The sequence below is a fragment of the Antarctobacter heliothermus genome (assembly GCF_900188425.1).
Lineage (GTDB): Bacteria > Pseudomonadota > Alphaproteobacteria > Rhodobacterales > Rhodobacteraceae > Antarctobacter > Antarctobacter heliothermus.
The window spans coordinates 1-56,000 of sequence record NZ_FZON01000022.1; the positions used below are offsets into that span (position 1 = coordinate 1).

A 56,000-nucleotide genomic window follows, 5' to 3' on the forward strand; every position below is an offset into this window, starting at 1 on the left:
CCATCGTCATGGCCGCATTCCGCGCCGCCGTTATGCCCGGGATCAGGCCAGAAAACCGCTATATCGTCGACCGATCAGGTTGTTCAGCCTGAACTAAGTGATGTCGGCGCACCAAACCTGATTGGAGAGGTGGTTAGATTTGTCTGAACAGGTGCCATTCAGTGCACTTTAAGTAGGTTTTTGTCGGTAGGGAGATTTTTGCGGATGAGGGCAGTTTAGCCTTGTAATCCCTTTGTTTGCTTGGCTATACGCGTCGGTGGAGACGTGGCCGAGTGGTCGAAGGCGCTCCCCTGCTAAGGGAGTAGGCCCGGAAGGGTCTCGAGGGTTCGAATCCCTTCGTCTCCGCCACCACTTTCATTCAACATTTTGTTTTTGTTTGAAAAAATGGCGTAGCGGAAATTCGCATCCCCCGGAAAATCCCCCACTTTGTCATGGACCACCCCAGAACGTGACGGAACATGTCCTAGGATTCTGTGGCGGGACCAATGAGCAGCTCATCCGCTAGCAATTTCACTTTGCATCTGCATACCGAGCATGATTGTAGAGTCGAACGGCCGCCGGTCGAGGCAGGTACTATGGCAAAATCTCCAAGACCGAGACCCGCCCATGGCCCGCAAACCCGCGCTCACCACCGACAAGCTGAAAGACCTCGGCGCCGAGAAGCTCGCGCAGTTAGTGCTGGACGAAGCAGAGCGCAACGCCGGGTTCCGCCGGCAGGTCAAGGCGGCTCTGGCCGGAAAATCCGGGCCGCAGGCCATTGCCAAGTTGGTCGACCGGCGGCTCTCCGGGCTGGCGCGGGCCCGGAGTTTCATCGAATGGGACAAGGCCCGCGCCTTTGCCGAGGATCTGCGCAGCCTGACCGACACCCTCACCTCCGAGCTGGGCGCCGCTGCGCCTGGGCTGGCCGTGGATCGGCTGCTGCGTTTCATCGACACCCATGAGCAGGTGTTCGAGCGGGTGGATGATTCCTCAGGCCGTGTTCAGGACGTCTATTCCCAGGCAATCGCCGCGACCGGCGACCTGGCACCACGACTGACAAACGCGGAGGCGGATCAGCTGCCCGAGAAGATCATGACCGCCCTTGGCGAAAGCACGCATGGGTACCTGGCCGAAGTCACCACCGCCGTGGCGCCACATCTGCCGCAAGATAGCCTGGCGCGCTGGGATGCCGAACTGAAAGTGGCCATTGCCGAGCGGAAGGCCGAGGAAGCGACGCGCCCGCGCGAGGGCTGGTTTAATTCCATGACCTCGCAATGGGCCGAGATGCGCCAGACCATCGCCACGGCACGTGGGGATCTCGATCTGCTCGTCGCGCTGGAAGCCGGAAAGCGCCCGCACATGCAGGACACGCTGGGGATCTCGGCACAGCTTCTGGCGGCCGGACGCAGCGCCGAGGCGCTGGATTGGGTGCGCAAACCGGGGCGGCGCGCGTTTGTTGAGGACGAAAGGGATATGCCCCCGCCACGGGTCAGCCTGGAGGCGCGTATCCTGGAGACCCTGGGCGACGCACCTGCCGCGCAGGCCCTGCGCTGGCGGTGTTTCGAGGCGACACTGTCGGCCGGGACCCTGCGGGACTACCTCGCCCAATTGCCGGATTTCGAGGATGTTGAAGCGGAGGACCGCGCCCATGCCTATGCCTTGGAAAAGGCGGCGCCTGAGGCAGCCCTGCAGTTCTTTCTGGACTGGCCCCGGACGGATCTGACGGCCAAGCTGATCGTGATGCACCCGGACCGCTGGGACGGCAGCGATTGGCACATCCTGCCCAAGGTCGCGGAACTTCTGGAGCATGATCATCCGCTGGCGGCGACGGTGCTCTACCGGGCCCTGCTGGACAATATCCTAGCCCGCGCGCGTTCCAAGGTCTATGGCCACGGTGCGACATACCTCAGGAAACTGGCCCTGCTTGCGGAAGATGCCGATGCCGCTCGCCCCGGCGAAATGGCCGGCCACGCCACATATCTTGCCGAACTCAAAAAGGTTCACCCCCGGAAATCAGGATTCTGGGCGCGTGTCGGGGAGGGGAAAGCAGAGACGCCGCAGGCCAGTAGATCCCGCCGCCATGATTGGGTGAAAGGGAGTGAATGACGGCCCAGAACTGCCTTCTGAAAGAGGGGCGGATGCCGCGTCGCAGCACGTCAGTGCAGCCGTTCGTTTGTATGATGCTGATCGAGGTAGTCGGCGGTCGAAGCGCCATGTATCTTGCCTCTGAGTCAAAAGCTTTCCCAATGAGGTATCAAGGCCATGATCAAGTTGAAGGATTTGAATTCTGGCTTTACGTATCGATCCTCGTGGACGGGATACGTCAAGGGTCAAGGTCTCGATCTCAGGAACGTTCCGGTGCTGCACAGCGCACGAATTGATGCCAATCAGGTATACAAAGATCCTTTCAAAGGGCCTCGGCATAGTTTCTCGAAAAATACGAACAGTTTATAGAAGCCCTCAAAACAAGTGAGCACGCCATTCTCCGACAAGGCGGAAAAGACGAGAACCAAGAACTCTTCGGGTCGGGCAAATTTATTGCCGTTTATGAGATTGTCTCGCACGAAATTGATGAAAGCGGCGGCGTCGTGATCCAACTTGGGAAACGTCTCGCAATTTAGTTTGAACTCTTGCGTGCTTGACTCCAAGTGTTGCCACACTTCCCGAGAAGGTTTCTGGCGCGGCGGCGTCCGGCCCAAACCGGCCATTGACCACCCCCCTGCCTTCGCTGCGATGCGGCCACTGTCACCGAAGCAATCACCCAACCACGTCAATGGACACAAAATCCATGTCGCTCCTTTGCTGCGCGGTGCCCGGGTTTTGGGTTAGTGCGACCGGCGATCCCAGTAGAGCTTGACCAGCATGCCGAAGCCGATCAGCTCCAGGGTGAGGAACAACGCCGCCATCGGTGCATCGTGTGGTGTCCGAGTTCGATTGAATGCCACAGCGCCAGCGCGGTGAAAGCGACGGCCAGCCCACGACGAAAGCGTCTTACGGACGCACGGCGCCTTCGAGCGCGCGCGACAGGACGATCAGGACCGGGATGCAGCAGGATGATCCCGACCGCCGTACAGGCGATGCATTTATGGACCTTTTGAATCTGCGGCGGCCTGAAGATACTCAAGAGCCAGGTGTTGCTGCGCGCCGTGAAAAATTGGCCAAGCATCGCGGCAAAGCCGGCAGCGTGGCGACGGAGATCACCTATTTCAGCAGCGTCCGCCGCGGCGCGTCGCCCACGACGAAAAAAACGATTGGCAGGCCAACGACGACAGCCAGCACGGCGATGATTTTGGTGGCCTGTGCGGAAAATTCCATGGCTACCCCCACGGCACGACGACGAAGTCGATTTCTCCGGCGACATCTCGATGGCGTCCGGTTACATCACGCGCGCACCAAATACCGTGTCGCTCAGACAGAACGTGCTTGAGTTGACGGAAAAAGGCAAAACGCTGCTTGACGGGATCGCGAAGGCTTGGGCCGCGGTCGATGCTACGATCTCAGCCGCGCTCGGGAAAACGCAGCCGCCTTCCTTGCTCAGGCGCAGCATCTGCGGGACAATCTTGGCGGCGCAGTGCCGGGGGCCGCGAGGGCCTCGAAGACGTCAGACAAGTAGAGATCCGTCGTTGTATCAGCCCAGGCTACGCCCCAACCCCCCAAAAAGCGGACGGTCATACTCTGCGCAGCATCCGGTGGTATGGTCTGTTCGTCAGCATTCGCGGCGTCATCCTTGAACAGTCGGGGTGAGATTACCGGTTGTTCGGCGCAGCGGTTATCAGCTGGCAGGCGGCGAAACTTGCCGCTTTTTCTCCGTGGTCTGCGTTCGTCATGTGACAGAAGCGAGATTGCAGTAAGGGGTTTTGCCGATTTGCGATGCAGCAGGCGCATTTTTCCATGTTCTCTGCACTTTCCCCTGCAATAGAGTGCCATATGAGCCGTTTTCGCCAATCGCTTGCTTCCCGGATATTCATCGCCATCGCCGCGACCGCCGTGTTGACCATTGCGATCATGGCGCTGCAGGTGGCGCTGTCGATGCGTGACGGGTTCGCACAGTACTTGTTGCGGGGGGAGTTGACGCGGTTCGACGATCTTGAACGGGCGTTGGTGCTGGCCCATGAACCGGGCGCACCGGGGTGGCCAGAACTCGCCAGCCACCCGAAGGTCTGGAACGATTTCGTGCGTGCGCATTTCCAGCCACTCGGGTCCGATGGCTTTGTGCGACCCGGCGCGCCGCCTGGGCGGCCGTTCCCGCCGCCGGACCGCCCGCCGCCGGGGGCCCCTGCAGGCGCGGACAATCAGATGATCGGGGAGCGGCTGATGCTTTTGGGACCGGACGGCAGACGCCTTGCCGGAGCGGAGGATCAATCCGGCTTGTTCGAGCGGCGCGCGATATGTTCCGACGACGACTGCACCGGCGACAGCCTGTTGGGTTTCATCGGGCTGAACGCGCCTCTGTACTCCGAGAACGCCAGCGATGCTTTTTTTCTACGCCGCCAATATGTGTCACTTGCGCTTTCTGCCTTCATCGCGGTTCTGGTCTCTGCGGCGGCAGCCTTCTTTGTCGCGCGGCAGATCCTGATCCCGATCCGTCAGTTGGATCTGGGGGCCAAGACCATGGCGTCAGGCGATTACACCGCCCGCATCGCGCAAGACCGAAAGGACGAGCTGGGCCAGTTGATCGGCCACTACAACGCCCTTGCGGCCACACTTGAACGCACCGACAAGGCCGAGCGGGAATGGATTTCCAACACCAGCCACGAATTGCAGACGCCGCTGGCCACACTGCGCGCGCAGATCGAGGCGGTGCAGGATGGCATTCGCCAACCGGATGCACAGACCCTGGCCGGGATGCATTCCGCGATGATGCGTCTGTCGCGGCTGGTGCAGGACATCAAAACCCTGTCGCATTCCCGCGAAGGCGGGCTGATGACCGCTTTTGACGCCGAAGACCTGAGCAAGATCGTCCGTGAGGCCATAGAAACAGCGCAGCCGCAGCTTGAGGCGAAACAGATCAGCCTTGATCTCGCCTTGCCCGACGCGTTGCCCTTCGCATGTGATCAGCTGCGGATTCGTCAGGTCATTGATAACCTGCTTCAGAATGCGATCCGCTATACCAATACTCCGGGCCGCGTGCGGTTACGTTTGCATGACGCCTCCGATCGGGTCCAATTGATCATGGACGATACCCCGCCAGCACCGCCACAGGACGATCTTCCAAGGCTTTTCGACCGCTTCTATCGCGCCGAAAGTTCGCGGTCGCGCGCTTATGGCGGTTCTGGACTGGGCCTGTCTGTCTGCAAGGCGATCATCGCAGGTCATGGTGGAAAAATCACCGCTGAACCCTCCGATTTGGGCGGTCTTCGCATTATCATAAGCCTGCCAAGGGAAACGACATGACAGCTCTGCGCATCCTGATCGTCGAGGACGAAACCGTGCTGGCAGAGGTCGTGCGGGATTACCTGATTGCCGAGGGAATGGGCGTCGACGTCCTGTCGGAAGGAACGGATGCCGTGGCCACCGCACTGACGGGCCAGCATGATCTACTGATACTGGACCTGATGCTGCCGGGCGTCGATGGTCTGACGATATGCCGCGAGTTGCGCCGGACCTCGGATGTGCCGATCATCATGACCACCGCCAAGGTTGAGGAGATTGACCGCCTTTTCGGGCTGGGGCTTGGAGCGGATGACTATCTATGCAAACCCTATTCGCCGCGCGAGCTGGTTGCACGGGTGCAGGCGATTTTGCGGCGCAGTGCGCGAAGCCGGGAGGCCACCGCGCCAGATACCACAGGTTTGCAGATGGATGCAGAGCGCTGGCAAGCCGCACTTGATGGCAAACCGCTGGACTTGACGCGCCGTGAATTCATGCTGGTGCAGGTCCTGGCGCACCGTCCGGGCCGGGTATTTTCGCGCGACGAACTGCTGACCTTGGCCTTTCCCGATGATGCAGAGGTCTTTGATCGGACCATCGACAGCCACATCCGCAAGATCGCCGCAGTCAGCGACACTGACCCGATCCGGTCGGTCTACGGCGTGGGATATGCCTACGACGACTAAACCCGTGCCTTGCAAGGCGTTAAAAATAGCAACGGCACATGTTTTTTTGCGGGCTGCAAAGTCTCTGCAATGCCACTCCTCAAAGTTAGCGCAAGACACTCCTGCGAAGGGCGGTCAATCGCCCATACAGGAGAAGACGATGTTCACTCATGCCACCCGGTCGGCCACCGCACTTCACACCAAGGCCAAACGGATCCCGATTTATTATTCCACGTTGCCACGCATGCGCCCGAAAAACGTCATTGCTGCGCTGGCGGTGCTGGCCGCTCTGATCGTCTTGGATATGGGTGTTTCTGCCGCACAGGCCGACCCCTCCGATACCACGACTCCTTTGACGCTCGCCCAGCAATCGCAACAGGGCGGGGCCGGAAACCGTCCTGCGCGCCCGCCGCGTGAGGCGTTGGAGGCCTGCACCAAACAGACATCCGGCAGCCCTTGTGGCTTTTCCGGTCCGGATGGCCACCAGATCACCGGCACATGCCGTTCGCCCCAGGCCAATGTGCCGCTGGCCTGCACGCCAGCTGACATGCCGCGAAAAGGCTGAGAAGTCCTGGCCCGCTTGGACATTGGTCGAAGTGGGCCAGAAGACACCTGCCACCAAGAAAGGGAACGCCACATGAGCCGTTTTAGCCGTTGCCCCATGGCCTTGGGCCTATGTCTGAGCCTCTGCATCGGCCCTCGAACGGCGCAAGCCGAAGAGGCGATAGAGCCCGTACGCCAGCAACTCCTGAACGACCTTGTTGCAAACGGTCGGCCAGGGGCGGCATTCAAACATGCGTTCGAGGCGGGCGACGCCTTGACCGAATTCAACTTTGCCGCCGAGCAAGGCGTTGGGGCCAACATTGGCGAGGGTCGCCGATTTACCCGGTTTCCACGCGCAGACCTGAAAGGGCCCGGCGAATGGGCCAGGCATTTTCCGGCGCGCGAAGGCGGGGCAAATGCCACACGCTGCATCAGTTGCCACAGCAGTCCGATTGCCAACGGTGCAGGTGGCGTTGCGATGAACGTGGTGTTGGACCCGAACCATACCGGCGATCCGAAGCTCTATCTGGAGCGGAACACAACCCCGATGTTTGCGCTGGGAATCCCGCAACGGCTGGCCGAGGAAATGACACTGGAGCTTTACCGGCAACGTGACGACGCACGGTTCGCGGCCTGCGAAACCGGGGGGTCGACAGTAAAGCTAACGGCCAAAGGGGTCTCTTTCGGCACGCTGTCAGTCACCCGCACCACCGCGACCCCTTGCGTGGTGGATATCGAAACCAGCGGGCTTACCGGGATCGACGCGGATCTGGTTGTCCGGCCTTTCGGCTGGAAGGGCAATCACGCAACGCTGCGGTCCTTTACCCGCGCCGCCGCGCACAACGAGCTGGGCCTCCAGGGCACCGAACTGGTGGGCGGCGCAGACGGTGATTTCGACGGCGTCACCGCCGAGTTGAGCGTCGGGGACATGACAGCTTTGACCATCTACATGGCCGCGCTTGAAAGACCGGTCAGAAGGACAGAGCTGCACGATCTCGGGCTTTTGACGTTGCCAGAAACACAAGCCCGCGCCATTGCCGCCGGAGAAGACCGGTTTGCCGCAATCGGTTGCGCCAGTTGCCATACGCCGCAGATGACGTTGAACGATCCCGTCTTTCGCGAGCCAAGTCTTGTGCCGGGATATTTTGACGCCCGGTTCCCCGACGGATCTGACCCGACAGGTCATGGGTTGCGTCGAGATACGCCGGTGTCCTTCGACATGCGCGTCGATCAGCCGAACAATCTGGTGATGCTGGACACGGGCGAGGCCTATCACCTTGGCGCGCTGGAGGTGGACAGCGAAGGGCGCGGCGTCGCGCATTGGTTCACCGATTTCAAGCGCCATGACATGGGTGCAGCCCTGTCCGACCCGTCCGACCCAATGGGGATCGGTGCGGCCATGTTCCTGACCCGGTCGCTTGCCGGTGTCGGCTCTACCGGGCCCTGGCTGCATGATGGTCGGGCCACCAGCCTGAACGAGGCCATCCTGGCACATGGCGGCGAGGCGGCGCAGACACGCGATGGCTATGTCGCCCTTCCTGACGAGGCGCGCGCAGAGCTCGTCGCCTTTCTCAAAAACCTGATCATCTATCAGGCAGACGCAACCCATTGATCGCACCTGTCCATAGCGCGATTGAACAAGAGGCGACAAAGACTATGAAACACCACTCACGGAAAGTTCGCCTCTTGGTGACCGCCGCAATCCTGTGCACACCACAGATTGCGGCGGCTCATCCCGATTTGGCGGAGTTCGAACAGACCGCCTTTGTCGAACACCCCACAACGGTCGACTGCACGCTGACCGACGGTACGGCAGCCACCTGCTACGAGATCACGGTAGGCTACAAGCCGGCTGATCTGGAGATCGGACCGTTCTGCCCCGCCACCCTGAACGACGCGGGCGGCATCTGGGACTGGACCGGCGAGAACGCCAAGCTGTACCGGATCGACGAGGCCTTTCTACGGATGCTCGACGATCTGGGGTATCGCTTTTTCGACGACGACGGGGCTGTGCATATCGTCGACAATGCCACCGATAGACCCACCGTCGACCACGCCTGCATCAATGTCTCTCCCGACGAGGACGTGACCATCACCATGCTCTTGCCGGTCGATCCCGTCATGGCCGATCAGCCAACCCGCCTGGGCACTGTCGGCAAGGTCGGCGTGGCGCTGGACGGCGTCCCGATCTTTTCCGACGCGCCCAGCATCCAGGCGACGGGGCACATGCCCGCGCTGGATATCTGCGGCGGCCATGTCGACCCCGGCGGATGGTATCACTGGCACGCGACTTAGACGGACATCGAAACGACCTATGGCGCTGCGGGCGTCGATGCTGCCTGTGCGCTGACACAGGACAGCGGGGCGCTGTTCGGGTATGCCTTCGACGGCTTTGCAATGTTCGGCAGTACCGAGGCTGATGGTGCCACGCCCGCCGGTCTGGACGCCTGCAACGGCCACGTCGGCGCGACGGCGCTTGGCGAAACCTATCACTACCACGCTTCCGTGGACTTCCCGAACCTGCCGCCCTGCCTCGTGGGTGTGCAGGCCGCCGACAACTTCTCGACAACGGCCACCGCCGGTGTTGGTGCCACGCGGGCGGGTGCGGATGGCCGTAACGAACCGCCGCGTCCGATGGATGGCGGGCCGGGCCAGATGCCCCCGGGGTTCGACGTGGCGGCGGCAAAGCTGGGCATTTCGACAGACAGGTTGATGGAGGCGCTGCAATCGTCAGGTCCCGGTCGTCCCGATCTTGCCGCTGCCGCGAAGGCCCTCGGCATCACCGAGGACGCTCTGCGCACCGTTCTCCCGCCGCCGCCGGGACAGTAACTCCCGCGCAAGACCCCCGCAGCCGGCTGTGACGGCTGTGGGCGAAAACCCCGAGAAGCAAGGACTGGATACCTCGTGGCCCAGACGACAAGAATGCCCAAGATCCCGACACGCAGAACGGTGCTGGCCGGACTTGCGATGACGGCACTTTCCGCCTGCACTGACCGGTCTGCGGTGACCATGTCGACCCAGTCCACGACGCAGGCCATGGCTCGAACCATTCCTCGATCCATGCCTCGATCCATGACGGCGCCGGACCCGCTGGTCCGCTTTCGCTTTTTCGCCGATGCCGGACCAGACGTCTGGGAACGCCACCTGCAACCGCCCAAGACGGATGGCGGTCTGTGCGTTCTGGCGCTGTCGGGCGGTGGCGAAGACGGCGCTTTCGGCGCGGGCGCGCTGGCCGGGTGGTCGGCCGCCGGAACCCGGCCGGACTTCGACATGGTCACGGGCATTTCCACCGGGGCCCTGATCGCACCCTTCGCCTATCTCGGCCCCGACCATGACGACGCCCTGCGCCGCATCTTCACCCAGCACGACGCTGGTGACATCATGAAGCTGCAACCCCTGAAGGTGCCGTTCAGCGACGCGCTTTACGACACGACGCCGCTGGCCCGTCTGATCGAGGCCTTCACGCCCCCCACCTTCCTTCAAGCCATTGCGGATCGCCACGCGACCGGAGCACGTCTGTTCGTCGTGACCTCTGACCTTGATCGGTCGCGCGCCGTGGTCTGGAACATGGGCGAAATCGCGCAGTCAGGCCAGTACGACCTGTTTCGCGCGATCTTGCGTGCCTCTGCCGCGCTGCCGGGCCTGTTTTCACCAGTCACGCTGACATACAGCGTCGGGGATGCGACCTTTGCCGAAACCCATCTCGATGGCGGTGTCCACATGCAGTTTCTGGCGATACCGCAGTTCGCCTATACCTCCACGCACCGCAAACTGCCCGGCGGCGCCTTGTACCTGCTGATCAACAACACGCTCGATCCCGCGCCGACGACTGTGTCAAGATCGGCGCTGGCGATTTCGCAACATGCCTTGACCACAAGCATCCGGGCCAACGCACTGGCCGAGGTCAACGCAACCAGATCGTTCTCCCGCGCCAACGGGATTGACCTGCACGTAGCGTCCGTCGATCCTGAGTCCGGAGTTGTCTATGATCCCTCCGACCGTTTTTCCTCGACCTATATGAACGCCCTCTACAGTCACGGCTTCGAGCGCGGAATTGGTCGCACGCTCTGGTCGGCCAGTTGATAATGTCAGGCTAGGACTTCAAATGCCCGAACTGCAACGGGAAAACGTATCTCCGTTGCTTCAAGACCCCCAATTCCCTGTCAAAGGAGCCAGAATTGCGCAACGGTCCAGACCAAAAGTCCACACTGCCAAAAGCCGACAAGACCGTTATCCGACTTGGGCCGATCGCCCTTCTTTGCGCGGTCGGCGTGGCAGAGCCGGCCTCGGCGCATGACATCACTGACGCGGTGTTCTCCGACCGATCCGGGTCTTGCGCCGCTTATGCCGACACCCATTCCGCGACCGCCACCGATGTCCAGAATGCGACAACCCATTCTGCCGCCATTTCGATCACCGTCGACGGAGAGACCTGCAAGATCGCCTCCAACGCGGTGCCAAATCATGACTTCAATGCCACCGGCCGGTTCGCCACGCGGTTCAGCGAGAAGGAACAGGTGTTCATTGTTCCCGCGACACCCGTCGCGGCTGAACACCCCACACCCCTCAGCTTGCGGTATGACAACGCCGTTTTCCTGAACGGGGTCAAGTTGGACCTCATGGCGGCCGGTTATTACGGCGTCGGCGACGGCAACATCGGCTGCAATGACATGAATACACCCTTCAGGTATGATCCTCTTGGCGTTACGGACAAATTTGGTGCTGACGAACACAATGCCCATACGCAACCTGACGGCACCTATCACTATCACGGCAATCCGATGGCGATGTTCCAACAGTCAGACGCCACCGAGCCATCCCCGGTGATCGGCTTTGCCGCAGACGGGTTTCCGATTTTCGGCAGCTTTATCGCCGACGGTGACGAGGTTCGCCCGGCAAAGTCCAGCTACCAATTGAAATCTGGCGAACGCGACGGCGGCCCGGGCGGCACCTACGATGGCACGTTCATTGACGACTGGGAATATGTCGAAGGCTCCGGCGACAGCTTTGTGATCGCCGACAATGATATCGCTGCGGTCCAAAATCAATGGCCTGTCTTCCCGCCGCGTCACGGCTTGGACTTCTACTGATCCACAGCATGATGCTTGCTGCGCAAGTTTGCAGCGCCAATTCGAAGGGTCTACTTTGAGTTGATTCTGTGGAAAAGCATCCGTTCGCGGGCGCAGAATTCAGGCATCCGAAAGCGGCGCAAGCGCCTTTCCTGTCAGGCTGTCCGCACTTGCTGCGGTGCGGGAAAGACCTTAGCCAGTTTCCTGAGGTTTTGTGCGGTGGCGGCGAGGAGGAATTCGTCATTTGCGCCGCATGGTCCCCGAAGTCGGAGCCTTCCGAGGCCGAGGATGCGCTTGAGGTGCGCGAAAAGCCTCTCGACGTTCTTTCGCAATTTCATCGAGATCACGTATTGGTCGGTTTCGGTTGTGTCGCGGGCGACCTGCCGGGCGTCTTCATGCTCCTCGCGGGTGATGGATCCGGCATCGGCGTTCGGGCAGCTCCGCGCCTTCGAGGGGCAAGCCTGGCAGGTGTGCTTCAAGCACCGGTATTTGGCGACGCCCTTGCCGGTCGGGCCGCGGTTCCGGTCAGAATAATTGCGGCGGAATTACTTCAGCTCGTGCCCCTCAGGGCAGATGTATTGGTTGTTCTCGGCATCACACTCGAAGTCGGCCCGGGTACAGGTTCCGTCGCTGCGCCCCGACTTATCGAAGACAGTGTTGTACGGGGCAATTTTGCGGTCAACCAGTCCGAACTCACACAACGCGGGACGACCCTGACGTCCATTCAATGTCGGCAACAAGATTTGGCCTAGTGCCTGCCCATTCTGACGGCTTCCGCAATCGAGGCGATATCTCGTCTTTTCGTTCTTCGAGGATCGTCTCGAACAGCAGTTTCAAGGCATCTCCTCGCAGAATCTCCTTTTTTTGACGATGAAAACTGAGTATGTTACTAAATATCGATATTCTGAAGGGGAGGGGGAGCGAATGCCGGACTGGAAAACCTACCTTGAAAAAGCGTGTTCACGCGGCGCACTGGGGCGCATCGACGAGGATAGCTATGTCTCAATCGTGGGTCGGCAGAAGGATCTGATCATTTCCGGCGGCCACAACATCTACCAAAATGAAATCGAGGCGCTGCTGGAGGCGCTGCGCCCGCAACTGGCGCGGTTCAAGCATCCGCGCAGCATCCGCCTGCTGGACGAATTGCCCCGCAACACGGTGGGCAAGGTTCAGAAGAACCTGCTGCGCGACGATTTCGCCGCGCAACCCGCTTAATCCAAAATGACATCAAGGGAGGAAACCAAGATGACACTCACGAAAACCCTGACCGCCGCCACGCTGGCCGGCCTGATGCTGACAACGGCGGCCCCCGCCGCGAACCTGGACGGCCCCTCGGTCTTCTGGAAGATCTCGATGTACGGCAACCCGCGCGCCCTGACCTCGGGGATGGAAGCGCTGGCCGAGAAGGTCGCCGCCGAAACCGACGGCAAGTTCCAGATCCGCATCTTCTACGCCGAGCAGCTTGGACCGGCGCGCGAAAACCTTGACGGGCTCAAGCTCAACGCCTTCGAGGGCGCGGGCATCTGCAACTTCTACCACCCGGGCAAGAACCCGGCCTGGATGGTCTTTTCGCTGCCCTTCCTGCCGATCCCCAACCCCGAGGCGGACCGCTATGTGCGTTCCAAGATGTTCGAACATCCCGCCATCGTCGCCGACATGGCCAAGTGGAACGCCATTCCCTACGTCTCGGGCCTGCTGCCGCAGTTCGAGATGATGGGCAAGGGCGATGCGCCCCTGACGCTGGACGACTGGAGCGGGCTGCAGGTGCGCGCGGGCGGTGGCCTGGGCGACGCAATGCAGCTGCTGGGCGCCACCAAGCAGACGCTGTCGGCCGGTGAAACGCTGACCGCCTTCCAGAACGGCACCGTGGACGTCGCGGCCTTTCCCTTCACCTATGCGCATGTCGCCTTCAAGATCTACGAAGAGGCGGACTGGTATACTTCGAACCTGTCGCCGGGCAGCGCGGAATGCGGCTGGGTGCTGAACAAGACCGCCTTCGAGGCGCTGCCGGAACAGTACCAGGACCTGCTTTGGGACAACCGCGACCTGGTGCTGGATGCCGAACAGGCCGCCTATGCGGCGCAGGACGAAAAGAACTTGCCCTTGTTCGAGGAAACCCTGACCGAGGTCAAATACGACGAAGAGGCGCTGAATGCCTTCCGCACCCGGGCCGGGCGCCCGATCTGGGAACAGTGGGTGGCCGACAACCAGGACGATTTCGACGCGCAGGGCGTGCTGGATGCCTTCCTCGGCTATGCCGCCGAGGCTGCCGCGCAATAAACCCGACAGGCGGCGCCACCCCGGCGCCGCCGACCCTCACGCACGGATCATCCCATGTCTGACACTACCTCGACGCGCGGCCCCGTGGCCCGCGCCGACCGGCTCTTGTCGCCGATCGAGAATGCCACCAACTTCATCGCCGCGCTGTTCGTCTTTGCGCTTATGTGCCTTGGCATCGCGCAGATCGTGATGCGCACGCTTTTTGACCTGCCCCTGACCGGCTATGTCGATCTGGTCGAACTGTCGATGGCGGGCATGGCCTTTCTGGGCGCCGCCTACACGCAGCGCATGGGCGCCCATATCCGCATGGAGCTGTTCCTTGGCCGTCTGCGGGGCCGCCCGCTGTGGGCGGCAGAGATCGTCGGCAGCCTGCTGGGCATGGCCATCATCGGGGTGCTGATCTGGTACAGCGGCGCGCATTTCTGGCGCTCCTACCAGCTGGGCGACACCACCATTGACGCCGAATTTATTGTCTGGCCGTCCAAGCTGTTGGTGCCATTGGCGTTTTCGCTGTGGTTCCTGCGGCTGGCTGTCCAGCTTGCCGGGTCTGTCCGGCTGTTCATCGACCCCAGCCGCGACCCGCAGGGTGTGACCCTGATGAAGGACGCCGCAGAGGTTGCCCGCGAAGAGGCGCAACACGCCACAGAGACAAAAGAGACCTGACATGCTTATCGGACTCGGTTTCCAATACCCGCTTACCGTCGGGCTGATCGGCGTCGGCCTGATGATCTTCCTGGTGTTCATCGGCGTGCGCGTGGTCTTTGCCGCCGCCTCCGTCGGCCTTCTGGGCCTGGTCGAGCTGATCGGCTGGGGCCCGGCGGCGGGGGTCGTCGGCATTGTGCCACACGCGAAATCCACCACCTACGCGCTGTCGGTCCTGCCGATGTTCATCTTCATCGGTTTCGTCGCCTTTCACGCCGGCATGACGGCGCAACTGTTCGATGCGGCGCGCAAGTGGCTGGGCTGGCTGCCCGGCGGGCTGGCCGTCGCCACGGTCTTTGCCACGGCAGGCTTTGCCGCCGTGTCGGGCGCCTCCACCGCCACCTCTGCCGTCTTTGCCCGTACCGCCATCCCCGAGATGCTGAAACATGGCTATGACAAGCGCCTGTCGGCGGGGGTCGTGGCGGCGGGCGGCACGTTGGCAACGCTGATCCCGCCCTCAGCGATCCTGGTGATCTATGCCATCATCGTCGAGGAATCCGTCGGCCGCCTGCTGCTGGCGGGGTTCCTGCCCGGCCTCGTCTCGGCCCTGATCTACGGCGCCATCATCATCCTCTGGGCACTGGTCAAACCCGAACACGCCCCCGCCCAGACAGAGCGCGTCACATGGGGCGAGCGGATCACCGCCCTGCCCCCGCTGCTGCCGATCATGGCGGTCGTCTTCATCATCATCTCGGCCATCTACCAGGGCTGGGCCACGCCGACAGAGGCCGGCGCGCTTGGCGCGGGCATCATCTTTGCCGTGGCGCTGCTGCGTGGCGCGGGCCTGAAGCCCATCGCCGACAGCCTGATGGAAACCGCCAAGCTGACGGTCATGATCTTCTCGCTGATCTGGGGCGTCACGATCTTTGTCCGCTTCCTGGGCTTTTCGGGTCTGGCCGAGGCCTTTACCGGCTGGGTCGTGTCGATTGACGCGCCGCCCATGGTCATCATGATCTGCATCCTGCTGGCCTATGCCGTGCTGGGCATGTTCATGGATGCCATCGGGATGCTGCTGCTGACGCTGCCGGTGGTCTACCCGGCGGTCATGGCGCTGGGGTTCGATTCCATCTGGTTCGGCATCATCGTGGTGAAGATGGCAGAGATCTGCCTTGTCACCCCGCCCATCGGGCTGAATTGTTTCGTGGTCAGCGCGGTCAGGCCCGACATACCCTTGCCGGATGTCTTTCGGGGCATTGCGCTGTTCTTTATTGCAGATGTCATCACCATCATCGCCCTGCTGGCCTTCCCCGAGATTGTCACCTGGCTGCCGAACCTCATGCGCTGAGAAAGGACCGACATGAAACTTGCCTCTTCGCTATCGCTGTCCACTGCCGAAACCATCCTGCAAACCGCGCTGGAGATCGGCCACCGCGAGGGGATGAAACCCCTCACCGTGGTCGTGCTGGACAGCGGCGGCCGCATGGTCTGCATGAAGTCCGAGGATGGCTCGGGCCTGTTGCGGTTCGACATCGCCCTTGGCAAGGCCTACGGCGCGCTCGGCATGGGCCTGTCCAGCCGCACGATCCGCGATTACCTCTCGGCCCGCCCGGCGTTTCAGAACGCCATCGCGGCGGCCTCTGACGGGCGCTTCATCCCCGTCCCCGGCGGCGTTCTGATCGAGGATGCCCAGGGCATGACCGTGGGCGCCGTGGGCATCAGCGGCGACACGTCGGACCGCGACGAATACGCGGCCATCCACGCGATCCGCGCGGCAGAGCACAGCCCGAACCCCGCCGAGGAATGCCCCGACTGGCGCGCCTCGTCTCTGTCGGACAAGCACTGAGGGCTTTTGTATACGCTGTGCATGGGGCGGCCTGACGCACGGGCGGGTGCCGACGCCTCGCGAATTACGAACATCCTGCAACGGCACAATTGGCGGAAACGGGAGCGACGCTTTCCAGCGGTGGTGCAGACAGACCCTCTTGAAGCTGATGTGAGAAGGTCCGTTTTGCTGAAGTTGACTCAGCTGCTTCGCAGGTGCAGAGAATGTCCGGAATCCACCCTGACTTCCGGACGAGCGTGATCGGCCTGACGACCGATCGAGAAAAAATGTGGCGACAGCAATCGACTCGCATCCGGAGCTATTGGCGGACATAGGTCACATAAAGCCCCTTCACCATACGGTGTTCTTGTAGGCGGTCGCCAAGGTTGAAACCTTCCCGACGGACCGGTGCCTGGAAAATATCCAGGCCGCGATCCAGCACGATCTTCCAGCCGGTGTCGGTCACGATATCCCGTGCATGTGCCGTTCCGTTGGTGTCGAAGGTCCAGGTGAAATCGACACCCGAGCCGATGCAGGCCTCGGTGATGCTTTCGAGTAGCTCGCGTTGTTTCTGTGTCAATCGGCACCGAATGTTGACCCCCTGAAGGCGCCCAAAAATGACCCCCTCTGGTGCGACGGAAGCTGGCCCGATGCGGTGTAGCCTCCACACAGCGCAGCCGCGTCGGGCCAGCGGCGTTCCTGTTACTCGCGGGTCTTGAAGCGCCAGATGATCTGTCGGAGTGTCAAAGAGTGCGGTCCCTATGAAATTGTCGGGCACACCATTTGCCAATGTTACATTGGCCGTCGGAGCAATGGACAGGGCCTGCAAAAATAGGCGCAGTGTCCGCGTTTCGCGTGGACGCAGCATCAACCTGTGCGGTCCGAGAGAGAGCGGGAGACGGTATCGGTAGGTTCTGGTGTGAACGATGACGAGACAGGCCAAACCAATTTCCAGAAAGGCTAGCCGATGCGGATCAGCGGCGGCGGGATGCGCCCGGACTGACAGATACGGCGTTTCGCCAAGCGTTCAATCCCTTGCAGCGCCGGCAAATCCGCTCTCCGAAACCTTCGCTCCAGAAGAGGGTATGGCATCGCAGGCATTGGCGTTCCTGCGGAACGTCTCCCATAGCCTTTGCCGTCGCGGTGTCTCGCATGGCTCCTTCGGCGATATCCTGGTTGGCCATCACATCTGACCCTCTACGTACCGGCTGCGCGAAGGCGAATGTGGTTCCGGTCGCGTAGGCATGCCTTCGTTCTCCGCGGCCCGTATTGACTCTTCGTCCCGCGCTCCTTGGATGGCCGTCTTCGACGCTGGAAAATTCGAGTAGGAATCAGGCGTCCCGCTCTCCGAGTAGAGATGTCGCAGATGCCCCTCGGACACCCCGTCCGCCCTCATCACCAGACGCACCATCGGATCAGCCAGCATATCCTCCAGAAAAAAATCGGCCAACACCCCGCCTGCCAGCTTGTCCCGCGCGCGTACACGGTCCAGGTCGGCAAGGGAAACGGTCAGAGTCCGCGCAAGCCCGGGATGCGACATCCGGGGATGAAGCTTCACCAGGACGGAGGCTTTCCAAGCTGCGGGATGCTGTTGATCAGGGGGTGAAACCAACTCCGTTTCGATCTCGTACTCCCCTGCCGGAAGCATCTCCGCAAAGCCTGGAACGGTGAATGGTCGGGCAAAAACCGCAACGGTCTTGGTCGTCAGATCTTCCATCGGCGTGATCCTCTCCTGTGTTGCTGCGGGTCGTGCGCGCGCCCCGGTTCGAATATGGGCCGCGTGGCCAGTGCGCGTTTCAAGGCATCTTCGTTTTAGGCGCCGTACACTTGCCATCGGCTTTGGGCTCTTCCGCTTTCACGTTGGACTTTGCGGTTTCAGCGGGCTTCCGCGCCATTGCGGCCGCAGCACGAGCGGTCAGGCCCTATAAGGACATGTCATCGATCCCTTGATTGGCCGACGCCAACTCCTCGTCCATGGTGGACCGGGAGGCTTGGCGGCGGCTCTCTATATATATGGGGACTGGCCACTCGATTTACGACGACGCGGTTCGAACAAAGCCAAAGTCAGTTAGGCCAATTCATCCGTCCAGACCTTGAATTCCGTCAACGTGTTTTTGCCGAATGTCTGGGTCAGAGGCACATCGGCAGCATCGCGGCCGCGCGCGATCAGAATTCTCGCAAACCTCGGCTTGTTGTTGCGCGGGTCGAACATGTGCCATTCACCAGCAAGGAACACCTCCATCCATGCAGCGAAATCCCCCGGCGGATGAGGGAGCGGTTCCCCGATGTCGCTCAGATATCCGGTGCAGTAGCGGGCCGGAATGTTCATGCAGCGACACAGGGCGATGGCGAGATGGGCAAAGTCGCGGCAAACACCCTGCCGCTCGGCCAAGGTCTGTGATGCCGTGCGCGTCGCTTTCGCCTCCATGTAGTCAAAGCGGACATGTCCGTGTACGAAATCGCAGATCGCCTGAACGCGGGACCAACCAGGCTCCGTGGTCTCAAAAAGACTCCAGGCTTCCTCTGAAAGAAGGTCGGTATCGCAATACCGGCTCCCCTGCAGGAACACGAGGGTCTCGTATGGCAGGTCCTGAACCGCGTGCTGCTGCGCGTCGGGAAAGACGGGATCGGGCTGGCCCGTATCGCGAAAGATACCATCCGTCGACAGGCAGAAGTCGCCCGCCGGAGCCAGGAGGCGCGTACACCAGTTGCCGAAGCCGTCCCGGTAGCTTTCGAGCGGTACGCTCGGCGACGTGACGAGGTAATCGGCGCGTTCCAGATCGCCAAAGCGCGAGTAGTGGACGTTCAGCAGCGCGATCATTGGCGTCGGCTGCCGAAAGCTGTATCGCAGACGACACCCTATGCTGACCCGCATGCCGGACACATTGCCTCGTCTTGTCATGTCACGATCACCGTCCAAGAATGCACACCCCGTTGGATAGCTGGAAGCCTCGATTGCAGCTCCACCGGTTGCCGGATCGGTCGAGATAGGCGTTCTCCGGCAGATCAATGGCGACGCAGGCGCCGCTCAACGGCTCGTACCCTCGCTCGCAGCTCCAACCTGGTCCATAGGATGCCTGGGCGAGAAACGCGTTTGCGGGCACGACGATGGCGTCGCATCGGTCGTCGATCTTGACAAAGCCTCTCTCGCACGCCCAGGCAGCGCCATAGGCTGCGTTGGTCAGATATGCGTTCGCTGGCACGGCAATCGGCATGCATGTCCCTGCAACGGCCGCATAGCCGCGATCACAAGTCCATCCCGTTCCCGATCTGTCTTCTGTCAGATAGGCGTACTCGGGCAGAACGATTGGCACACATGCATCGCGCTCTTGCCGGAAACCGCGTTCGCATTGCCAGTCATAGCCGAAAGCCCGGAGAAAGGCGTTGGCGGGCACCGGGATGGGATTGCAGAAAGTCCGGTTCACTTCCTCATACCCACGGTCGCACTCCCACCCCGCCCCGTAGGAGTGCCCGGTCGGATAGGCATGCTCGGGGATATCGAGCGCCAGACATTCGGCACGCTCCACCCGGTAACCGGAATCACAGACCCAGCCGCCACCGTAGCCGCGCGGCTGAGCGTTCTCGGGCATCGGGCCGGTGCCATCCTGCGCAAAGGCGGGGAAGGCCAGAGCCGCGACCACACCGGCCGCGAAAGCTAGTTTCGAGAACAGTCGTGCCAGCAGATGTCCGGTCGGGTACTTGCCGTCGACACGTCCTTCAGGATGGTTCGTCTCCGGCGGCGATGCCGGCAGAGTTTGCCCGTGTACCACGGCCAGTTCCGCTCTGAGTGACGTGGCATGAGACATTATTTCATCGCTCAAAGCTCGAGGGCCGCGAGACAGGCCTGCGCAATATCACGGTCCGGGGCATCGGTTCCGGGAACCGTCGCCCAGCCTGCCGCCATGACAGCGTTGCGCCGCTGATATGTCGAGGCGGCCCGGATCGTTTCAAGCTTCTCCGCCCGTCCCGGGTCGGACCGCGCCATGTCGAGGCAGACCGGGACCATGGACGCCACGACATCGTTGCGGGACATCGCCAACGCCCTGTCATTTGCGGTGCTACCAGTCACCCAGCCGCCCCACGAAAATCCGACGATGCCGACGACGACAGCGCCGATCACGGCACCATAGATACCGGGTTTGAGCCATTCGGGAGTGTTCATGTACTATCCTCCTGCGGGGAAAGCGCCGCATCGCTGTGATCGTTCTTCTTTTCGGTCGCGACCCGATCACGGATCAGGGCCTCTTTCAGGTCGTATTCAGAAATCGCCCGCAACTCGGAGCGTCCCGCATGCCCGCCCCTGCCGCGCACCGTCAGGTAGGTCGCCGTCCGTCTGTAAGCCTCGAAGCTCAGCCCCTGGAGAAGCTCCTCTTCGACGAGAAGTTCGTAGTCGCCCGCAGGCAGGTCGTCGGTGTATCCCGACAAGGTGAACGGGTTCGAAAACGTTACCGTCGATCTGGTCGACCGCATGTTCATTTCTGGTCTCCGCGATGTTGGCAGATCCGTCGCTCACCACTGTCGAAGACCCCTCGGATTCCGGGCCTGACGGGTCGAACGATTTCTTCTCTTGTACCTCGGGATCGTTTGGCTGGCGCTGACACATGTTAGTCCCGGGCACCAAACAGGTTGCGAATGCCCTGGGGACAGTCGCAGACACTGACCTGTGTAAGCGCGCCGGAACTGACCTGCGCGTAGCCTTGGGGAAACGGGGACGATTTGCGTTCCTGCAACCAAGGAATGAATGACGATGGCCGAAGGCAAAATTCTCAACCCCAACCCGCCCGAGTTCGAGCGATTTCTCTATGCGTCGGTCGGCGAGGACCGGAACGGATATGTCGTGACGGTCCTCTCCACCCTCGCGCGGCTCGGCCTCGATCCATGGAAGGAAACCGCTGAACTTGTAGCGCTCGGACGCGACGGAGCGCGAGCGCGGTTGGGCACGCTGCTGGCACGATTTCGGGACGTTCCCACGCTCGCAAGCGATAACGGCAGGGTCGCACGAGACCTGAGCCAGTTGCTCCCCGAAGGCCAGGCGTCATTGGGTTTGAAGCGGGCTGTCACGTCGGTCGGCAACGGCCGCCTGGGCACTGGCAGCGCAATCTGGACAATACTGGCAATCATCTTCGTGCTGTTTCAGGTGTTGACGGCTGGCGGTTCGGGCTCAGGCGAATGACCGTTTCCACGAAGACCACAAAGACGCCGGATCATACGGCGCACAAGTCCGGAACCCTGTCGCCGCAGGAACAGAGTGTTCTCTGGGATATGGAGGAGCACTTCTGGACCAGCGGCGCGGACAATGTGCAGGCGACAACGGCAAGCAACGCCGTCATGATCTTTCCGTATCCTCCCAGCATCCTGCAGGGCGATCATATCTGGAACCACCTGAAAAAGAGAACCGGCTGGCGGACCGCCATCATGGCCGAACGGCGGGTGACGCGCTGTCGTGACATCGCCATTCTCACCTATCGGGTCTCGGCCGAGAAACCCGACGTCCCGATCTACAAGGCAATCTGCGCCTCGACATATCTGTTCGATGAAGACAAATGGCTGCGGCTCGCCCACCAGCAAACGACGGTGGCGTGACCTGCGCACGGTCACTGCATTTGCCGGGTCAGACGTCCGCGTGCCTTTTATCGTTCGACGCGCGGACCCCCTGATTGCCCTAGGCGCCGTCAATAATCCGCAGCAGCGCACGCCGAGGCTAACCTGCGTCAGTGCGGCGAGGCGCCGACACGGGTAGTGAGAGATGCGCCCGCCGAACATTTGGCGGCGCAGTTTTCCGAGTACCCGAGAAGCGTGCGGGCGTGCCGATCCCCAAAAGGTCGGCATGTTGGCGCGCTTCTTGTTCTCGGAACGTCCATGAAAGGACAATCCAATGACTCCCGAACAGAACAAGACTGCCGAGAAGATGACCTCCGTGAAGGCCACGTGGGACAAGGCGCCCGCTGGTCCGAAGAAGGATGCGGCGCTGAAGCATTACAAAGCCGCCGAAAAGGCGAACACGGCGAAGAACGACGCCGAGACCAACAAGGAACTCGATGCGGCGACCCACGCCCTCGCGTGACCGCCCGCGTCTGACGTGACATCCGGGGCCGCCCTCCAGGTAATGGAGGGCGGCCCTTTCATTTCAACAGCGGCCCCGATTGGTCCAGATATGCCGGATCGAACTCGGCAAGTTCCACCAGACCGCCATAGTCGTGAAACGTCACATGTCCGTCCCGAAAGGTCACCAGTCCACTCTCGCGAAGCTGCCGCAGAACGCGGTTCACATGGACCGCGCTCAACCCCAGCGTATCGGCGAGGTGATACTGCGTCAGCGGGCAGTCGAACCCGTCCTTGCCGCCCATGCCGACCAGCGCAAGCCTCGATCCCAGCTCCAGCAGGAAATGCGCCATGCGGGCGTCCGCATCACGCCGCCCGATCCCGACGAGATGCTCCACGACCATCGCCTCGTCCCTTGACGCCGCCCAGAGTATGGCAGTCGCCAGGCGAGGGGTCTGGGCAAACGCCTCCAGCAGGTCGCTCGTCAGCACTTCGGCAGCCTCGATGTCCACGATGGGCTCAAAACTGTGGTCCGAGGTGCGCAGTAGAACGCTCCGCAACCCCAGGAAATCCCCTGGGATCTGGAAATCCACTATCTGGCGCGTCCCGTCGGCCTGTAGCTTGTAGGAACAAACCCAACCCGCAGACAGAATATACGCAGCCCGCGCGGACTGGCCTTGATGTACCATATCCCGCCCCCCAACGAAGGATCGGCGACGCTGGTGCAATCGTTCAAGCACAGCAAGCTCGACCTCCGACAGCGCGACAAAGGCCGAGAGCTTGCGCGTAAGGGGGCTGTGTTCAATGGATTTCATGGGGCCTCCTGGCGCGTGGTGACCCAAAAGCGGAAATCGGCCCGGACACTGCTCTGGATCAGTCCAGCATAGCGAAGTTCCTGCGAAAAGTACGGATCAATTTGAACCTCAACTTCCCACAGGTGATGATGCACTGGAAGGAATACGGGCATGACCACGACGAGCGAGCACGCAGGCCAAGCCGCCCTATCGATCTGCGAGGCGCTTCTGCTTGCGTTGAATGATCGCGGACTGCTGCCGGAGCATGAGATCGTGGGCGTGCTTCGCGACGCAGCGGCGACCCATGAGAACGCCGTCGGCACCGAATTCGACACGGCAAATCACCGGGCCGTGGCAGATTTGATCAACGCGATCATCGCTGGCGGAAACTCGGTTCGTCGCTTGTGAAGTCGAGCGTCGACGGTGCGCCGGAACTTCTGTGGTTCCCGTTCGCGTCGAAGCGCAAAGATGTTCCTGAGGCGCTATTGTAGAACGCCTGCCGAGCCATCATTTCCATACAATTGGCACTCCGGTATGGCGAGTGCCAAAGCACCTCCGACCATCGCCATGCTCCCTTGGAAACACGAAGAAGGAGCACTTACGTGTCGTTCACTCCACTCCACGACCGGGTTCTCGTCCGCCGCATCGAAGGCGACGCGAAGACCTCAGGCGGGCTTATCATTCCCGACACCGCAAAAGAGAAGCCGCAGGAAGGTGAGATCGTCGCGGTCGGCGCCGGCGCCAAGGACGAGGATGGCGAGCGCATCGCCATGGATGTCAAGGCGGGCGACCGGATCCTGTTCGGAAAATGGTCAGGGACCGAAATCAAACTCGGTGGCGAAAATCTCATGATCATGAAGGAGAGCGACATTCTCGGCGTCATGGCCTGACTCCGAAATCGACGCCGAAATTTCATTCTCAGGAGCGACACCCATGTCCGCCAAAGACGTTAGATTCAGTACAGATGCCCGCGACCGCATGCTGAAAGGCATCAACACGCTGGCCAACGCCGTGAAGATCACCCTTGGACCCAAGGGCCGGAACGTCATCATCGACAAATCCTGGGGCGCGCCGCGCATCACCAAGGACGGTGTGACCGTCGCCGCGGAAATCGAGCTGTCCGACCATTTCGAGAACATGGGCGCGCAGATGGTCAAGCAGGTCGCGCAGCGCACCAATGAAGAGGCGGGCGACGGCACCACGACCGCAACCGTCCTCGCCCAAGCGATTGTCCGGGAGGGGATGAAGTCGGTCGCGGCCGGAATGAACCCGATGGATCTCAAGCGCGGGATCGACAGGGCCGTCGCTGCGGTTGTGGCCGAGATCAAGACCCTGTCCCGCCCCGTCGGCGACAGCGACGAGATCGCCAAGGTCGGCGCCATTTCAGCCAACGGAGAGGTCGCGATCGGTCGTCAGATCGCGGATGCGATGGCCAAGGTTGGCAATGAAGGCGTGATCACCGTCGAGGAAAACAAGGGACTGGAGACCGAAACCGACGTGGTCGAGGGCATGCAGTTCGACCGTGGCTATCTGAGCCCCTACTTCATCACGAACGCTCAGAAGATGGTCGTCGAGCTGCATGACTGCGTCATCCTGCTTCACGAAAAGAAGCTGTCGTCCCTTGCTTCCATGGTGCCGCTGCTGGAGGCAGTCATTCAGGCAGACAAGCAACTGCTGATCGTGGCCGAGGACATCGAGGGCGAGGCTCTGGCGACGCTGGTCGTCAACAAGCTGCGCGGCGGACTGAAGGTCGCGGCCGTCAAGGCGCCCGGCTTTGGCGACCGCCGCAAGGCGATGCTGGAAGACATTGCCGTGCTCACGGGCGGACAGGTGATTTCCGTAGAAATGGGCACCAAGCTGGAGAATGTCACGATGGACATGCTCGGCACGGCGAAGAAGGTCGCGATCACCAAGGATGACACGACGATCATCGACGGAGCCGGCGACAAGGGCGCGATCGCGGCGCGCGTCACCCAGATCCGGGCGCAGATCGAGGAGACCACGTCGGACTACGACAAGGAGAAGCTGCAGGAACGCCTGGCCAAGCTCGCCGGTGGCATTGCCGTGATCCGGGTCGGCGGGGCCACCGAGATTGAGGTGAAGGAGCGCAAGGACCGCGTGGACGATGCGCTGAACGCCACCCGCGCTGCGGTTCAGGAAGGTGTCGTGCCCGGTGGCGGCGTGGCCCTGGTTCATGCTGGCAAGGTGCTGGCGACGCTGAAGGGTGACAACAGCGATCAAGATGCCGGCATCAAGATCGTCCGCCGCGCGATCCAGGCGCCGCTGCGCCAGATTGCCGGAAATGCCGGCGTCGACGGATCGGTCGTTGTTGGCAAGGTGATCGAGAACGACAGCCCGACCTTCGGTTTCGACGCGCAGACAGAGGAATACGTCGACATGCTGAAGGCCGGCGTCATCGATCCGACGAAAGTCGTCCGGATCGCGCTCGAAAACGCCGCGTCCATTGCCGGGCTATTGATCACGACCGAAGCGATGGTCGCGCAAAAGCCCGAGAAGGCCGGTGCCGGCAGCGAAATGTCCGACATGGGTGGAATGGGCGGAATGATGTGAACGGCGGTGTCCCGCGGGCAGGAGCCCCGGGACACCAATCCACGGCGTTGATGGAAACAAACATCGATCCCTGCGTCCGAAAAACTCCGGGCCAGGAGGAAACAAATTGCCCATCCGCCTGAGAAATAAATTTCTCAGGCGTTCTGTGGCTTTTGATATTGCCAATGCTCAATACTGAGGTTTCGAGTGCTCCGCCCTTGGCTGAGCGGCTCAACCGGCCCTGACCAGAACTCCATGGCGGAGGACCGCGCTGCGCTGTGGCTTCACTGATTCGGCCGTTCGTGCATTGCGCAGGTTTTCATAGATTGAAGGGGCGATGTGCAGGACGCGCAGGCTGACGCCTTGAATGGTGGCAAACCGCCCGAAAGATACGGTTGCTAGTACGCCTGATACACCGTCCGCTTTTGTAAATAACCCTCGATGCCGTGCATCCCGTCCTCGCCGCCCAGCCCGGACAGCTTGTGGCCGTTGTGATACCCCTGCACCATCCCGGTTATCCCTGAGTTCAAAAAGATCGTCCCCGTTTCCAGCCGCTGGATCGCGTCCATGTAGATGCTGGGGTTTTGCGTCCACAGGTATGCGGACAGGCCGTCGGGGCGGGCGTTCGCCACGCGCAGCGCCTCTTCGTAATCCGCCACGCGCACCACCGGCAGCACCGGGCCAAAGATCTCTTCGCGCACCGCCGCCGTGTCTGGCGTGGCCCCTGTTAGCACGGTCGGTTCATACCAGTGGCCACCGCCCATCCCCTCGGGACGCTTGCCGCCAAGCGCAACCTTGGCCCCGCCTTCGACGGACTCGGCCACGATCCGCTCGACCCGCTCCAGCGCATCGGCGGTTGTGATCGGACCCATGCCGCCATTGGTCGCCGGATCACCCAGCTTTACCTTGGCCGCGTGTTCCAGCAACTTTTCGGTAAAGACATCGGCGACCGCCTCTTCGACCAGCACCGACTCGGAACAGATGCAGACCTGCCCGGCATTGGCGAACCGGGCCGTCACACAGGCCGCCGCCGCCTTGTCCAGATCGGCGTCCTTGAGCACGATGAAGGGCGCGGACCCGCCCAGTTCCAGCGATAGCGCGGTGATGTTCTGCGCCGAGGCGCGGGCAATCGCCTGCCCCGCCCGGATCGACCCGGTCAGGGTGATCATCCGCACCACCGGGCTTTCGACCAGCGGCGCGCCCACCTCGGCCCCGGTGCCGGTGACCATGTTGATGACCCCCGGCGGAACCCCCGCCTCTTGCACGATGCGGCAGAATACGGAGGCCGTGACCGGCGTCGCCTCATGCGGCTTGACGATCATGGTGTTGCCGGTGACCAGCGCCGGGGCAACCTTTCGCCCGATCAGCGCCAGGGGATAATTGTAGGCACACAGGCCCAGCGTCACCCCGTAAGGCACCTTGTAGATGAACAACTGCTCACGCGGGTTGTCAGAGGGCAATATATCGCCGCGCAACCGTCGCGCGGCCTCGGCGGAATAGGTCATATAGCGGATCGTGTCCGTGACCTCTCCGGCGGCTTCGGCACGGGGTTTGCCCTGCTCCTTGACCAGCAGGTCCTCGAACAGGTCGCGTTCGCGTTCGATCCCCTCGGCGATGCGGTACAGGTAGGCGGCGCGTTCCACAGGCGGCAGCATCATCCACTTTTTCTGCGCCCGCTGAGAGCTTTCCAATGCGCGCGCCACCTCTGCGCCCGTGCAGGCGGGCACCTCGGCCCAAACCTCGCCGGTGGCGGGATTGGTCACCTCCAGCCGGGCGCCATTCGACGCCTCGACCCATTCATTGTCGATGAAGCATTTGTAGAACACGGGGGATTTCCTTCAGGTCGTGTGACCGGCCCCGGCCATGTCGGCCAGCATCCGGTCCTTGTCGAAATGCGGATAGGCGTACTCGTGGATCGTCGCGCCCTGGTACATCGTCAGCACGCGGTCGCCCAACATCAGCACCTCGTCGATTTCATAAGACAGGATCAGGATGCCGACGCCGCGTCCGGCCAGATCCTCGATGATCCGGTAGATGTCGGCCTTGGCATGCACGTCGATGCCGCGCGTCGGTTCCAGCAGGATCAGCAGTTTCAGATCCTCGTCCAGCCAGCGCGAGAAACAGATCTTTTGCTTGTTGCCGCCGGACAAAAAGCGGATCTCCTGATCCGGTGAGGATGTCTTGGTCGAGGTGTCGCGGATCGCCTTGGCAACGATACTGTCCACCCGCGCGCCGTCGATCAGCCCGCCTTTCAGCGTTTTCTCAAGGAACGGCAGCGCGATGTTGTCGCGCACCGACAGCGGCGGCAGGATGCCGTTCTTGTCGCGGTTTTCGGTGACAAGACCCATGCCCTCGCGCACCGCCACGGCAGGGCCGCGCCCCGGTTTCAGGGTCTTGTCCAGATAGCGGACCTCACCGCCATAGCCCGCGTCCAGACCGAATATCGCCTTGGCCAGTTCCGGCGCACCGCACCCGCGCAGGCCAGTCAGCACAACGATCTCGCCCTCATGCACGCCCAGCGTCACGCCGTCGTAATTGCCGGGGCTGCTCAGCCCGTCGACCGACAGCACCACCTTGCCGGTGATCTGCTTGTGCGGCTTGACGAACTGGTCCAGCTCTGCCCCGGTCATCGACTTGATGACGTGATCCTCCGAGGTTTCGGCAATGCGTTCGGACAGGACGATCACCCCGTCGCGCATCACCGTCACATCTTCGGCAATGCCAAAGATCTCTGGCATGTGGTGAGAGATATAGATGATGGCGATCCCCTCGGCCTTCATCCGGCGGATGAAGTCGAACAGCATTTCCTTGTCTTCCTCGGACAGGGCCGAGGTCGGTTCGTCCATCACGATCAGCCAGGCGTCGGACATCAGCGCGCGGATGATCTCGACGATCTGTTTCTCGCCCGAGTTCAGTTCACGCACCGGCCTGTGCGGGTCCAGCGCCAACCCGAACCGGTCCAGCTGGGCACGCACCTGCCGGGCCATTTCCGCCTTGTTCATGAAAGGCGTGCCCTTGTGGCGGATTTCCTTGCCCAGAAAGATGTTGCCCGCCACGGTCAACTCACCGATCAGCGACAGTTCCTGGTGGATCATCGCGATGCCGTGCCGACCGGCGTCGGCAGGGGCGGCAATTTCGACCGGGGTGTTGTTGATGCGGATCTCACCCTCATCGCGCTGGTAGACACCGCCGAGGATCTTCATCAGCGTCGACTTGCCAGCGCCGTTCAGCCCGACCAGCGCGTGCACCTCCCCTGCCGTGCAGGAGAAATTGACGTCATCAAGGGCGCGGGTGGCAAAGAAACTCTTGCCGATGCCCAGCATGTCCAGACGTTCGGTCATTGTGCCTGCCTCCGCTGTACGAGGGTATCCAGCAGCACCACACCCAGCAGGATCAGACCCTTGATGAGGCTTTGCAGGTAGGGGTTGGTGCCCGTCAGGACGAGCCCGTTGATGATGATGCCATACAGCAGCACGCCAAGGATCGTGCCCAGCAGACGCCCCCGCCCGCCGAACAGCGATGTGCCGCCAAGGATCACCGCCGTGATGGCATCGAACTCCAGGTACAGACCCGTCCACGGCTGACCCGAAGAGACGCGGCCCACGGTGATGATCGCCGACAGGCCCGCCAGCGCGCCGGACAGGACATAGACCCAGACCAGCGTGCGTTCCGGCCTGCGTCCCAGCACAAAGGCGGTGTTGATGTTCGATCCCGCCGCATAGACGTCGCGGCCGAAAGTCGACCTGTAAAGGACCAGCGACAGCGCCACGAAAACCAGCGCGACAAAGGGGATCACGACGGGAATGCTGCCCCAGCTTTGTCCACCCAACCAAAGAAAGGTTGTGTTGGATACATTGATGGAATTCGCGTCGTAGATCACCAGTGCCAGACCGCGCGCCAGCGCAAAGGTGGCCAGGGAGACCATGAAGGCCGACAGCCGCAATCGACCGATGAAAACACCGTTCACCGCACCGATGGCCATGCCCGCCAGGATCGCCGCAGCGAACCCCAAGGGCGCGCTGCCGGTGGTGGTCAGGGTGATCACCCCCACCCCGCCGGAAAAGGCGACGTTAGAGCCCACGCTGAGGTCGATCCCGCCAGTCAGCATGATGAACGTCATGCCCATGGACACAAGGAACAGAACCGCGATCGAGCGGAGCAGGATGCCGAGATTGGCAAGCGAATAGAAATTGTCGTTGGCGATGCTGAACCCGACCGAGGCGATCACGATGAGCCCGATCAGCACAAGATAGCGCTGGGTCAGGCTGTCCATCGCCTTGCGGGGGCGCGGGGGCGCTGCGGCCGTGGTTGTGGTCATGGCACTCTTTCCGGAAAAATGGGGCGGCAGCGGCAAGGCCACCGCCGCCCGCCTGCCTTACTTGACCGAGTCGGGGCCAAATTCGAGATAGCCTTTCGCGGCCACGTCCAGCGCCTGATCGACGTAGTAGACCTGCACATCCTCGGGGAACCCGTTGGCCAATGCCACCTTGTGGTTCTCTTCGGTCAGCACCAACGGCGTGAAGAAATCATAGACCTTGTCCGGGGTCTCGCCCTTGTGGATGCGATAGGCCATCTGGACAAAGTTCCAGCCCTCCCGCGTGCCCGACAACAGGATATCGGCCTTGACCGATCCGTCAGTCATCTGCTGCAGGATCGGGATGTCGCCGTCATAGCCGTAGAAATCAAGCTCCCGACCGCCGTTCATGGCAATGGCGATGGAGGGATACATGTAGCCATCGGTCACCCCGGAAATGGCGTTCAGGTCCGGGTACTGGGTCAGCCAGTTTTCCGCAATGGACTGCGCCTTGACGGTGTCCCAGTCGGCGGGCTGTTCGGCCACGACCTCGACGTTGTCACATGCCGCGATGCCCTTCAGGATGCCTTCGTGGCGCGCCTCGCCCGACGGGTTGCCCGCCTGACCCAGCATGATGGCCACCTTGTAGGGTTCACCACCCGACAGGGCGCACATGGCCAGACCCTGATTGGTGCCGTTCACCACGTCCCCAAGGGTAAAGCTGTAATCGGCGCTGTCCATCGGCGAGTGAACGGCGATCCATGTGATCCCCGCCTCTTGCGCCTTGGCGACCAGCGGCTCGAACGCATCGACGTTGATGGCGTTGACGAACATCACGTCCGGGCCTTCGTTGATCGTCACCTCGGTCTGCTGGATCATCTTTTCCAGCGACCCTTCGGCCGACAGCCAGCGGCCCGTCACCTTGACGTCGTCAAACGCCTCGTCGTAGGCCTTGATCGCGTCCTCGAAGCCGCTCAGCCATGCGACGTGATAGGGCGCGACGTGGCCGTCGTTGATGAACACGATGTCCAGCGTGTCATCCGCCGCAAGAACCGGCGCGCCAAACATGGCCAGCGCCGTTGCGGCCATAAGTCCTGTCTTGAGTTTCATGGGTCAGTCTCCTCCGTGTTGAATTTCTGTGGCGCGTCAGTGCGCCTCGACCTGGCGGGACTGCCAGAGGATCCAGTTGGCCCCCAGCGCCGCCAGGATCACCGCGCCCTTGAACACCTGGTGCCAGACGTCCTCGACGTTCAGCAGGTTCAGGGCGTTGTTGATGATGCCGATGAACAGCAGCCCCCAGAAGGCGCCGCCGATGGTGCCGCGCCCGCCCAGGATCAACGTGCCGCCGATGATGATCGCGGCGATCCCGTCCAGCAGCAGCCCGTTGCCATCCAGCCCCGGCTGCACAAAGCCCATGCGGGTCGACAGCATGATCCCGGCAAATCCGCTGCACAGGGCAGAGAACATGAAGACCCCGATCTTGACCCGGTCCACGTTCACACCGGCCAACCGGGCATTTTCCTCGGAGTTGCCCACGGCGATCACCGCAGCGCCCCAGCGCGTGTGGTTGTAGACCACCCAGGCCAGCGCAAAGAGCGCGACAAGGAACAGGAAGGACCAGTAGAGCCCCATGAACTTTTCCGCCCCGACAAAGCGGAAAAAGCCGCCCATCAGGAAAATCTGTTGCCCGCGCGGGATGATCAGGCCGGACAGGCCCTGTGCGCAGAACAGCATCGAGAGGGTGACGATAAAGGCGGGCAGCTTCAGCTTGGCCACCAGCATCCCGTTGAAGAACCCCAGCGCCAGTGAGCAGACGATCACCGCCACGATCCCCAGTGCCACGCCCCCGGTCATGCCAAAGAACACTCCCAGCACGATAGCGAACAGCACCGATCCCATGCCCATCGACAGGTCGATGTTGCCGGACAGGACGACAAAGAACTGCCCCAGCGCGATCAGCCCGATGGGCACAATCTGACGTGAGATGGCCGACATGTTGTCAAGGCTCAGGAAACGCGGGCTGATCATGTAAAAGACCAGGCACAGGGCCAGAGTGACAAAGATGATGTTCTTTTCCCGCATCAGGCGCGACAGGTCAGGCATAGTGTCCTCGGATCATTTTGGTCGTACCAAAGTTAAGGCATTCGGCAGAGATTCGGCGCCTTTGTCAAGATTAACTGCAAAATTTCTGAGTTCGGTCTTACGATTCTCTTGCTTTGGAATGCTCAAACTAGAGCCACCCCAAGACCATATCGGCGCAGCGGTCCCCCAGGACCATCGCGGGTGCATTGGTGTTTCCGGCCGGGATCTCCGGCACGGCAGACATGTCGCAGACCCTCAGACCCGCGATACCGCGCACCCGCATCCTCGCGTCCAGCACCGCCAGCGGATCGCCCTCGGCCCCCATCTTGGCGGTGCCTGCGGGGTGAAAGTTGGTCTTGACCACTTTGCGGCAATGATCCTCCAGCGCGGCATCCGACCACTCTGTTGGTGCGACCACCTCGGCCACCCGATCGGCCAGCGGCGCGGTGCGCATGGTCTGACCAAAATAACGCAATCCCTTGATCATCTCGGCCATGTCTGCCGGATCGGACAGAAAGTTGGGGTTCACCACGGGCATCGCGTCCGGATCGGCAGAGGCAAGGCTCACCGTCCCGGTCGACCGCGGTTTCAACAGCACCATCTGGATCGACACGCCGTGGCTTTCGCGGATGGTCTTGGCCTGCTCGGGGTTCAGGTACATCACCGGGATGCAATAGGCCTCATGCGTCGGCAGTGCCTCGGGGTCGGTCGGGTTGACGAAACAGGCCGCCTCCAGCCCCGTGGTGGTGATCCGCCCGCGACCGAACAGTTTGAATTCCAGCCCGTTGCGCAGCATGTTCCAGCCGCGATCCTGCCCGAAATACCCATATGGCCCGTTGGCCCGCGCCACGATCGACACATCCGGGTGATCCTGCAGGTTCTGCCCGACGCCGGGCAGATCGGCGACCACCTCGATCCCATGTTCGCGCAGATGCTCCGCCGGGCCGATCCCCGACAGCATCAACAGCTTGGGCGTGACGAAGGCACCCGCGGACAGCAGGATTTCACCGCCTGTCCGCGCCTCGTGCTCTGCGCCCTTGGCATCGCGCCAGACAACGCCCACCGCGCGGCCGTTTTCGATCACCACCCGGCGCACCCGCGATTGCAGCCTGATTGTCAGGTTCGGGTTGTCTTTGAGCGGGTCGAGAAAGGCATAGGCCGCCGAAACGCGCTGGCCCTGATCATAGGTAAACTGGAAATAGCCCGCCCCGCGCTGGGTGCGCCCATTGAAATCCGGGTTGAACGGCTCGCCCTGCGCCTGCAACGCCTGCACGAACCAGCGCGCCATGTCATCGACATGGCCGGGGTCCGACACCACCAAAGGTCCGTCGCAGCCGTGCAGATCGTCATTGAACTTGCGGTTGCCTTCCAACCGCTTGAAATGCGGCAGCACGTCGTCCCAGGCCCAGCTGACACCGTCATTGCCGCCGCGCAGCACCTCGTGCCACGCATCGTAGTCCTGCGGCCGCCCGCGCACATAGGCCTGCCCGTTCACCGTCGATCCACCGCCAAGGACATTGCCCTGCGGGATCTCTGTCTGCCGTCCACCCAGTTGCGGCTGCGGCGTCGTCTTGTGGGTCTGAAAGTACTTCGATCCGTTCTTGAGCAGCTTGAACACCCCCGGCGGCATGTCCAGCAGCGGGTGCCGGTGGTGGTGCCCGCCCTCCAGCAACAGCACCTTTGCGCCGCCCTCAACCAGCCGCGCCGCCGCCACCGCCCCGGCAGAACCGCCACCGACGACGATATGATCGTAGGTCCGGGTCATGCCTCCGGCCCCAGCAACAAGATCTTGCCAAAGGCCCCGCCCGCCGCCATCGCGGCCAGCGCCTCCCCTGCCCTGTCCAGCGGGTAGGTCGCCGCCGTCAGCGCGTCGAAGTTGACCGCACCGGATTCGACCAGTTGCACCGCCTCTTCGAATTCGCGGTTGAACTGGAACGAACCGACAATCTCGATTTCCTTGAGCATGATCAGGTGCAGCATCACCTGCGCCTCGCGCAGCTGGATGTTGGACAGGATCGACACCCTCCCCTTGGGCCGCACCGCCTTCAGCGCGGTGTTGAACGCCGGGATCGCGCCCGAGGCCTCGACCACCACGTCGAACCGTTTCTCGATCTCACCCTCGTCAAACTGGCCTATGACCAGCCCGGTCTCTGCCCCCGCTTTCAGCGCGACCTCGACCGCCCCCGCCCGCAGGTCCAGCGCCGTCACATGCGCGCCGCGCGCCGCAGCCCCCGCAATCGCCAGCAGGCCCATCGGCCCGCAGCCCGTCACCAACACCTGTTGGCCCGCACAAACGCCGCCCTTGTTCAAAGAGTGCAAGGCGCAGGCCATCGGCTCGGCAAAGGTCAGGTGGCGCGGGTTCACCCCGTCCGCCACCGGGCGGCAGCACCGCGCCGGATGGTCGATCACCTCACGAAAGAACCCGTCCAGATGCGGCACGGTCGTCGCCGAGCCGGGAAATTTCTTGGCGGTACAGAGATTTTCCTCGCCCCGCTGACACGGCGCACATTCCCCGCAGTTCATGATCGGGTTCAGCGCCACCAACTGCCCCTCGCGCAGATCAGACCCATTCGGATCGACAACATAGGCACAGGCCTCATGGCCCAGCGTCACCGGGTTTTGCAGCTGAAAGCCGGCGTTGGCGAAATGCGCGTAGTAATGCAGGTCGGTGCCGCACAGGCTGGCCACGGCAAGACGCAGCCGCGCGTGGCCTTCGGGGATCGGCCCCAACCGCTGCGGCAAGGTTTCAACGGTCTGCGCGGCGGTCAGTTTTGTCTGAAGCATGGTCATCCTTTCAGAACCCCACCGCATAGCCGCCGTCGACCGGCAGGTTGACGCCGTTCACATAGGCGGCGCGGTCAGAGGCAAGGTAGAAAACGGCATCGGCCACATCCTGCGGCGTGCCAAAGGCGTGCGAGGGAATCCGCCCCTCGATCTTGTCGCGTCGCGCAGGATCCTTGGCCAGGATCGCGCGGGTCATGTCGGTTTCGATAAAGCCGGGGGACACCGCGTTGCAGCGGATGCCAAAGGGCGCGGCATCCACCGCGACAGAGCGGGTCAGCCCGACAACCGCCGTCTTGGCGGTGACATAGGCGGCGGCAGAGGGCAGCGCCATGATCCCGCCCATCGAGGCGATATTGACCACGGCGCCGCCGGTCTCGCGGTGCAGGTCCACATAGCGCCCGCAGGCCGCGAACATGGCGCGCACATTGATGTCCAGCACCCGGTCCAGCTCATCCGGGGCCACGTCCCAGATCGGTTTCTTCAGATGCACACCGGCGTTGTTGACCAGTGCCGCGATCGTCCCGACACGCCCATGCAGCGCTCCCAGCCAGTCGGCCGCGCGATCCGCCGCGAGGTCGCATTCCACGAACTGCGCCCCCTCTGCGCTGTCCACGTCTCCCCGGCTGCGGGCGACGACAAACACGTCGAACCCCGCCTCCAGAAAGCGGCGCGACTGCGCAAGGCCCAGCCCCTTGTTTCCCCCGGTGATGACAGCGACGGGCATGGCTCAGGCCTCCTGCAGATGATGTTGGTAAAGCGTGTCGATCCGCGACAGGAACGCGTCCTCGGGGATCGCCTTGCGAAAGAACTCGGGCATGATCGCGCAGACCTCGTCGACAAAGCCCAGAAACCAGGGCGCGCGCGGCCGGGTCCATGCGTTGTCGATGGTGTGAAACCCACCTTTGAAAAAACCAGCCGCATAAGGATTGCCCGCCTGCCCCAGCCATGTATGCCGGTTCGCGGGCTGGCCGTTGTTGCTCAGGTAGACGCCCGACTGCACCGGCTCTGACGAGATCCACTGCGCGAATTTCACGGCCTCCTCGGGGGCGCGGGTGCGGGCGGATACACCGATCCCCGCCCCCCCAAGGATTGCGCGCGGCAGGGAGGAGCCCGCGCACAATGGAAGATCGAAATAGCTTACCGGATGCGGGCGAAAGCCGGGCCGCGCGTAATTCACATAGCCAAACAGGCAGGGCGAACAGGCGAAATCGTCGCTTGTGCTCAGGGTCTCCAGCACCCGGATCGGGTTCATGTCGACCTGCTCATCGGGGCCAAGAGAGTACAGCGCCCGCAGCACGCGCAGCGCATATTCCCCGTTCTCCGGCGACACGAAATGCCGTCCGTCGCGCGGCATATCCTCTTCGCCCCGTCCCGCGACCAGCGTCATCAGCATGTCAAAGGCATCGACCGGCAACAGCGGCGTCAGCGGGCGGAACTGCGCGGCGTCTGCGTCCAGGAAATCCTCCCAGAGCTTTGGCAGAGGCATGCCCATATCGGGCCTGTGGGCCGCCATCTGGCAGGCCGCGTCCAGCGCATAGGCCCAGCACTGTCCTTGCCACAGATAGCTTTCCGCCGATCCCCCCAGTGACGCAGAGGCATCGCTTGGCGCGGGCAACGGCAACAGTGCGCCGGTTTCTGCGATCTGCCCCACATGCGGATGGTCCAGCACGATGAAATCGTAGCGTTCGGCCAAATCGGCAATCGGCGCGTCGGCAAAAGCCTGCAAGGACCGCTTGTCCCAAGTGATCTTAACCCCCGCCTCCGCCGCGTAGGCGCTGGAGGCGGCCACCACAGGATCAAACCCGCGTGGATGGTCCCAGGTCATGCCTGTCAGCTTCATGTGGCCTCCTCCCGATTCTGGCGATGTCGGCCACACTGCCTCCCGGCTCTGCTATTTTCAAGTATCAAAATTATTTTGACATATGGAAATGACATGATACCCCAAGAGATGCCGCCAGGGACCGATGTGAGTCCCGGCTGCCAACTCGATGGAGGAGGACATGATGACCTTTCGAACCGGCCCCTGCGGCCGCCTGATCGCCGCTGCGCTGCTCGCGCTGACGCCGCTGACCGCCCAAGCTGCCGATTTCACCTTTCGGCTTGCCCATGTGACGTCGGACAAGGAACCGATCCAGCAGGCGATGGAACGCTTTGCCAGCGCCGTCGCAACCCGCACCGACGGCGCTGTCGACATCCCGATTTTCCCCAATGCGCAGCTGGGGTCGAACCCGGAAGTGTTCGAACAGATCCGCGCCGGTGCGCCGGTGATCTCGATCTCGGACCCCGGCTACCTATCTGATTTCGTGGCCGATTTCGGCGTTCTAGGCGGGCCCTACCTGATGGATGATCCCCGCGATTTCGCCAAGATCGTCGAAAGCGACCTGTATGCCGATCTCAAGAACCGGCTGCGCGAAGAGGCGGGGATTGAACTGCTGTCCCTGAACTGGCTGTTCGGCTCGCGGCACATGCTTGCGGACAAGGCAATCTCCAGCCCGGCGGACACCAAGGGCATGACCTTTCGCACCCCGCCGAACATCATGTGGGTCGAAACCTTTGACGCCATGGGCGCACGCCCGACGCAGGTCGCCTGGGGAGAGGTCTATTCCGCACTGTCGTCCGGCGTGGTCGACGGGGCAGAGGCCCCCCTGCCCTCGATCTACGGTGCCAAGCTGCACGAGACCAAAAAGACGATCTCGCTGACCGGCCATTTCAAAGGCTTCACCGGGCTGATGATGAACGCAGAGCTATACGCCTCCCTGCCCGAGGACGTGCAACAGGCGCTATCGGAAGAGGCGCTTTCCGCCGGGGTCTACATGACCGACCTGATGCTGAACTCGCAAGAGGAATGGATCGCCAAGCTGGAATCCGAAGGCGTGACCTTCAACCGCGACGTGGACATCCCCGCCTTTCAGGAGGCCACCGCCGGGGTCTACACCAAGTTCCCCGACTGGTCCGACGGCCTGTATGACCGCGTCCGCGCGATCCTCGACAACTGAACCGGACCCGTCCGGGCGCAGCGCCGCGCCCGGACCGCAGGAGACCCCGACATGAACGCAATCGCCACATGGGCGCGCCGGGCCGAACGGCTGGTGTCCTTTGCCGCCCTCGCCGCGCTGACCGGATCGGTGCTGTGGGGCGTCCTGACCCGCTACGGGACAGAAAAACCCGCAGTCTGGACGACGGAACTGTCGGGGATCCTGTTCACATGGGTCGTCTATATCGGTGCCATGACCGCCCACCGCGAAGGCCGCCATATCCGCGTCAGCCTGCTGGTCGATCTGCTGCCCCCTGCCCTGCGACGCGCCGTCATGCTGTTTGCCGACGCCAGCGTGCTGGCCTTTCTGGCCTACGTCACATGGCTCAGCTTTCTGATGATGCAAAAAGGCGCCACCCGCCCCTCGCCCGTGCTGGATATTCCGTTTTCATGGGTCTACCTCGCGACGGTCATCGCCTTTGCCGGCATGACCATCAGCCAGACAGTCCGCCTGTTGGACCGCGCAACGGCCGAACACCCGGAGGACGTGCTATGAGCCTCGCCCCCGTTCTGATCCTGCTGTTCGGCATCGCCATCGGCATTCCCGTCGCCATGGCCATCGGCATGGCCGCGCTGTCGTTTTTTCTGCTGTCGGGCGCCATGCCGCCAGAGATCTTTGTCCAGCGCATGGTTGCCGTCACCCATTCCTTTCCACTGCTGGCGGTGCCGTTGTTCGTGATGACCGGCGTCGTGATGAACTATGCCGGTATCACCCGCCGCATGATGGGCTTTGCCGAGGCCATGACCGGCCATTGGAAAGGTGGGCTGGCGCAGGTCAACGTCCTGCTGTCGACGCTGATGGGCGGCGTGTCCGGCTCAGCCAACGCCGACGCCGCCATGCAGTCCAAGGTGCTGGTGCCGGAAATGACCCGCCGCGGCTATGACCTTGCCTTTTCCAGCGCGGTCACCGCCTCGTCCTCGATCATCTCGGTCATCATCCCACCGGGGATCGGGCTGATCCTCTATGGCTTCATGGGGGATGTTTCCATCGGGCGGCTGTTCCTTGCGGGGATCGTGCCGGGCGTGGTGATCTGCGCCGCCATGATGGTCGCCGTGGCGATCCGGGCGCGCCAGCTGGGCCTGCAACCGGCCTTTGACCACCCGATGCCCTGGGCGGGCCGCGCCCACGCCTTTCGCGGCGCCTTTCTTGCCCTGCTGGTGCCCGTCGGCATCGTGCTGGGCATCCGTCTGGGGTTCTTTACCCCGACAGAGGCGGGCGCGATGGCCGTCCTGTTCGCGATCATCGTCGGGCTGATCCACGGCGACCTGCGCCTTGCCCATATCCGCCCCATCCTTGAACAGACCATGCAGGCGACCGCCGTGATCCTGCTGGTGATCTGCGCCGCCAATGCCTTTGGCTTTTACATGACGTGGGAGCGTATCCCCGCGCAGGTGGCCGAGGTCATGCTGTCGCTGACCTCTGAACCGCTGCTGCTGCTGTTGATCATCAACTTGCTGCTGATCATCGCGGGCATGTTCATCGAAGGCTCTGCCGCGCTGATCCTGCTGACGCCGATCCTTGTGCCCGTCATAACCAAGCTGGGCGTCGATCCGGTACATTTCGGCATCGTCATGGTGTTCAACCTGACCATCGCCGGGGTCACGCCGCCCCTTGGCACGCTGATGTTCACCACCTGCATGATCACCGGCACGCCAATCGGCAAATTCATCCGGGCCTCGCTGCCGTTTTACATCGTCCTCTTCGGGATGCTGATCGTGCTGACCTATGTGCCGCAGCTTTCGCTCTGGCTGCCCAACCTGCAATTTGACTGAGGCCCGACATGACAAACGACACTGATGGCGCCGTGCGCTTTGACCTCACCGGCAACGTGGCTGAGATCGTGCTGGACCGCCCAGCCAAGCACAACGCCCTGACCCCCGCCATGTACCGCAAGATCGCAGCCTGTTGCGCAGAGGTGAATGACACCGCGCAGGCCAATGTGGTGATCTTTCGCGGCGCCGGAGAGCGCGCCTTTTGCGCCGGGTCCGACATCAAGGCGCTGGAGGGCTACGAGGATTTCTGGGCATGGCGCAACCGCTTTGACTATATCCCGCCGATCCTGTCCCTGCGCAAACCGGCCATCGCCGCCGTCAAGGGCTGGGCGCTTGGCGGCGGTCTGGAAATCGCGCTGGCCTGCGATTTGCGCGTGGTCGCCCGCTCTGCGGTCTTTGCCGCGCCCGAGGTGCAGCTTGGCTGGAACGGCGCGGGCGGGGCGGCCCAACACATGACCCGCCTTTGCGGTCAGGGTCAGGCGTTGAAATATCTGCTGACCGGCGACAGGTTCGACGCGACAGAGGCCGCCCGCATCGGCATGGTCGAATACCTTGTCGACCCCGGAGAGGAACTGACCCGCGCCCGCGCACTGGCGCAACAGATCGCCGGATACGCCCCTCATGCCACCCAGGCGGTCAAGGCGGCGGTGCGCGGCGCGATGGATTTGACCCTCGAACAGGGCCTCAGAAACGAAAACGAGCTTATGTCCCTCTGTTTCGCCAAGGCGGAACAGTCCAGACTGCGGACCGCAGACAGGGAATGAGCCATGACCAAGACCGACGACACCAAAAAGAAATCCACTGTCCCCGCCGTAGAAAAGGCGCTGGACGTGCTGGAACTGCTGACAGAGGCGCCAGGCGGCCTGACGATGAACGAAATCGTCGATGCCCTGAACCGAACGATGGGAGAGATTTACCGCGTCGTCATCTACCTGACCGAACGCGGCTATCTGCAACAGGACCCCCAAACCAGCCGCTATGCGCTGACCCTGCGCCTGTTCGAACTGTCGCACCGCCACGATCCGACCGAACGGCTGATCCACGGCGCACTGCCGCTGCTGGAACGGATCGCGGCCCGCACCAGCCAGTCGTGCCACCTTGGCGTGCTGAACCGTGACAATGTGCTGGTTCTGACCAGCGTGGCCAGCCCCCTGCCCGCCGGATACGCCGTGCGCACCGGCGCGCTGTTCCCGGTCAGCCAGACCAGTTCCGGCCATGTGATCCTGGCCTTTTCCGACGAGGACACGCAGGCCCGCCACATCGCCCGCCAGCCCAAGGCCGACCACGACGCCCTGCGCGCGCGCCTGACCCGCATCCGCGAGACGGGTTTTGAGGACGTGCCCAGCACCATGATCGCAGGCGTCCGCAACCTTTGTGTACCGGTGTTTGACGCACGCGGCGTGGTGGCGGCGATCACCTCGGGCTTTATCCACCAGATCGGCACGGCTTCCACCGCCGAGGACACGCTGTCGGCCATTCGCGTGGCCGCGCAGGATCTGTCACGCAGTTTGGGCTTCAGCCCCGGCGACGATCCGGCAAAAACACCATAACGCATTGATATAAGGTGACTAAATGACTTCTGCCTCCCCTGCCCTGCCGTTGAGCGGCCTGCGTGTTCTGGATTTTTCGCAATTCCTTGCCGGACCCGTCGCGGCGCTGCGCCTTTGTGACCTCGGGGCCGAAGTCATCAAGGTAGAGCGCCCGCAAGGCGGCGATCTTTGCCGGTCCATGGTGGTCAATGACCAACGGCTCGACGGGGACAGCCTTGTGTTTCACACCTTCAACCGCGGCAAGAAAAGCGTCGCCGCCGATCTGAAACAACCCGCCGATCTGGACCGCATTCGGACCCTGATCGCATCCACCGACGTGATGATCCACAACTTTCGCCCCGGTGTGATGGAGCGTATCGGCCTTGACTACGAAACCGTGCGCGCACTGAACCCACGTCTGGTTTACGGCTCTGTCTCTGGCTACGGCGCCACGGGTCCGTGGCGCGACAAACCCGGTCAGGATCTGCTGGTGCAGGCGCTGTCCGGCATCGCGTGGCTGAACGGCAATGCCGCTGACGGCCCGGTGCCGACCGGCTTTGCCATGCTGGACGTGGCCACCGCCGGGCATCTGGTGCAGGGCATCCTTGCCTGTCTTGTCCGCCGCGGGATCAGCGGCACCGGCGGTCTGGTCGAGGTCGATCTGATGTCCGCCGCGCTGGACATGACCTTTGAACAGCTCACCTGTTTTCTCAACGATGGCGAGACGCCGCCGCGCCGCCACGCCCAAGGCAACGCCAACCCCTATCAGCCCGCGCCCTACGGTCTGTATCACGCCGCTGACGGCTGGATGGCGCTGGCCATGTGTCCGCTGGCAAAACTGGCCGAGCTACTGGACGCCCCGCAAATTGCCGACTTTCCGCAATCCGATGCCTTTACCCGTTTGGACGAGATCAAGTCCGTCGTCGGCGACGTGCTGAAAACCCGGCCCCGGCAGCACTGGCTGGACATCCTCGAAGCTGCGGGCATCTGGTGCGCTCCGGTGCTGGACTGGCCCGCCTTTACGCAGACCGATGGGTTCGCCGCGCTTGACCCGTTGCAGACCATCCGCACGCACAGCGGCGCCACCGCCCGCACCACCCGATGCCCTATCCGCATCGACGGCCAGACCCTGCGCAATCCCGCAAGCGCGCCGGTGTTGGGGGCCGATACCGACACGTTCCTGACCCCATGACCGCACCGCTTTCAGGGATCACTGTCGTCGATTTCAGCCAGTTCCTGTCCGGCCCTTATGCCTCGCTCCGGTTGTTGGACATGGGCGCGCGCGTCATCAAGATCGAGAACCCGCATGGCGGCGATCTCTGTCGCCGCCACTACGTGTCCGACACCCGGATCAAGGGCGACTCGACCTTGTTTCACGCCATCAACCGGGGCAAGGAAAGCATCGCTCTGGACCTGAAAACGACCGATGGCCTGAACGCCGCGCGCCGCCTGATCGCCCGTGCGGATGTGGTCATCCAGAACTTTCGCCCCGGTGTGATCGACCGATTGGGGCTATCCTATGAACAGGTCCGTGATTTCAAGCCGGACGTTGTCTATGGCTCGATCTCCGGCTACGGCGACAGCGGACAGTGGGCCGCCCTGCCCGGTCAGGATCTTCTGGCGCAGGCGCGATCTGGCCTGATGTGGTTGAGCGGAAATGCCGCCGACGGTCCGGTTCCCATGGGATTGCCAATCGCCGATATCTCTGCCGGGGCCTGCCTGACGCAGGGCTTGTTGGCCGCCCTGTTTCGCCATGCCCGCACCGGGCGCGGTGGGCATGTCCAAACCTCCTTGCTGGAGGCGCTGATGGACATGCAGTTCGAGTTTCTCAGCACATGGCTGACCAATGCGGAAACCCCGCCGCAGCGCATGGAACAGGGATCGGCCCACGGCTACCTTGGTGCGCCTTACGGCGTCTATGCCTGCGCCTCTGGACATCTGGCGTTGGCCATGACCCCGCTGGAGCGTCTGCGCGACGTGCTGAACCTGCCTGATCTCATCGGAGATCCGTTTAAGGACCGCGAAAAGCTGCGCAGTCAGATCGCTGATTGTCTGGCCTCTCGGCCCGCCGCTGACTGGGAAAAGGAACTGGGGGCCAGAGGTATCTGGTGCGCACGGGTTCTGACCTGGGAAGAAATGCGCGCCAACGGTGGAGAGGTGGTTCGTCAGATGCTGCCCCCGGCATCGCCGATACGGATCGAGGGCAAACGCCCGGTCCCTGCCCCTCAAGGACCAGTCCTGAACCAACATGGCGCAGAGTTGAGGGCAGAGTTTTCGCTGGGCTGACGTGGCAATTGTCAGCTGACAACTTTTCGCGCACCCTCGCCGGATTGACGATCTCATACCAGATTGTCAGCTGACAATTCCGGCCTCTCCAGTGATTTCACCATCCCCCGAAGGTTCAACTGTCCTTGAACCGCTCGTTTGCTCAGACCGCGTAGATAGGCCCCGGGTTTGCGGATGTCAGAGAGCTTTTCAAGGATGCACAGCACCGCCACACTGGCCCCGTGCGAACCGATCCTGTGCCGCGCATCCTCAAAGGTGGTGCGATCGATCCCCATCATAGGATAGAGCATCTGTGCCACCCGGATCAGACCCGACCAGTCCTTGGGAGCCTCGGGAAAGAAACTCTTGTATTCCTTGCACGTCCCCAACACCTGATCCAGCGCAACCGCTTCCTGATTTCGCGTGTCTGGCTCTTTACTTACAGATTCAGCTTTATTTGTACTCTGTATGTGCCGCTCATTTTCGCTGTCGATGGCGCTCATTTCTTCTGCCGGTGCATGGATTTTCCGAGCGTTGTCCACGTGGTTTTCCAGCGGTTCCAGCACCGCGCGGAGGGTTTCGGCGTCGACCTTGCGGCGCAGTATCCGGCGGCTGTCCTCGATCAGAGGGTGATCCACTGGCAGCAAGTCGCCTTCGATCAGGCGCATCCGGGTCGCTGCGATCCGGGCGCGGAGGGCGTCGATTTCCTGCTGCCGGAGATGCTCGTCGCTTGCAGCCTTGAACACCTCGTCAGCCAATCGGACCAGCGGGCTGAGGTCAAAGCCAAAGGCCAATCCGCCAAAACGTGCAAAGCGTTTGCGGTTGGCGCTGTCCTGACGGCTGACAATGCCACATCTGACCAGCGTCGCCAGATGCCGGCGCAGGGTGCTTTCGGGCATGCCGTTCAGGCGTTGCGACAACGTCCGGTTGGAGGGAAACACCACCGCCACACCAGGCACATTTGGCAGGGCGCGTTCGGGGTAAAAGGTCAGCAGGGCGCGCAGCACGGTCAGGGTCCTGTGGTTCAGACCGAAACTGTTTGCGGCACGGGTCAACGTGTCGAGCAGCACCCACTTGTCATGCGATGCGCAAGGCTCGACCGGCTGCCCGAATGGGATTCGGGACATTTCTGTCATGATAATCTTGGCGATAGACAATAATTTACCCGCCCACCGAATCGGTAGCGTTGACAGGGTCAGTGCTGAGGGGCTATCTCAAGAGTGCGAGAAATGAGAGGCCTTCCGGGATCCGTCCTGGGGGGCTTTTCTTTTGCCTGTCGTCGTCCTCCTTTGTCTGCTCGTTATCGTTGCCTTCAGTCTTCCGACCGCTCTTTTTGCCAGCGGTCGTGAAGCTCTTTCACCAGATCCTCTGCGTGGGCATCCAGCCACAGTGCAAAGCCGCCGGTGGTGGACAGGGTCAGCCCCTTGTCCGATCGTTTGACCTGCGCCAGCGACACGCCGCCGGGGCCGGTGATCTTGCGGGCGGGCAGGGGCCGCGCCTTGGCCTGTTTCGGGGTCTTGGCGCCCGTGGCCCATGCCAGAACCTGTTCAAACCGCGTATCCGATCCATCGACATAGATCAGCGTTTCCATCCGCGCCTCGACCCGGTCGCGCAGGGCCTCGTCCTGTAACGCCTCGGCGAGCGTGAGCCAGCGTTCGCGCCCGATGCCCGGGGCCGACCCGATCTGGCGCAGGAAATCCACGTCAAAGGCGCGGCCCACCTTCAGCATCCGGCTGACCATGGGCAGGTCGATCGACAGGGCGTCCGCCACGGTCTGGCGGTCATAATCCAACGCATCCAGTTGCGCCGCAAAACTGGCCTTTTCGATAAAGGACAGGTCCTGACGCGCGGTGTTTTCCTGCCCCTGCGCCAGCACCAATGCCTTGTCGTCCAGATGGCGCACCATGGCCTTGACCGTCTGGCCCAATTCTCGCAGGGCAATCACCCGGCGGCGACCATAGACGATGTCAAAATGCCCCGGCTGATCGGCGCGGGGGCGGACAAGGACGGGCACCTGTTGTCCGTAGACACGCAAGGAGTCGCGCAGGGCGGTGTCGGCGCTGTCATCGTTGCCCAGACGGTCCGCCACGCCCGCGTCATGGATCAACGCCGGGTCCAGATCCTGAACCGCGTTTTCCTGCAGCTTGGACAATGAGCTTTGCAGCGCGCCGACGGTGCCGCGTGGCATCAGCCGGTCTGCCGCGGTGCGCCGCGCCGGGGCGGCGGTTGCATCGGTTGACAGGATTCCCTTGCGTGCCATCAGCGCCTCCATGCCTTGTGCATCAGCGTTTCGATCTCATCGTTCACAGCATTCAGTGAATCGACCGCACGGTCATAGGTGTTGCGGTGAAAGGCGCTGCGCTCGACCTCGTAGATGGTTTGCTGGGTCAGGCCGGCGTCGGAAATCGCGGTGGATTTCAGCATCGCATTGGTCATGACCTCATCGCCGAACAACTGCCGCAGGAAGGCGACAACCTGTTGTTGCGGCCCGTCCGAAGGTTCGTAGCGGTTGATCAGAAAGCGCAGGAAATCGAACTCCATCCGCGCGCCCGCGCCAGACACCACGTCGAGCAAGTCGGCGCTCATCTGCAGGAACTGCGACATCGAGGCGACGTCCAGCATATTGGGCACCACGGTGATCAGCACGCCAGTCGAGGCGCAGAGCGCCGACATGGTCAGGTAGCCGAGCTGCGGCGGACAGTCGAAGATGATGACGTCGTAATCGGCCTCGACCTCCTGCAGGGCGGCGGCCATGCGGGCGTAAAAGGGGGGCTGGATATTGTTGCGCAGGGCAGTGGGGGTCTCGTGCTCGAACTCTTGCAGGATCAATCCGCCGGGGGCGAGGTCCAGCCCGGTGAAATAGGTTTCCTGAATGATCTCACGGAAGGGCAGGGGGTCTTCATAGCGGATCGCGTCGTAGATCGACCCGGAATGCAGAAAGTCCACCTCTGGCTGATAGCCAAAGAGCGTGGTCAGGCTGGCCTGCGGGTCGATGTCCACGGCGAGCACGCGATAGCCCTTGAGCGCGAGGCGCTGTGCGGTGTGGATCGACGAGGTGGTCTTGCCCGAGCCGCCCTTGAAATTGAGGAAAGACAGCACCTGCACCTTGTCGTCACCGCGCCGCCCCTTGAGATAGGCGCCGGGAGATTTTGCGTTTTCTTCCAACACCTTGCGGATGGTCGTCAGATCGGCTGCGGAATAATGCCTGCGGCCGCCCGGGGTGGTGTGTACGTCCGGTATACGATCCTCGAAGTGCAGCTTGCGCAGAAAGCTGGAAGAGATGCCCAGCAGATCGGCAGCCTCGCCCGGCGAAAACAGGCGCATCTGTTTGCGCGCGTCGGGCGCAAAGCTCTTGAGCATGTGGCTTTCGAGCGCGCCCGCAAGGTTTTGCGCGTTTTCCCGGATGCGGGTATTGATGTGAATAGGGTCGGTCGCCTCTGTCACCGTTCTGCCGCCTCATCAGGAACGCTCTTTTTCGCCAGAGCTTTGTTTTCCGTTTCTTACGCAAGTTGAAGGGCCTTTGGCAACAGTTTCGTGTTCCAGACGGCGATTGGCAGAGGCGCTAGATATTGTGGCTGTTCATGCGGCATATGCAAAGCGTCTATTAGGGCATTCATAAGTAACAGAAAAATCGGAAACTTGGTGAGATCCGACCAAACTCCGCGATTTGGACCGGGATCGCGCGTGCATAGGTCAGGGCGGGGCAGGGGAGCGGCCAGCCGAATCAGTGATCAGGGGCTGCGGTAGCGGGGGCCGCTGGTGGTCAACGTCGCGTGGAGCGTCTGAAACGAGTGCAAAGCCTCGGGCAGGGTGGTGATGCCAAGGCCAGGGGCCTGCGGCAGGTGCAGACAGTTGCGCGGCTGTCGGGGTCTGAACAGGTCGAACCCTTCGCGTAGAGGATTGGGGTTTACATCGACCTCCAGCAATCCGCGCCCGCCAACGGCGGCCAGCACTGCGGCCGAGGCCAGAAGGCCGATGCCCCCGCCCAGGAAATGCGGGCAGTAGGTGGCCCCGCTGGCAAGCGCCCGGCGCGCCACCCATTCACATCCGGTGATGCCGCCCCATTTGGCCAGATCCGGTTGCAGATAGCCAAAGGTGGCTGCCGCGATGGCATGGTCAAAGGCGTCCAGACCGGCGATGTTCTCTCCTCCCGCAAGCGGCACAGCGCTGGCCCGTCGGACATGTTCCCAGGCTTCTGGCGCGGCGGTGGCGATGATCGGTTCCTCCAGCCAACCAAGCGGGCATTCTGCGAGTCCCTGCAGGTAGGCGATGGCCTGATCCGCGTCCCAGCCCTGATTGGCATCGGCAAAGAGGCGTTCGCCGGGGGCGAGGCTGGCGGCGATCTGCAGGGTGTCCGCGATGTCGCGGGGCAGGTCAAAGCCGGTCTTGATCTTGAAGGCGTCGTGCCCGGCCTCGCGGCACCGGGCGATGACCTCGGCCGCGTCGCGGATGTGGATGCCGCTGGCATAGGCAGGGACCGACGGCGGCGCATCGGGGTTGAGAAACAGCGCAAGGCTCTGCCCCGATCGGCGCGCCATCAGGTCATGTATGGCAGTGTCGAGACCAGCGATGACCTGATCGAAGGGGCCCCATTCCCGACATTGCAGGGCGCGGATGCGGGTTCGGTCGGTCAATTGATGAAAGAGGTCCGAGCGATGGGCAAAGCGCTGCCCGATCAAAAGATCGCCCATGTCTTCGACCAGCAGGCGCGCGCGGTGTTCGGCCCCGGCGGCGGGCCAGTTGGCAAAGACCTCTCCCCAGCCAAAGACACCATCCGCATCCTCGAGTCGCACAAAGACGGCGGGCCGGTCGCGCATCGCGCCGAAACTGGTGACAACGGGCCGGTCCAGCGGGACGCGAAAGACGTGAACATCGAGGCGCGAAAGGGCCGGTGCGGCGGTGGACTGCGTCATGTGTCAATCCTGTTCAGGGCGTGGTGGCGAGAAAGTTTCGTTCCGTTTTAGTCGCTTAGCATGAATTATTTGGTATGACCAAAATAAATAGTCGACACGAACATAAAAATAGTCGACGATTTTTGCAAGATCGTTAGTCAATACGATAGACCGTCAACACGAGGTTCGGGAGGGCTTCATGAAGTCGATACAGGCACACGCCACAGCGCCGGAATTCAAGGCATGAGCCGCGGGCCGGACATCCTGTTGATCACCACCGACCAGCAGCGCGGCGATTGCATCGGCGGGGCAGGGCGGGGCGTCAGAACGCCCAACATCCAGCGCCTCGCCGACCGTGGCGCGCGGTTCGACACCTGCATCACGCCGCATCCCATGTGCCAGGCCGCCCGCGCCTCGATCCTGACAGGCAAGCTGCCCTATAGCCACGGGGTGCGCGACAACGGGCGCAACCTTGACCCGGCGATTGCCGAGGACGGTATCGGCGGGGTGTTTTCCCGCGCCGGCTATGACACGCGGTTCATCGGCAAGGCGCATCTGTCCACGCATGAGACCTTTGAGCCCACGGATCAGCCGGAGTGCTACAATTCGGTCGCCGATTACCCGGAGGACTGGGCCGGCCCCTACATGGGCTTTGACCGGGTCGAGATGATGCTGCGCCCGCACCACCACTGTGGCTGGAAAGAGCGGCCCTTTACGCTGCATTATGAGAACTTTCTGGACTGGGACGGGCAGGGAGGCACCCGTTGGGCGCGGGCCAAGGATTCTGTCCCGCCGCTGACCCTTCACAAGCAGGTCTGGCGGTCCGCGCTGGAGGATGAGTGGCAATCGACAAGCTGGATCGGCGATCAGGCGATGGAGATGCTGCAAGAGGACCGGGATGAGCCGCTGATGGCATGGGTCTCTTTTCCCGACCCGCATCCGCCGTTCCTGGCGTCGGACCCGTGGTCGCGTCTGTACGATCCGGCAGAGGTGGATTTGCCGCCGCACCGCGATTTGGATCTGGACCGGCGACCGTGGTGGCATGCGGCGTTTCTGGACAGCCCGGTGCGCCGCAACCAAAAGCGCGACCATGCCGGGGACCAACCCTATTGGGGCTATGACGGCGCGCTGAACGAGCGGGATCTGCGCGACGTGACAGCCGTCTATTACGGCATGATCGCCGCCATCGACCATCAGGTGGGGCGTATCCTCGATTATCTGGAGGCGCAGGGGCGGCTGGAGAATACCATCGTGATCTTTACCTCTGACCATGGCGAATGGCTGGGCGATCACGGGCTGCTGCTGAAAGGTCCGATGCTGTATGACGGGCTGCTGCGGGTGCCGATGGTCATGGCCGGGCCGGGGATCGGGCAGGGGCGCCATGATGCGCCGGTGTCCACGCTGGACCTGCGGGCGACGCTGGCCGACCTGTGCGGTCTGAATGTCAGCGAGGATGACGGCACATCCCTTTTGGATGTCATGCAGGGTGCCTCGCGCGATGTGGCCCACAATGAGTGGGAAGTGGACCCGGTCCGCAGTGGCGTCGACCTTGACCTGCGCACCGTTCGTTCAACGACGCACCGGCTGTCGGTCGATCTGAAAAGCGGGGCAGGGGAGCTGTATGACCTTGCCGCCGATCCGCATGAAATGAGCAACCTCTGGGACGAAAGCTCGGCTGGAGCGATCCGCGATCGGCTGACCGCGACAATCGCGGCGGAGCGTCCCGGCATGATCCCCGCCGCGCCGCGCGTCGGCTGGCACTGAAAGGCCCCTTTTCCATGTCCAAGATTACCGCAATCGAACCGCTGCTGGCCCGTGTCGGCATCCGCAATCAGCTGCTTGTAAAGGTTTCGACCGATGACGGGCTGATCGGCTGGGGCGAATCCGGTCTGTCGGCGCGCGAGGACTCTGTCGCTGCCACGATCCGGCACTTTGCAGAGTTCCTTGTGGGCAAGGATTCCAACCAGATCGGGCGCATCTGGCAGGAAAGCTATCGCAGCCAGTATTTCGAAGGCGGGCGGGTGTTCACCGCCGCCATGTCGGCCATCGACATCGCGCTGTATGACATTCTGGGCAAACGTCTGGGTGTGCCGGTCTACCAGTTGCTGGGCGGCAAGCAGCGCGACGAGATCCCCACGTTCCCCAGCGCGCAATCGACCGATCTGGATGAGTTGATCGCCAAGGCGCGGGTGCTGGTGGGGGCCGGTTGGGACTGTCTGCGGATCTATACCGGAGAGTTCAGCGGCGACGGCGTCTTTGACCCGCGCAAGAACCTGAACCGCGCCACGAAAGAGCTGATCGCGCTGCGCGAGGAATTCGGCCCGGACCTGTGTCTAGGCATCGACCTGCATCACCGCCTGTCGATTGCCGAAACAGCGGATTTCTGCAACCGGCTGCCCGCCGGGACGCTGGATTTCCTCGAGGAACCGATCCGGTGTGAGACGCCAGAGGCCTATCGCACGCTGCGCAGCATGACGAACATCCCCTTCGCCGTGGGCGAGGAGTTCGCCAGCAAGTGGCAGGCCGCGCCTTATATCGAACAGGGCCTGACGCAGTACATGCGGCTGGACATCTGCAACATCGGCGGCTTCACCGAGGCGATGAAGGTCGCGGGCTGGTGCGAACGTCACTACATCGACCTGATGCCGCACAATCCGCTGGGCCCCGTCTGTACGGCGGCCACCATCCACATGGCGGCAGCGGTGCCGAATTTCAGCTGGGCAGAGACCCGGCAGGGGCCGACCGAAGACCTCGGTTTCCACGATCCCGAACTGTTCCCCGTCCAGATCCCGCTTGAGGGCATCACCTACAAAGTCCCCGACCGTCCCGGTCTGGGCGTCGAGGTGAACGAGGAAAAGATCCGGGCCACCACGCCCCAACATGTCGAGCCGCCGCACCTATGGCGGCCGGATGGCTCTGTCACCAACTGGTGACGCCAGAGTTCAGCAAGGAGGAGGAAACCAATGCTGAGAACAAGGAAACTGACGGCGCTGGCCAGTGTGATCGCGCTTGCGATGGCCGGGCAGGCGTTTGCATGGGAAGAGGCGCCACAACTGGCGCAGCAGGTCGCCGATGGCAAACTGCCGCCGGTCGATGAACGCCTGCCGACGGACCCGCTGGTGATGGACGTGATCGAGGGGCCGGGCGAATACGGCGGCACCCTGCGCCGCGCGATCCTGGGCGGTGGCGACCAGCACAACATGGTCCGCACCATCGGCAGCGACAACATGGTGCGCTGGTCCCCGGACTGGAAAGAGGTGCGCCCCAATATCGCCAAGTCCTGGGACGTGTCGGATGACGCGTCGAAGTTCACCTTTCATTTGCGCGAGGGGATGAAATGGTCCGACGGCGCGCCCTTTACAGCCGACGACATCCTGTTCTGGTACGAGGACATCTTTTCCAATGCCGAGCTGACACCGAACAAGGACGCGACCTTTGTCGGTCCTGCCGGCCCGGTGAAAATCACCAAGATCGACGAGCTCACGGTCGAATTCGACTTTGGCGCGCCGAACGGGCTGTTCCTTCAGGCGCTGGCCTATGGGTTTGGCTATCACCCGACGGCCTATCCGAAGCATTACCTCAGCCAGTTCATGCCAAAGTACAACGATGACGTGCAGGCGCTGGTGGATGCGGACCCGGCGGCGGGCAACTGGGTGCAGTTGTTCAACCTCAAGGCCGGACCGATGGATACGCCACTGTTCTGGCAGAACCCGGACCGCCCGACGTTGCACGCCTGGCACCTGACCAACGCCTACGGATCGACCGACCGCGTTGTCGCCGAACGCAACCCTTACTATTACAAGGTCGACAGCAAGGGACAGCAACTGCCCTATATCGACCGCATCACCTATGATCAGGTCGAGGATGTGGAAACCATCCTGCTCAAGACCTTCAACGGCGAGATCGACTATATGCTGCGCCACATCGGGCGACCGTCGAACAAGGCCTCGCTGACCGACAACATGGATCGCGGCAAGTACGGTTTCTTTGACGTGGGCGACCTGCCGGCGAACATCATGATCCTGATGATGAACCTCAACCACACCGATCCGGTCAAGCGCGAGGTCATCAACAACAAGGATTTCCGCATCGGCGTCAGCCACGCGATGAACCGTCAGGAAGTCATCGATCTGCTGTATTTCGGGGCCGGTCAGCCCGCGCAGACCGCGCCGCGCGAAGGATCGGACCTGTACAAGGAAGAATACGCCAAGCAGTTCACCGAATATGACACCGATCTGGCGAACGAGTACCTCGACAAGGTGCTGCCTGAAAAGGACGCCGAGGGTTTCCGCATCGGTCCCGATGGCAACCGGTTCACTCTGGTGTTCCTGATGGCAGATGTGTTCGGGTTGCAGTACCCGGACGCGATGGAACTGATCGCGGGCTATGCCGCCGACGTGGGGCTTGATTTCCAGATCCGCGCCACCGATCGGTCCCGCCTGATCGACCTGCACACCTCGAACGATTTCGACGCCTATCTTTGGAACTGTTCGGGCGGACAGGCCGATGCCTATACCTCGCCGATCTGCTATGTTCCCACGATCTCCAACTCTGTGAGTTGGGCGCGTGGCTGGGCGCAATGGGGGATTGATCCGACCACTGGCGAAGAGCCACCGCAAGCGGTCAAGGACATCTTCTCCAAGTACAAGGACGTCCGTGCCGCCGCCTCGCCGGAGGACCAGAAGACCCTGATGATCGAGCTTCTGGACATGGCAATGGAGCAGTTCTTTACCATCGGCATGGTGCAGAACGACCCGGTCTTTGGCATTGCGCGGAACAATGTCCGCAACGTGCCCGATCCGCTGCCCATTGCGGGACAGTTGTGGTTCCCCGCGCCTTACACCGCGCAGATGTACTTCGAAGGTGGGGCCAACCTGCCATAAGTCGAAGTATCCTCAGGGGCGTCCGCTTATCCTCCCGGCGGGCGCCCCGCCTTTGAACTGCAACGCAATGGAGAAGACATGGGCAGCTTCATCCTGCGGCGGGTTCTCTACATGATCCCGACCGTCTTTCTGGTCTCTATCGTCACTTTTGTCATCATCCAGTTGCCGCCGGGCGACTACCTGGATTCGCTGGCTGCCGAGATGGGCGAGGCCGGTGTCGATAACACCGCCGTCGTCGAACAACTGCGCGAGCAGTACGGGCTGGGTCAGCCGATGTACCTGCAATATTGGAAATGGATGACCGGCATCCTGCTGGAGGGCGATTTCGGCATTTCCTTTGAAAAGAACGTGCCGGTGACGGATGTGATCTGGGACAGGCTGGGCTGGACCTTTGCAATCTCTATCCTGACGCTAATTTTCATCTGGATCGTGGCGCTGCCCATCGGCATCTATTCGGCGGTGCGCAAATATTCAGTCGGCGATTACGTCGCCACCTTGTTTGGCTTTGTCGGGCTGGCGGTGCCGAATTTCCTGCTGGCGCTGGTCATGATGTATGTGGCCTTCAAGTACTTCGGCCAGTCGGTGGGCGGGCTGGTCAGCCCCGAATACCTCGACCAGCCCTGGACCTGGGCCAAGTTCACCAACCTGCTGCAACACATTTGGATGCCCGTGTTCGTGGTCGGCACATCCGGGGCGGCGGCGCTGATCCGCATCATGCGCGCCAACCTGCTGGATGAATTGTACCGGCCCTATGTCGTCACCGCCCGCGCCAAGGGCATGTCCGAATTTCAACTGTTGTTGCGTTATCCCGTGCGGGTGGCGCTGAACCCCTTCATCTCGACCATCGGGTGGATTTTGCCGACGCTGGTGTCGGGTGAGATCATCGTCGCCGTGGTCATGAACCTGCCCACGACCGGGCCGCTGCTGCTGCGCGCGCTGTTGGTGCAGGACATGTACCTTGCCGGATCGCTGATCCTGATCGTCAGCATGCTGACCGTGATCGGCACGCTGCTGTCCGATGTCCTGCTTGCCTGGGTCGACCCGAGGATACGCTACCAATGACATCCATCGATTCCGCATCCGAGGTGCAGGCGGTCGAGTCCGTCAAGACACCTGATCTGCTGGGCCCCTGGGCGCTGATGTGGCGGCAGTTCCGCCGTCACAAGATCGCTTATTTCAGCCTGTTCATCGTCGGCTTTGTCTATGTCGTTGCGCTGTTCGGCGAATTCCTGTCGCCCGCCGACCATCTGGCCACCAACACCCGCGCGCCATTCGCGCCGCCGCAGGGCATTCATTTCCTTGCCCCCGCAGAGGACGGCGGCAGCCGGTTCATCCTGCACGCGCGGGGCCTGAAGATGGAGATCGACCGCGAGGCAATGCGCCGACACTTTGTCGAGGACCCGGAAAAACTGATCCCGCTGGGCTTTTTCGTCAAAGGCCATGAGTACAAACTGCTCTGGTTGATCCCGACGAACCGGCATTTCTTTGGCCCCAAGGACCCGAAACAAAAGGTCTATTTCTTCGGTGCCGACCGGCTGGGTCGTGACATCCTGAGCCGGATCATCATGGGCACGCGGATTTCCATGTCCATCGGCCTTGTCGGTGTGGCGGTGTCGCTGCTGGTGGGGGTCAGTCTGGGCGGGATTTCGGGGTATTACGGCGGCTGGATCGACAACGCGATCCAGCGGTTGATCGAATTCCTGCGGTCCATTCCCACCATTCCGCTGTGGATGGGGCTGGCCGCAGCGATCCCGCTGGATTGGCCGCCGCTGCGCACCTATTTCGTGGTGACGCTCATCGTGTCCATGATCGGCTGGACAACCCTTGCGCGCGAGGTGCGGGGCAAGTTCCTGTCGCTGCGGCATGAGGATTTCGTCACCGCCGCGCGGCTGGACGGGCTGTCCGACTGGCAGGTGATCCGCAAACACCTGGTGCCCAGTTTCGCCAGCCATATCATCGCCTCGCTGACGCTGGCGGTGCCGCTGATGATCCTTGCCGAAACCTCGCTGTCTTTCCTCGGGATCGGGCTGCAACCGCCCATCGTGTCGTGGGGGACCCTGCTGAAAGAGGCGCAGAACATCCGCACCATCATCGAGGCCCCCTGGCTCTTGATTGCACCCGGCGCGGTCATCGTGACTGCGGTGCTTGCCCTCAACTTTCTAGGAGACGGCCTTCGCGATGCCGCAGATCCCTATGCAAACTGACATCACAGAAACCCCGATGATCCAGATTCGCGGGCTCAAGACCCACTTCTTTACCGACGACGGGTTGGTGAAGGCCGTCGAAGGTGTGGATCTGGACATCCACCCCAACCGGACACTGTGCCTGCTGGGGGAAAGTGGCTGCGGCAAGTCGATCCTTGCCCGGTCCATCCTGCGCATTGTCGATGCGCCGGGGCGGATCACCGGCGGCAGCATTCTGTATCACGCAGCCGACGGACGCACCGTCGATCTGGCCCGCGCGCGGTCTGGGTCGCGCGCCCTACGGTCGATCCGGGGCAGCGACATTTCGATGATCTTTCAGGAGCCGATGAGTTCTTTGGGGCCGATCCAGAAGATCGGCAAGCAGATCACCGAAACCATCCGCCTGCACCGCGACGTGACCAGAGCCGAGGCCAAGGCAGAGGCCATCGACATGCTGGCCCGCGTCGGCATCCCGCGCCCGGCGGAACGGTTCGAAAGCTATCCGTTCGAGCTGTCGGGCGGGAT

At 62.3% G+C, this 56,000-nt stretch carries 54 protein-coding genes, 1 tRNA gene and 2 pseudogenes (1 of these 57 running past the window's edge); 35 read left to right on the forward strand and 22 right to left on the reverse strand.

Going from position 1 to position 56,000, the window contains the following annotated elements; genetic code table 11:
- The first annotated feature begins 258 nt into the window (after window positions 1–258).
- Window positions 259–348 (forward strand) — tRNA-Ser (locus CHB90_RS12530).
- A 258-nt stretch (window positions 349–606) separates the two neighbouring features.
- Entirely contained in the window at window positions 607–2,085 is a 1,479-nt protein-coding gene (locus tag CHB90_RS12535; protein WP_089278217.1) for a DUF6880 family protein, read from the forward strand.
- Window positions 2,086–2,366: 281 nt separating this feature from the next.
- Here CHB90_RS12535 and CHB90_RS26780 read toward each other — a convergent pair whose 3' ends face one another.
- Window positions 2,367–2,687, reverse strand: a complete 321-nt coding sequence (locus CHB90_RS26780; RefSeq protein ID WP_212591596.1) for a hypothetical protein — start codon at window positions 2,685–2,687, stop codon at window positions 2,367–2,369.
- Between the two features lie 335 nt (window positions 2,688–3,022).
- Between CHB90_RS26780 and CHB90_RS26170 the strand changes: the two genes are divergently transcribed.
- From CHB90_RS26170 to CHB90_RS12580, 9 genes are all read left to right on the forward strand, one after another.
- The gene (locus tag CHB90_RS26170) at window positions 3,023–3,406 is read left to right on the forward strand and encodes a hypothetical protein (RefSeq protein WP_141135865.1); all 384 of its coding nucleotides are present in this window, start codon (window positions 3,023–3,025) and stop codon (window positions 3,404–3,406) included.
- A 500-nt stretch (window positions 3,407–3,906) separates the two neighbouring features.
- Complete coding sequence (locus tag CHB90_RS12545; RefSeq protein WP_170941056.1) at window positions 3,907–5,373, forward strand: ATP-binding protein; 1,467 nt, start codon at window positions 3,907–3,909, stop codon at window positions 5,371–5,373.
- Window positions 5,370–6,035, forward strand: coding sequence for a response regulator (locus CHB90_RS12550; RefSeq protein ID WP_089278219.1), 666 nt, complete (start codon window positions 5,370–5,372; stop codon window positions 6,033–6,035). Before CHB90_RS12545 ends, CHB90_RS12550 begins: the two co-directional genes overlap by 4 nt.
- Window positions 6,036–6,174: 139 nt before the next feature.
- A complete protein-coding gene (locus tag CHB90_RS12555; protein ID WP_089278220.1) occupies window positions 6,175–6,579 on the forward strand; it encodes a hypothetical protein in 405 nt (134 codons plus the stop codon).
- Between the two features lie 72 nt (window positions 6,580–6,651).
- Window positions 6,652–8,169, forward strand: a complete 1,518-nt coding sequence (locus CHB90_RS12560; RefSeq protein WP_089278221.1) for a di-heme oxidoredictase family protein — start codon at window positions 6,652–6,654, stop codon at window positions 8,167–8,169.
- A gap of 44 nt (window positions 8,170–8,213) precedes the next feature.
- Entirely contained in the window at window positions 8,214–8,852 is a 639-nt protein-coding gene (locus CHB90_RS12565) for a YHYH protein (protein WP_141135866.1), read from the forward strand.
- A 102-nt stretch (window positions 8,853–8,954) separates the two neighbouring features.
- Entirely contained in the window at window positions 8,955–9,386 is a 432-nt protein-coding gene (locus CHB90_RS12570) for a hypothetical protein (protein ID WP_089278223.1), read from the forward strand.
- 93 nt (window positions 9,387–9,479) lie between these two features.
- On the forward strand, window positions 9,480–10,640 hold the full coding sequence (locus tag CHB90_RS12575; protein WP_089278224.1) for a patatin-like phospholipase family protein: 1,161 nt from the start codon (window positions 9,480–9,482) through the stop codon (window positions 10,638–10,640).
- Between the two features lie 95 nt (window positions 10,641–10,735).
- The gene (locus CHB90_RS12580; RefSeq protein WP_212591597.1) at window positions 10,736–11,647 is read left to right on the forward strand and encodes a YHYH protein; all 912 of its coding nucleotides are present in this window, start codon (window positions 10,736–10,738) and stop codon (window positions 11,645–11,647) included.
- Between the two features lie 134 nt (window positions 11,648–11,781).
- On the opposite strand, the pseudogene CHB90_RS12585 reads toward CHB90_RS12580, so the two are convergent.
- Window positions 11,782–12,312 (reverse strand): annotated as a pseudogene (locus CHB90_RS12585) (transposase); the annotation flags it as partial.
- Window positions 12,313–12,592: 280 nt separating this feature from the next.
- Here CHB90_RS12585 and CHB90_RS12590 point away from each other — a divergent pair.
- From CHB90_RS12590 to CHB90_RS12610, 5 genes and pseudogenes are all read left to right on the forward strand, one after another.
- Window positions 12,593–12,841, forward strand: a pseudogene (locus CHB90_RS12590) (malonyl-CoA synthase); the annotation flags it as partial.
- A 30-nt stretch (window positions 12,842–12,871) separates the two neighbouring features.
- Window positions 12,872–13,906, forward strand: a complete 1,035-nt coding sequence (dctP, locus tag CHB90_RS12595) for a TRAP transporter substrate-binding protein DctP (RefSeq protein WP_089278226.1) — start codon at window positions 12,872–12,874, stop codon at window positions 13,904–13,906.
- Between the two features lie 54 nt (window positions 13,907–13,960).
- Window positions 13,961–14,569 carry a TRAP transporter small permease subunit gene (locus tag CHB90_RS12600; protein ID WP_089278227.1) on the forward strand — a complete coding sequence of 203 codons (609 nt, stop codon included), beginning with the start codon at window positions 13,961–13,963 and terminating at the stop codon, window positions 14,567–14,569.
- A gap of 1 nt (window position 14,570) precedes the next feature.
- The gene (locus tag CHB90_RS12605) at window positions 14,571–15,893 is read left to right on the forward strand and encodes a TRAP transporter large permease (protein WP_089278228.1); all 1,323 of its coding nucleotides are present in this window, start codon (window positions 14,571–14,573) and stop codon (window positions 15,891–15,893) included.
- Between the two features lie 12 nt (window positions 15,894–15,905).
- Entirely contained in the window at window positions 15,906–16,391 is a 486-nt protein-coding gene (locus CHB90_RS12610; RefSeq protein WP_089278229.1) for a GlcG/HbpS family heme-binding protein, read from the forward strand.
- A gap of 298 nt (window positions 16,392–16,689) precedes the next feature.
- Here the strand turns inward: CHB90_RS12610 and CHB90_RS26785 are convergent, their stop codons facing one another.
- From CHB90_RS26785 to CHB90_RS12645, 6 genes are all read right to left on the reverse strand, one after another.
- Window positions 16,690–17,313: an MIT C-terminal domain-containing protein gene (locus CHB90_RS26785; RefSeq protein ID WP_212591598.1), complete on the reverse strand. Its 624-nt coding sequence runs from the start codon at window positions 17,311–17,313 to the stop codon at window positions 16,690–16,692.
- A gap of 240 nt (window positions 17,314–17,553) precedes the next feature.
- On the reverse strand, window positions 17,554–18,087 hold the full coding sequence (locus tag CHB90_RS12625; protein WP_089278230.1) for a hypothetical protein: 534 nt from the start codon (window positions 18,085–18,087) through the stop codon (window positions 17,554–17,556).
- A gap of 351 nt (window positions 18,088–18,438) precedes the next feature.
- Window positions 18,439–19,191, reverse strand: a complete 753-nt coding sequence (locus CHB90_RS12630; protein WP_245823240.1) for a transglutaminase-like domain-containing protein — start codon at window positions 19,189–19,191, stop codon at window positions 18,439–18,441.
- Between the two features lie 88 nt (window positions 19,192–19,279).
- On the reverse strand, window positions 19,280–20,176 hold the full coding sequence (locus tag CHB90_RS12635; RefSeq protein WP_141135867.1) for a hypothetical protein: 897 nt from the start codon (window positions 20,174–20,176) through the stop codon (window positions 19,280–19,282).
- Between the two features lie 11 nt (window positions 20,177–20,187).
- On the reverse strand, window positions 20,188–20,532 hold the full coding sequence (locus tag CHB90_RS12640; protein ID WP_089278233.1) for a hypothetical protein: 345 nt from the start codon (window positions 20,530–20,532) through the stop codon (window positions 20,188–20,190).
- On the reverse strand, window positions 20,529–20,846 hold the full coding sequence (locus tag CHB90_RS12645) for a hypothetical protein (RefSeq protein WP_170941057.1): 318 nt from the start codon (window positions 20,844–20,846) through the stop codon (window positions 20,529–20,531). Before CHB90_RS12645 ends, CHB90_RS12640 begins: the two co-directional genes overlap by 4 nt.
- 271 nt (window positions 20,847–21,117) lie before the next feature.
- Here CHB90_RS12645 and CHB90_RS12650 point away from each other — a divergent pair, with 271 nt between their 5' ends.
- From CHB90_RS12650 to CHB90_RS12660, 3 genes are all read left to right on the forward strand, one after another.
- Window positions 21,118–21,543, forward strand: a complete 426-nt coding sequence (locus tag CHB90_RS12650; protein ID WP_089278275.1) for a hypothetical protein — start codon at window positions 21,118–21,120, stop codon at window positions 21,541–21,543.
- Window positions 21,540–21,953, forward strand: coding sequence for a hypothetical protein (locus CHB90_RS12655; RefSeq protein WP_245823241.1), 414 nt, complete (start codon window positions 21,540–21,542; stop codon window positions 21,951–21,953). Before CHB90_RS12650 ends, CHB90_RS12655 begins: the two co-directional genes overlap by 4 nt.
- Before the next feature lie 292 nt (window positions 21,954–22,245).
- Window positions 22,246–22,434, forward strand: coding sequence for a hypothetical protein (locus CHB90_RS12660; protein WP_089278235.1), 189 nt, complete (start codon window positions 22,246–22,248; stop codon window positions 22,432–22,434).
- A 58-nt stretch (window positions 22,435–22,492) separates the two neighbouring features.
- Here the strand turns inward: CHB90_RS12660 and CHB90_RS12665 are convergent, their stop codons facing one another.
- On the reverse strand, window positions 22,493–23,227 hold the full coding sequence (locus tag CHB90_RS12665; protein WP_089278236.1) for a Crp/Fnr family transcriptional regulator: 735 nt from the start codon (window positions 23,225–23,227) through the stop codon (window positions 22,493–22,495).
- A gap of 150 nt (window positions 23,228–23,377) precedes the next feature.
- Between CHB90_RS12665 and CHB90_RS12670 the strand changes: the two genes are divergently transcribed.
- The 3 genes from CHB90_RS12670 (at window position 23,378) to groL (ending at window position 25,777) form a co-directional block, all read left to right on the forward strand.
- On the forward strand, window positions 23,378–23,614 hold the full coding sequence (locus CHB90_RS12670) for a hypothetical protein (RefSeq protein ID WP_089278237.1): 237 nt from the start codon (window positions 23,378–23,380) through the stop codon (window positions 23,612–23,614).
- Window positions 23,615–23,808: 194 nt separating this feature from the next.
- Complete coding sequence (locus tag CHB90_RS12675; RefSeq protein ID WP_089278238.1) at window positions 23,809–24,096, forward strand: co-chaperone GroES; 288 nt, start codon at window positions 23,809–23,811, stop codon at window positions 24,094–24,096.
- 43 nt (window positions 24,097–24,139) lie between these two features.
- A complete protein-coding gene (gene groL, locus CHB90_RS12680) occupies window positions 24,140–25,777 on the forward strand; it encodes a chaperonin GroEL (protein ID WP_089278239.1) in 1,638 nt (545 codons plus the stop codon).
- Between the two features lie 377 nt (window positions 25,778–26,154).
- Here the strand turns inward: groL and CHB90_RS12685 are convergent, their stop codons facing one another.
- From CHB90_RS12685 to CHB90_RS12725, 9 genes are all read right to left on the reverse strand, one after another.
- Entirely contained in the window at window positions 26,155–27,582 is a 1,428-nt protein-coding gene (locus tag CHB90_RS12685) for an aldehyde dehydrogenase family protein (RefSeq protein ID WP_089278240.1), read from the reverse strand.
- A 12-nt stretch (window positions 27,583–27,594) separates the two neighbouring features.
- Window positions 27,595–29,097, reverse strand: a complete 1,503-nt coding sequence (locus CHB90_RS12690; protein ID WP_089278241.1) for a sugar ABC transporter ATP-binding protein — start codon at window positions 29,095–29,097, stop codon at window positions 27,595–27,597.
- The gene (locus tag CHB90_RS12695; protein WP_089278242.1) at window positions 29,094–30,074 is read right to left on the reverse strand and encodes an ABC transporter permease; all 981 of its coding nucleotides are present in this window, start codon (window positions 30,072–30,074) and stop codon (window positions 29,094–29,096) included. The genes CHB90_RS12690 and CHB90_RS12695 overlap by 4 nt, the downstream gene beginning before the upstream one ends.
- A 57-nt stretch (window positions 30,075–30,131) precedes the next feature.
- Entirely contained in the window at window positions 30,132–31,160 is a 1,029-nt protein-coding gene (locus CHB90_RS12700; RefSeq protein ID WP_089278243.1) for a sugar ABC transporter substrate-binding protein, read from the reverse strand.
- Between the two features lie 36 nt (window positions 31,161–31,196).
- Window positions 31,197–32,153 carry an ABC transporter permease gene (locus CHB90_RS12705; RefSeq protein WP_089278244.1) on the reverse strand — a complete coding sequence of 319 codons (957 nt, stop codon included), beginning with the start codon at window positions 32,151–32,153 and terminating at the stop codon, window positions 31,197–31,199.
- Window positions 32,154–32,280: 127 nt separating this feature from the next.
- Window positions 32,281–33,897 (reverse strand): GMC family oxidoreductase, encoded by a 1,617-nt coding sequence (locus tag CHB90_RS12710; RefSeq protein ID WP_089278245.1) that lies wholly within the window; start codon window positions 33,895–33,897, stop codon window positions 32,281–32,283.
- The gene (locus CHB90_RS12715) at window positions 33,894–34,916 is read right to left on the reverse strand and encodes a zinc-binding dehydrogenase (protein WP_212591599.1); all 1,023 of its coding nucleotides are present in this window, start codon (window positions 34,914–34,916) and stop codon (window positions 33,894–33,896) included. Before CHB90_RS12715 ends, CHB90_RS12710 begins: the two co-directional genes overlap by 4 nt.
- 10 nt (window positions 34,917–34,926) lie before the next feature.
- Window positions 34,927–35,640, reverse strand: coding sequence for an SDR family NAD(P)-dependent oxidoreductase (locus CHB90_RS12720; RefSeq protein ID WP_089278247.1), 714 nt, complete (start codon window positions 35,638–35,640; stop codon window positions 34,927–34,929).
- 3 nt (window positions 35,641–35,643) lie between these two features.
- Window positions 35,644–36,756, reverse strand: coding sequence for a type 2 periplasmic-binding domain-containing protein (locus tag CHB90_RS12725; RefSeq protein ID WP_089278248.1), 1,113 nt, complete (start codon window positions 36,754–36,756; stop codon window positions 35,644–35,646).
- Window positions 36,757–36,916: 160 nt separating this feature from the next.
- Here CHB90_RS12725 and CHB90_RS12730 point away from each other — a divergent pair, with 160 nt between their 5' ends.
- From CHB90_RS12730 to CHB90_RS12760, 7 genes are read left to right on the forward strand one after another with little or no spacing between them, the layout of a single operon-like run.
- Entirely contained in the window at window positions 36,917–37,912 is a 996-nt protein-coding gene (locus tag CHB90_RS12730) for a C4-dicarboxylate TRAP transporter substrate-binding protein (protein WP_245823242.1), read from the forward strand.
- 51 nt (window positions 37,913–37,963) lie between these two features.
- Entirely contained in the window at window positions 37,964–38,446 is a 483-nt protein-coding gene (locus CHB90_RS12735; RefSeq protein WP_089278249.1) for a TRAP transporter small permease, read from the forward strand.
- Window positions 38,443–39,723 carry a TRAP transporter large permease gene (locus CHB90_RS12740; RefSeq protein WP_089278250.1) on the forward strand — a complete coding sequence of 427 codons (1,281 nt, stop codon included), beginning with the start codon at window positions 38,443–38,445 and terminating at the stop codon, window positions 39,721–39,723. Before CHB90_RS12735 ends, CHB90_RS12740 begins: the two co-directional genes overlap by 4 nt.
- Window positions 39,724–39,731: 8 nt before the next feature.
- Entirely contained in the window at window positions 39,732–40,487 is a 756-nt protein-coding gene (locus CHB90_RS12745; protein ID WP_089278251.1) for an enoyl-CoA hydratase/isomerase family protein, read from the forward strand.
- 3 nt (window positions 40,488–40,490) lie between these two features.
- Complete coding sequence (locus CHB90_RS12750; RefSeq protein ID WP_089278252.1) at window positions 40,491–41,273, forward strand: IclR family transcriptional regulator; 783 nt, start codon at window positions 40,491–40,493, stop codon at window positions 41,271–41,273.
- 22 nt (window positions 41,274–41,295) lie between these two features.
- Entirely contained in the window at window positions 41,296–42,444 is a 1,149-nt protein-coding gene (locus CHB90_RS12755; RefSeq protein WP_089278253.1) for a CaiB/BaiF CoA transferase family protein, read from the forward strand.
- On the forward strand, window positions 42,441–43,538 hold the full coding sequence (locus CHB90_RS12760; RefSeq protein WP_089278254.1) for a CaiB/BaiF CoA transferase family protein: 1,098 nt from the start codon (window positions 42,441–42,443) through the stop codon (window positions 43,536–43,538). Before CHB90_RS12755 ends, CHB90_RS12760 begins: the two co-directional genes overlap by 4 nt.
- Window positions 43,539–43,591: 53 nt before the next feature.
- On the opposite strand, the gene repC is transcribed toward CHB90_RS12760, so the two are convergent.
- The 4 genes from repC to CHB90_RS12780 all read right to left on the reverse strand — a co-directional run bounded on the left by repC (window position 43,592) and on the right by CHB90_RS12780 (window position 48,430).
- Complete coding sequence (gene repC / locus CHB90_RS12765; RefSeq protein ID WP_170941058.1) at window positions 43,592–44,644, reverse strand: plasmid replication protein RepC; 1,053 nt, start codon at window positions 44,642–44,644, stop codon at window positions 43,592–43,594.
- Between the two features lie 185 nt (window positions 44,645–44,829).
- Window positions 44,830–45,777, reverse strand: coding sequence for a plasmid partitioning protein RepB (repB, locus tag CHB90_RS12770; RefSeq protein ID WP_089278278.1), 948 nt, complete (start codon window positions 45,775–45,777; stop codon window positions 44,830–44,832).
- Complete coding sequence (gene repA / locus CHB90_RS12775) at window positions 45,777–46,877, reverse strand: plasmid partitioning protein RepA (RefSeq protein ID WP_245823243.1); 1,101 nt, start codon at window positions 46,875–46,877, stop codon at window positions 45,777–45,779. Before repA ends, repB begins: the two co-directional genes overlap by 1 nt.
- Before the next feature lie 371 nt (window positions 46,878–47,248).
- Entirely contained in the window at window positions 47,249–48,430 is a 1,182-nt protein-coding gene (locus CHB90_RS12780) for a mandelate racemase/muconate lactonizing enzyme family protein (protein ID WP_089278256.1), read from the reverse strand.
- 222 nt (window positions 48,431–48,652) lie between these two features.
- Here CHB90_RS12780 and CHB90_RS12785 point away from each other — a divergent pair, with 222 nt between their 5' ends.
- The 6 genes from CHB90_RS12785 to CHB90_RS12810 all read left to right on the forward strand — a co-directional run.
- Window positions 48,653–50,173, forward strand: a complete 1,521-nt coding sequence (locus CHB90_RS12785; RefSeq protein WP_089278257.1) for a sulfatase family protein — start codon at window positions 48,653–48,655, stop codon at window positions 50,171–50,173.
- Between the two features lie 14 nt (window positions 50,174–50,187).
- Entirely contained in the window at window positions 50,188–51,342 is a 1,155-nt protein-coding gene (locus tag CHB90_RS12790) for a mandelate racemase/muconate lactonizing enzyme family protein (protein ID WP_089278258.1), read from the forward strand.
- Window positions 51,343–51,372: 30 nt separating this feature from the next.
- Window positions 51,373–53,292, forward strand: a complete 1,920-nt coding sequence (locus CHB90_RS12795; RefSeq protein ID WP_089278259.1) for an ABC transporter substrate-binding protein — start codon at window positions 51,373–51,375, stop codon at window positions 53,290–53,292.
- Between the two features lie 78 nt (window positions 53,293–53,370).
- On the forward strand, window positions 53,371–54,354 hold the full coding sequence (locus CHB90_RS12800) for an ABC transporter permease (protein WP_089278260.1): 984 nt from the start codon (window positions 53,371–53,373) through the stop codon (window positions 54,352–54,354).
- A complete protein-coding gene (locus CHB90_RS12805; protein WP_089278261.1) occupies window positions 54,351–55,496 on the forward strand; it encodes an ABC transporter permease in 1,146 nt (381 codons plus the stop codon). Before CHB90_RS12800 ends, CHB90_RS12805 begins: the two co-directional genes overlap by 4 nt.
- Window positions 55,486–56,000 carry the beginning of an ABC transporter ATP-binding protein gene (locus CHB90_RS12810; RefSeq protein ID WP_089278262.1) on the forward strand. It continues 532 nt past the right edge of the window, so the window shows 515 of its 1,047 coding nt (coding positions 1–515); the start codon lies at window positions 55,486–55,488; the stop codon falls past the right edge of the window. The genes CHB90_RS12805 and CHB90_RS12810 overlap by 11 nt, the downstream gene beginning before the upstream one ends.

Excerpts from the sequence above, each read along its gene's own strand:
- CHB90_RS12535 (WP_089278217.1), top strand. The coding sequence starts at position 607 with ATGGCCCGCAAACCCGCGCTCACCACCGACAAGCTGAAAGACCTCGGC.
- CHB90_RS26780 (WP_212591596.1), bottom strand. The coding sequence starts at position 2,687 with ATGGCCGGTTTGGGCCGGACGCCGCCGCGCCAGAAACCTTCTCGGGAA.
- CHB90_RS26170 (WP_141135865.1), top strand. The coding sequence starts at position 3,023 with ATGCAGCAGGATGATCCCGACCGCCGTACAGGCGATGCATTTATGGAC.
- CHB90_RS12545 (WP_170941056.1), top strand. The coding sequence starts at position 3,907 with ATGAGCCGTTTTCGCCAATCGCTTGCTTCCCGGATATTCATCGCCATC.
- CHB90_RS12550 (WP_089278219.1), top strand. The coding sequence starts at position 5,370 with ATGACAGCTCTGCGCATCCTGATCGTCGAGGACGAAACCGTGCTGGCA.
- CHB90_RS12555 (WP_089278220.1), top strand. The coding sequence starts at position 6,175 with ATGTTCACTCATGCCACCCGGTCGGCCACCGCACTTCACACCAAGGCC.
- CHB90_RS12560 (WP_089278221.1), top strand. The coding sequence starts at position 6,652 with ATGAGCCGTTTTAGCCGTTGCCCCATGGCCTTGGGCCTATGTCTGAGC.
- CHB90_RS12565 (WP_141135866.1), top strand. The coding sequence starts at position 8,214 with ATGAAACACCACTCACGGAAAGTTCGCCTCTTGGTGACCGCCGCAATC.
- CHB90_RS12570 (WP_089278223.1), top strand. The coding sequence starts at position 8,955 with ATGTTCGGCAGTACCGAGGCTGATGGTGCCACGCCCGCCGGTCTGGAC.
- CHB90_RS12575 (WP_089278224.1), top strand. The coding sequence starts at position 9,480 with ATGCCCAAGATCCCGACACGCAGAACGGTGCTGGCCGGACTTGCGATG.
- dctP (WP_089278226.1), top strand. The coding sequence starts at position 12,872 with ATGACACTCACGAAAACCCTGACCGCCGCCACGCTGGCCGGCCTGATG.
- CHB90_RS12600 (WP_089278227.1), top strand. The coding sequence starts at position 13,961 with ATGTCTGACACTACCTCGACGCGCGGCCCCGTGGCCCGCGCCGACCGG.
- CHB90_RS12605 (WP_089278228.1), top strand. The coding sequence starts at position 14,571 with ATGCTTATCGGACTCGGTTTCCAATACCCGCTTACCGTCGGGCTGATC.
- CHB90_RS12610 (WP_089278229.1), top strand. The coding sequence starts at position 15,906 with ATGAAACTTGCCTCTTCGCTATCGCTGTCCACTGCCGAAACCATCCTG.
- CHB90_RS12625 (WP_089278230.1), bottom strand. The coding sequence starts at position 18,087 with ATGGAAGATCTGACGACCAAGACCGTTGCGGTTTTTGCCCGACCATTC.
- CHB90_RS12630 (WP_245823240.1), bottom strand. The coding sequence starts at position 19,191 with ATGATCGCGCTGCTGAACGTCCACTACTCGCGCTTTGGCGATCTGGAA.
- CHB90_RS12635 (WP_141135867.1), bottom strand. The coding sequence starts at position 20,176 with ATGTCTCATGCCACGTCACTCAGAGCGGAACTGGCCGTGGTACACGGG.
- CHB90_RS12640 (WP_089278233.1), bottom strand. The coding sequence starts at position 20,532 with ATGAACACTCCCGAATGGCTCAAACCCGGTATCTATGGTGCCGTGATC.
- CHB90_RS12645 (WP_170941057.1), bottom strand. The coding sequence starts at position 20,846 with ATGAACATGCGGTCGACCAGATCGACGGTAACGTTTTCGAACCCGTTC.
- CHB90_RS12650 (WP_089278275.1), top strand. The coding sequence starts at position 21,118 with ATGGCCGAAGGCAAAATTCTCAACCCCAACCCGCCCGAGTTCGAGCGA.
- CHB90_RS12655 (WP_245823241.1), top strand. The coding sequence starts at position 21,540 with ATGACCGTTTCCACGAAGACCACAAAGACGCCGGATCATACGGCGCAC.
- CHB90_RS12660 (WP_089278235.1), top strand. The coding sequence starts at position 22,246 with ATGACTCCCGAACAGAACAAGACTGCCGAGAAGATGACCTCCGTGAAG.
- CHB90_RS12665 (WP_089278236.1), bottom strand. The coding sequence starts at position 23,227 with ATGAAATCCATTGAACACAGCCCCCTTACGCGCAAGCTCTCGGCCTTT.
- CHB90_RS12670 (WP_089278237.1), top strand. The coding sequence starts at position 23,378 with ATGACCACGACGAGCGAGCACGCAGGCCAAGCCGCCCTATCGATCTGC.
- groL (WP_089278239.1), top strand. The coding sequence starts at position 24,140 with ATGTCCGCCAAAGACGTTAGATTCAGTACAGATGCCCGCGACCGCATG.
- CHB90_RS12690 (WP_089278241.1), bottom strand. The coding sequence starts at position 29,097 with ATGACCGAACGTCTGGACATGCTGGGCATCGGCAAGAGTTTCTTTGCC.
- CHB90_RS12695 (WP_089278242.1), bottom strand. The coding sequence starts at position 30,074 with ATGACCACAACCACGGCCGCAGCGCCCCCGCGCCCCCGCAAGGCGATG.
- CHB90_RS12700 (WP_089278243.1), bottom strand. The coding sequence starts at position 31,160 with ATGAAACTCAAGACAGGACTTATGGCCGCAACGGCGCTGGCCATGTTT.
- CHB90_RS12705 (WP_089278244.1), bottom strand. The coding sequence starts at position 32,153 with ATGCCTGACCTGTCGCGCCTGATGCGGGAAAAGAACATCATCTTTGTC.
- CHB90_RS12710 (WP_089278245.1), bottom strand. The coding sequence starts at position 33,897 with ATGACCCGGACCTACGATCATATCGTCGTCGGTGGCGGTTCTGCCGGG.
- CHB90_RS12715 (WP_212591599.1), bottom strand. The coding sequence starts at position 34,916 with ATGCTTCAGACAAAACTGACCGCCGCGCAGACCGTTGAAACCTTGCCG.
- CHB90_RS12720 (WP_089278247.1), bottom strand. The coding sequence starts at position 35,640 with ATGCCCGTCGCTGTCATCACCGGGGGAAACAAGGGGCTGGGCCTTGCG.
- CHB90_RS12725 (WP_089278248.1), bottom strand. The coding sequence starts at position 36,756 with ATGAAGCTGACAGGCATGACCTGGGACCATCCACGCGGGTTTGATCCT.
- CHB90_RS12730 (WP_245823242.1), top strand. The coding sequence starts at position 36,917 with ATGATGACCTTTCGAACCGGCCCCTGCGGCCGCCTGATCGCCGCTGCG.
- CHB90_RS12735 (WP_089278249.1), top strand. The coding sequence starts at position 37,964 with ATGAACGCAATCGCCACATGGGCGCGCCGGGCCGAACGGCTGGTGTCC.
- CHB90_RS12740 (WP_089278250.1), top strand. The coding sequence starts at position 38,443 with ATGAGCCTCGCCCCCGTTCTGATCCTGCTGTTCGGCATCGCCATCGGC.
- CHB90_RS12745 (WP_089278251.1), top strand. The coding sequence starts at position 39,732 with ATGACAAACGACACTGATGGCGCCGTGCGCTTTGACCTCACCGGCAAC.
- CHB90_RS12750 (WP_089278252.1), top strand. The coding sequence starts at position 40,491 with ATGACCAAGACCGACGACACCAAAAAGAAATCCACTGTCCCCGCCGTA.
- CHB90_RS12755 (WP_089278253.1), top strand. The coding sequence starts at position 41,296 with ATGACTTCTGCCTCCCCTGCCCTGCCGTTGAGCGGCCTGCGTGTTCTG.
- CHB90_RS12760 (WP_089278254.1), top strand. The coding sequence starts at position 42,441 with ATGACCGCACCGCTTTCAGGGATCACTGTCGTCGATTTCAGCCAGTTC.
- repC (WP_170941058.1), bottom strand. The coding sequence starts at position 44,644 with ATGTCCCGAATCCCATTCGGGCAGCCGGTCGAGCCTTGCGCATCGCAT.
- repB (WP_089278278.1), bottom strand. The coding sequence starts at position 45,777 with ATGGCACGCAAGGGAATCCTGTCAACCGATGCAACCGCCGCCCCGGCG.
- repA (WP_245823243.1), bottom strand. The coding sequence starts at position 46,877 with ATGCTCAAGAGCTTTGCGCCCGACGCGCGCAAACAGATGCGCCTGTTT.
- CHB90_RS12780 (WP_089278256.1), bottom strand. The coding sequence starts at position 48,430 with ATGACGCAGTCCACCGCCGCACCGGCCCTTTCGCGCCTCGATGTTCAC.
- CHB90_RS12785 (WP_089278257.1), top strand. The coding sequence starts at position 48,653 with ATGAGCCGCGGGCCGGACATCCTGTTGATCACCACCGACCAGCAGCGC.
- CHB90_RS12790 (WP_089278258.1), top strand. The coding sequence starts at position 50,188 with ATGTCCAAGATTACCGCAATCGAACCGCTGCTGGCCCGTGTCGGCATC.
- CHB90_RS12795 (WP_089278259.1), top strand. The coding sequence starts at position 51,373 with ATGCTGAGAACAAGGAAACTGACGGCGCTGGCCAGTGTGATCGCGCTT.
- CHB90_RS12800 (WP_089278260.1), top strand. The coding sequence starts at position 53,371 with ATGGGCAGCTTCATCCTGCGGCGGGTTCTCTACATGATCCCGACCGTC.
- CHB90_RS12805 (WP_089278261.1), top strand. The coding sequence starts at position 54,351 with ATGACATCCATCGATTCCGCATCCGAGGTGCAGGCGGTCGAGTCCGTC.